The 55,312-nt window shown below is 71.7% G+C and carries 55 protein-coding genes (2 of these 55 running past the window's edge); 28 read left to right on the top strand and 27 right to left on the bottom strand.

Annotation, left to right across the window (positions count from 1 at the left end; translation table 11 throughout):
- The 8 genes from prfA to JJI54_RS10370 form a co-directional block, all read right to left on the bottom strand.
- Positions 1–301, bottom strand: the beginning of a protein-coding gene (gene prfA, locus JJI54_RS10405; RefSeq protein ID WP_203072883.1) for a peptide chain release factor 1. The gene continues 755 nt to the left of window position 1, outside the view; 301 of the gene's 1,056 nt are visible here — the first part of the coding sequence; its start codon is at positions 299–301; its stop codon lies beyond the left edge, outside the window.
- Positions 298–1,545 (bottom strand): histidine--tRNA ligase, encoded by a 1,248-nt coding sequence (gene hisS / locus JJI54_RS10400; protein WP_203072882.1) that lies wholly within the window; start codon positions 1,543–1,545, stop codon positions 298–300. The genes prfA and hisS overlap by 4 nt, the downstream gene beginning before the upstream one ends.
- Positions 1,546–1,614: 69 nt before the next feature.
- Complete coding sequence (locus JJI54_RS10395; RefSeq protein WP_203072881.1) at positions 1,615–1,968, bottom strand: HepT-like ribonuclease domain-containing protein; 354 nt, start codon at positions 1,966–1,968, stop codon at positions 1,615–1,617.
- Positions 1,965–2,282, bottom strand: coding sequence for a nucleotidyltransferase family protein (locus JJI54_RS10390; RefSeq protein WP_203072880.1), 318 nt, complete (start codon positions 2,280–2,282; stop codon positions 1,965–1,967). The genes JJI54_RS10395 and JJI54_RS10390 overlap by 4 nt, the downstream gene beginning before the upstream one ends.
- Positions 2,283–2,285: 3 nt before the next feature.
- On the bottom strand, positions 2,286–3,425 hold the full coding sequence (gene ispG / locus JJI54_RS10385) for a flavodoxin-dependent (E)-4-hydroxy-3-methylbut-2-enyl-diphosphate synthase (RefSeq protein WP_203072879.1): 1,140 nt from the start codon (positions 3,423–3,425) through the stop codon (positions 2,286–2,288).
- 131 nt (positions 3,426–3,556) lie between these two features.
- On the bottom strand, positions 3,557–4,573 hold the full coding sequence (locus tag JJI54_RS10380) for a helix-turn-helix domain-containing protein (protein ID WP_203072878.1): 1,017 nt from the start codon (positions 4,571–4,573) through the stop codon (positions 3,557–3,559).
- 92 nt (positions 4,574–4,665) lie between these two features.
- A complete protein-coding gene (locus JJI54_RS10375; RefSeq protein ID WP_203072877.1) occupies positions 4,666–5,712 on the bottom strand; it encodes an NAD(P)H-dependent flavin oxidoreductase in 1,047 nt (348 codons plus the stop codon).
- A 4-nt stretch (positions 5,713–5,716) separates the two neighbouring features.
- Positions 5,717–6,961, bottom strand: coding sequence for an aspartate kinase (locus JJI54_RS10370; protein ID WP_203072876.1), 1,245 nt, complete (start codon positions 6,959–6,961; stop codon positions 5,717–5,719).
- 165 nt (positions 6,962–7,126) lie between these two features.
- Between JJI54_RS10370 and ubiG the strand changes: the two genes are divergently transcribed.
- Positions 7,127–7,849, top strand: a complete 723-nt coding sequence (ubiG, locus tag JJI54_RS10365; protein WP_203072875.1) for a bifunctional 2-polyprenyl-6-hydroxyphenol methylase/3-demethylubiquinol 3-O-methyltransferase UbiG — start codon at positions 7,127–7,129, stop codon at positions 7,847–7,849.
- A 1-nt stretch (position 7,850) separates the two neighbouring features.
- Here the strand turns inward: ubiG and JJI54_RS10360 are convergent, their stop codons facing one another.
- The 3 genes from JJI54_RS10360 to JJI54_RS10350 form a co-directional block, all read right to left on the bottom strand.
- A complete protein-coding gene (locus JJI54_RS10360; RefSeq protein ID WP_203072874.1) occupies positions 7,851–8,093 on the bottom strand; it encodes a hypothetical protein in 243 nt (80 codons plus the stop codon).
- Between the two features lie 178 nt (positions 8,094–8,271).
- Complete coding sequence (locus JJI54_RS10355; protein WP_203072873.1) at positions 8,272–8,556, bottom strand: hypothetical protein; 285 nt, start codon at positions 8,554–8,556, stop codon at positions 8,272–8,274.
- A gap of 184 nt (positions 8,557–8,740) precedes the next feature.
- Positions 8,741–11,053 carry a mechanosensitive ion channel family protein gene (locus JJI54_RS10350; protein WP_226381601.1) on the bottom strand — a complete coding sequence of 771 codons (2,313 nt, stop codon included), beginning with the start codon at positions 11,051–11,053 and terminating at the stop codon, positions 8,741–8,743.
- Positions 11,054–11,147: 94 nt separating this feature from the next.
- Between JJI54_RS10350 and JJI54_RS10345 the strand changes: the two genes are divergently transcribed.
- The 8 genes from JJI54_RS10345 to JJI54_RS10310 all read left to right on the top strand — a co-directional run bounded on the left by JJI54_RS10345 (position 11,148) and on the right by JJI54_RS10310 (position 18,203).
- Positions 11,148–12,350, top strand: a complete 1,203-nt coding sequence (locus tag JJI54_RS10345) for an MFS transporter (RefSeq protein WP_203072872.1) — start codon at positions 11,148–11,150, stop codon at positions 12,348–12,350.
- A 65-nt stretch (positions 12,351–12,415) separates the two neighbouring features.
- Positions 12,416–12,595: a twin transmembrane helix small protein gene (locus tag JJI54_RS10340; protein WP_226381600.1), complete on the top strand. Its 180-nt coding sequence runs from the start codon at positions 12,416–12,418 to the stop codon at positions 12,593–12,595.
- A gap of 136 nt (positions 12,596–12,731) precedes the next feature.
- Complete coding sequence (locus JJI54_RS10335; protein WP_203072870.1) at positions 12,732–13,478, top strand: electron transfer flavoprotein subunit beta/FixA family protein; 747 nt, start codon at positions 12,732–12,734, stop codon at positions 13,476–13,478.
- Between the two features lie 3 nt (positions 13,479–13,481).
- On the top strand, positions 13,482–14,402 hold the full coding sequence (locus tag JJI54_RS10330; protein WP_203072869.1) for an electron transfer flavoprotein subunit alpha/FixB family protein: 921 nt from the start codon (positions 13,482–13,484) through the stop codon (positions 14,400–14,402).
- Positions 14,403–14,491: 89 nt separating this feature from the next.
- The gene (locus JJI54_RS10325; RefSeq protein ID WP_203072944.1) at positions 14,492–15,370 is read left to right on the top strand and encodes a 3-hydroxybutyryl-CoA dehydrogenase; all 879 of its coding nucleotides are present in this window, start codon (positions 14,492–14,494) and stop codon (positions 15,368–15,370) included.
- Positions 15,370–16,428, top strand: coding sequence for a mandelate racemase/muconate lactonizing enzyme family protein (locus JJI54_RS10320; RefSeq protein WP_203072868.1), 1,059 nt, complete (start codon positions 15,370–15,372; stop codon positions 16,426–16,428). The genes JJI54_RS10325 and JJI54_RS10320 overlap by 1 nt, the downstream gene beginning before the upstream one ends.
- Positions 16,429–16,451: 23 nt before the next feature.
- On the top strand, positions 16,452–17,180 hold the full coding sequence (locus tag JJI54_RS10315; protein WP_203072867.1) for a potassium channel family protein: 729 nt from the start codon (positions 16,452–16,454) through the stop codon (positions 17,178–17,180).
- Between the two features lie 69 nt (positions 17,181–17,249).
- Positions 17,250–18,203, top strand: a complete 954-nt coding sequence (locus JJI54_RS10310; protein WP_203072866.1) for a Bug family tripartite tricarboxylate transporter substrate binding protein — start codon at positions 17,250–17,252, stop codon at positions 18,201–18,203.
- Positions 18,204–18,207: 4 nt separating this feature from the next.
- Here JJI54_RS10310 and JJI54_RS10305 read toward each other — a convergent pair whose 3' ends face one another.
- The 9 genes from JJI54_RS10305 to JJI54_RS10265 form a co-directional block, all read right to left on the bottom strand.
- Positions 18,208–19,173 (bottom strand): PdxA family dehydrogenase, encoded by a 966-nt coding sequence (locus JJI54_RS10305; protein ID WP_203072865.1) that lies wholly within the window; start codon positions 19,171–19,173, stop codon positions 18,208–18,210.
- An 11-nt stretch (positions 19,174–19,184) separates the two neighbouring features.
- The gene (locus JJI54_RS10300; RefSeq protein WP_203072864.1) at positions 19,185–19,511 is read right to left on the bottom strand and encodes a non-heme iron oxygenase ferredoxin subunit; all 327 of its coding nucleotides are present in this window, start codon (positions 19,509–19,511) and stop codon (positions 19,185–19,187) included.
- Positions 19,512–19,524: 13 nt separating this feature from the next.
- On the bottom strand, positions 19,525–20,496 hold the full coding sequence (locus tag JJI54_RS10295; RefSeq protein WP_203072863.1) for a Bug family tripartite tricarboxylate transporter substrate binding protein: 972 nt from the start codon (positions 20,494–20,496) through the stop codon (positions 19,525–19,527).
- Positions 20,497–20,551: 55 nt separating this feature from the next.
- Positions 20,552–21,763, bottom strand: coding sequence for an NAD(P)/FAD-dependent oxidoreductase (locus JJI54_RS10290; protein WP_203072862.1), 1,212 nt, complete (start codon positions 21,761–21,763; stop codon positions 20,552–20,554).
- A complete protein-coding gene (locus tag JJI54_RS10285; protein ID WP_203072861.1) occupies positions 21,760–22,236 on the bottom strand; it encodes a hypothetical protein in 477 nt (158 codons plus the stop codon). The genes JJI54_RS10290 and JJI54_RS10285 overlap by 4 nt, the downstream gene beginning before the upstream one ends.
- Complete coding sequence (locus JJI54_RS10280; protein WP_203072860.1) at positions 22,236–23,522, bottom strand: aromatic ring-hydroxylating dioxygenase subunit alpha; 1,287 nt, start codon at positions 23,520–23,522, stop codon at positions 22,236–22,238. Before JJI54_RS10280 ends, JJI54_RS10285 begins: the two co-directional genes overlap by 1 nt.
- 64 nt (positions 23,523–23,586) lie before the next feature.
- On the bottom strand, positions 23,587–24,513 hold the full coding sequence (locus JJI54_RS10275) for a dihydroorotate dehydrogenase (RefSeq protein WP_203072859.1): 927 nt from the start codon (positions 24,511–24,513) through the stop codon (positions 23,587–23,589).
- Positions 24,507–25,325 (bottom strand): dihydroorotate dehydrogenase electron transfer subunit, encoded by an 819-nt coding sequence (locus tag JJI54_RS10270; protein ID WP_203072858.1) that lies wholly within the window; start codon positions 25,323–25,325, stop codon positions 24,507–24,509. Before JJI54_RS10270 ends, JJI54_RS10275 begins: the two co-directional genes overlap by 7 nt.
- 71 nt (positions 25,326–25,396) lie before the next feature.
- On the bottom strand, positions 25,397–26,431 hold the full coding sequence (locus tag JJI54_RS10265; RefSeq protein WP_203072857.1) for an ornithine cyclodeaminase family protein: 1,035 nt from the start codon (positions 26,429–26,431) through the stop codon (positions 25,397–25,399).
- 26 nt (positions 26,432–26,457) lie between these two features.
- On the opposite strand from JJI54_RS10265, the gene JJI54_RS10260 reads away from it, so the two are divergent.
- Genes JJI54_RS10260 through JJI54_RS10250 form a run of 3 tightly spaced genes read left to right on the top strand, consistent with a single transcriptional unit; the run spans position 26,458 to position 29,550 of the window.
- The gene (locus JJI54_RS10260; RefSeq protein ID WP_226381599.1) at positions 26,458–27,825 is read left to right on the top strand and encodes a Zn-dependent hydrolase; all 1,368 of its coding nucleotides are present in this window, start codon (positions 26,458–26,460) and stop codon (positions 27,823–27,825) included.
- A 1-nt stretch (position 27,826) separates the two neighbouring features.
- Complete coding sequence (locus JJI54_RS10255; protein WP_203072856.1) at positions 27,827–28,504, top strand: orotate phosphoribosyltransferase; 678 nt, start codon at positions 27,827–27,829, stop codon at positions 28,502–28,504.
- On the top strand, positions 28,501–29,550 hold the full coding sequence (locus tag JJI54_RS10250; RefSeq protein ID WP_203072855.1) for a ring-opening amidohydrolase: 1,050 nt from the start codon (positions 28,501–28,503) through the stop codon (positions 29,548–29,550). The genes JJI54_RS10255 and JJI54_RS10250 overlap by 4 nt, the downstream gene beginning before the upstream one ends.
- On the opposite strand, the gene JJI54_RS10245 is transcribed toward JJI54_RS10250, so the two are convergent.
- Positions 29,534–30,727, bottom strand: coding sequence for an amidase (locus JJI54_RS10245; RefSeq protein WP_203072854.1), 1,194 nt, complete (start codon positions 30,725–30,727; stop codon positions 29,534–29,536). The two genes, JJI54_RS10250 and JJI54_RS10245, sit on opposite strands and share 17 nt — an antisense overlap.
- 93 nt (positions 30,728–30,820) lie before the next feature.
- On the opposite strand from JJI54_RS10245, the gene JJI54_RS10240 reads away from it, so the two are divergent.
- The 6 genes from JJI54_RS10240 to JJI54_RS10215 all read left to right on the top strand — a co-directional run bounded on the left by JJI54_RS10240 (position 30,821) and on the right by JJI54_RS10215 (position 37,576).
- Positions 30,821–31,783, top strand: a complete 963-nt coding sequence (locus JJI54_RS10240; protein ID WP_203072853.1) for a Bug family tripartite tricarboxylate transporter substrate binding protein — start codon at positions 30,821–30,823, stop codon at positions 31,781–31,783.
- A gap of 219 nt (positions 31,784–32,002) precedes the next feature.
- Positions 32,003–32,758, top strand: coding sequence for an SDR family NAD(P)-dependent oxidoreductase (locus JJI54_RS10235; protein ID WP_203072852.1), 756 nt, complete (start codon positions 32,003–32,005; stop codon positions 32,756–32,758).
- 16 nt (positions 32,759–32,774) lie between these two features.
- Positions 32,775–33,746 carry a Bug family tripartite tricarboxylate transporter substrate binding protein gene (locus JJI54_RS10230; RefSeq protein WP_203072851.1) on the top strand — a complete coding sequence of 324 codons (972 nt, stop codon included), beginning with the start codon at positions 32,775–32,777 and terminating at the stop codon, positions 33,744–33,746.
- Between the two features lie 5 nt (positions 33,747–33,751).
- Positions 33,752–35,506 (top strand): thiamine pyrophosphate-binding protein, encoded by a 1,755-nt coding sequence (locus JJI54_RS10225; RefSeq protein ID WP_203072850.1) that lies wholly within the window; start codon positions 33,752–33,754, stop codon positions 35,504–35,506.
- A 53-nt stretch (positions 35,507–35,559) separates the two neighbouring features.
- A complete protein-coding gene (locus JJI54_RS10220) occupies positions 35,560–36,510 on the top strand; it encodes a Bug family tripartite tricarboxylate transporter substrate binding protein (RefSeq protein WP_203072849.1) in 951 nt (316 codons plus the stop codon).
- Between the two features lie 4 nt (positions 36,511–36,514).
- Positions 36,515–37,576 (top strand): NAD(P)-dependent oxidoreductase, encoded by a 1,062-nt coding sequence (locus tag JJI54_RS10215; protein WP_203072848.1) that lies wholly within the window; start codon positions 36,515–36,517, stop codon positions 37,574–37,576.
- Between the two features lie 56 nt (positions 37,577–37,632).
- On the opposite strand, the gene JJI54_RS10210 is transcribed toward JJI54_RS10215, so the two are convergent.
- Positions 37,633–38,088, bottom strand: a complete 456-nt coding sequence (locus JJI54_RS10210; protein WP_203072847.1) for a YybH family protein — start codon at positions 38,086–38,088, stop codon at positions 37,633–37,635.
- A 75-nt stretch (positions 38,089–38,163) separates the two neighbouring features.
- Between JJI54_RS10210 and JJI54_RS10205 the strand changes: the two genes are divergently transcribed.
- On the top strand, positions 38,164–38,916 hold the full coding sequence (locus JJI54_RS10205) for an SDR family NAD(P)-dependent oxidoreductase (protein ID WP_203072846.1): 753 nt from the start codon (positions 38,164–38,166) through the stop codon (positions 38,914–38,916).
- A 6-nt stretch (positions 38,917–38,922) separates the two neighbouring features.
- Here the strand turns inward: JJI54_RS10205 and JJI54_RS10200 are convergent, their stop codons facing one another.
- The 4 genes from JJI54_RS10200 to JJI54_RS10185 all read right to left on the bottom strand — a co-directional run bounded on the left by JJI54_RS10200 (position 38,923) and on the right by JJI54_RS10185 (position 44,225).
- Positions 38,923–39,894: a Bug family tripartite tricarboxylate transporter substrate binding protein gene (locus tag JJI54_RS10200; RefSeq protein ID WP_203072845.1), complete on the bottom strand. Its 972-nt coding sequence runs from the start codon at positions 39,892–39,894 to the stop codon at positions 38,923–38,925.
- 147 nt (positions 39,895–40,041) lie between these two features.
- Positions 40,042–41,640 (bottom strand): ABC transporter substrate-binding protein, encoded by a 1,599-nt coding sequence (locus tag JJI54_RS10195; protein ID WP_203072844.1) that lies wholly within the window; start codon positions 41,638–41,640, stop codon positions 40,042–40,044.
- 79 nt (positions 41,641–41,719) lie between these two features.
- Positions 41,720–43,279 carry an ABC transporter substrate-binding protein gene (locus JJI54_RS10190; protein WP_203072843.1) on the bottom strand — a complete coding sequence of 520 codons (1,560 nt, stop codon included), beginning with the start codon at positions 43,277–43,279 and terminating at the stop codon, positions 41,720–41,722.
- 319 nt (positions 43,280–43,598) lie between these two features.
- Complete coding sequence (locus JJI54_RS10185; RefSeq protein WP_203072842.1) at positions 43,599–44,225, bottom strand: GntR family transcriptional regulator; 627 nt, start codon at positions 44,223–44,225, stop codon at positions 43,599–43,601.
- Positions 44,226–44,311: 86 nt separating this feature from the next.
- On the opposite strand from JJI54_RS10185, the gene JJI54_RS10180 reads away from it, so the two are divergent.
- Genes JJI54_RS10180 through JJI54_RS10140 form a run of 9 tightly spaced genes read left to right on the top strand, consistent with a single transcriptional unit; the run spans position 44,312 to position 54,995 of the window.
- Positions 44,312–46,378, top strand: a complete 2,067-nt coding sequence (locus JJI54_RS10180; RefSeq protein ID WP_203072841.1) for a hydantoinase/oxoprolinase family protein — start codon at positions 44,312–44,314, stop codon at positions 46,376–46,378.
- Positions 46,375–48,009 (top strand): hydantoinase B/oxoprolinase family protein, encoded by a 1,635-nt coding sequence (locus JJI54_RS10175; protein WP_203072840.1) that lies wholly within the window; start codon positions 46,375–46,377, stop codon positions 48,007–48,009. The genes JJI54_RS10180 and JJI54_RS10175 overlap by 4 nt, the downstream gene beginning before the upstream one ends.
- The gene (locus JJI54_RS10170) at positions 48,009–48,929 is read left to right on the top strand and encodes an ABC transporter permease (protein WP_203072839.1); all 921 of its coding nucleotides are present in this window, start codon (positions 48,009–48,011) and stop codon (positions 48,927–48,929) included. Before JJI54_RS10175 ends, JJI54_RS10170 begins: the two co-directional genes overlap by 1 nt.
- Positions 48,926–49,783 (top strand): ABC transporter permease, encoded by an 858-nt coding sequence (locus tag JJI54_RS10165; RefSeq protein ID WP_203072838.1) that lies wholly within the window; start codon positions 48,926–48,928, stop codon positions 49,781–49,783. Before JJI54_RS10170 ends, JJI54_RS10165 begins: the two co-directional genes overlap by 4 nt.
- Positions 49,783–50,772 (top strand): ABC transporter ATP-binding protein, encoded by a 990-nt coding sequence (locus tag JJI54_RS10160; protein ID WP_203072837.1) that lies wholly within the window; start codon positions 49,783–49,785, stop codon positions 50,770–50,772. Before JJI54_RS10165 ends, JJI54_RS10160 begins: the two co-directional genes overlap by 1 nt.
- Positions 50,769–51,671, top strand: a complete 903-nt coding sequence (locus JJI54_RS10155; RefSeq protein ID WP_203072836.1) for an ABC transporter ATP-binding protein — start codon at positions 50,769–50,771, stop codon at positions 51,669–51,671. Before JJI54_RS10160 ends, JJI54_RS10155 begins: the two co-directional genes overlap by 4 nt.
- Positions 51,668–52,645, top strand: coding sequence for a uroporphyrinogen decarboxylase family protein (locus tag JJI54_RS10150; protein ID WP_203072835.1), 978 nt, complete (start codon positions 51,668–51,670; stop codon positions 52,643–52,645). The genes JJI54_RS10155 and JJI54_RS10150 overlap by 4 nt, the downstream gene beginning before the upstream one ends.
- Positions 52,642–53,490 carry an alpha/beta fold hydrolase gene (locus tag JJI54_RS10145; RefSeq protein WP_203072834.1) on the top strand — a complete coding sequence of 283 codons (849 nt, stop codon included), beginning with the start codon at positions 52,642–52,644 and terminating at the stop codon, positions 53,488–53,490. Before JJI54_RS10150 ends, JJI54_RS10145 begins: the two co-directional genes overlap by 4 nt.
- On the top strand, positions 53,487–54,995 hold the full coding sequence (locus tag JJI54_RS10140; RefSeq protein WP_203072833.1) for an ABC transporter substrate-binding protein: 1,509 nt from the start codon (positions 53,487–53,489) through the stop codon (positions 54,993–54,995). The genes JJI54_RS10145 and JJI54_RS10140 overlap by 4 nt, the downstream gene beginning before the upstream one ends.
- Here JJI54_RS10140 and JJI54_RS10135 read toward each other — a convergent pair.
- Positions 54,917–55,312 carry the final stretch of a hypothetical protein gene (locus JJI54_RS10135; RefSeq protein ID WP_203072832.1) on the bottom strand. It continues 984 nt past the right edge of the window, so 396 of the gene's 1,380 nt are visible here — the last part of the coding sequence; the start codon falls outside the window, past its right edge; the stop codon is at positions 54,917–54,919. The genes JJI54_RS10140 and JJI54_RS10135 overlap by 79 nt on opposite strands.

Here is a 55,312-nt window from a genome sequence, read left to right as displayed (position 1 = left end):
CCGCGGCGTCGCGCGGCAGCAGCATCAGGCGGATCTCGCGTTCCAGCACCGGCAGGCGGTCGCGCAGCGCGAAGTATTCGGGCTCCGCCAGCTCGCGCAGCTCCGGGTCGCCGAGCATGGCCTCGGCCTCATCGCGCCCCCTTTCGGTGGCGCGGTATTCCTGGACCTTCTCGACCAGCGGCTCGAGCTCCGAGAGCTCCTTGGACAGCGCGCCGACCTGCGCGCCATCCGCCGTGTTGAGCTGGTCGCGGATCTCCTCGGCGCGGGAGAGGAGGCGGTCCAGCTTCTGGGGGAGACTCATCCGCGCAGCCTGGCCACGGCCTCCGCCGCGGTGATGCGGTCCTGGGTGCCGGCATCGAGGTCGCGGAGCTGGACGATGCCCTGCGCCACCTCATCCTCGCCCAGGATCAGGGCGGCGCGGGCGCCGATCTTGTTGGCGCGTTCCATGCGGCGCTTGAGGTTGCCCTTGTAGGCGATCTCCGCCGTCACGCCGGCCTGGCGGAGCTGCTGCGTGAGCTGGATGGCGGCGGCTTCCTGCGCCTCGCTGACCGGGATCACCGCCACGGGGCGCGGGGCGGCGGGGGTGGCGGCGAGCAGCATCGACAGGCGTTCGACGCCGGCGGCCCAGCCGACGGAGGGGGTAGCGGGGCCGCCCATCTCCTCGACCAGGCCGTCATAGCGGCCACCCGCCATGACGGTGCCCTGAGCGCCGAGGCGGTCCGTGACGAATTCGAAGGCCGTGTGGCTGTAGTAGTCGAGGCCGCGGACGATCCTCGGGTTCTCCCGGGTGGGGACCCCCAGGGTTTCGAGGTGCTTGAGGACGGCGGCGAAGAAGGCCGACGCGGCGGGGGTCAGATAGGGCTGGATGGTGGGGGCGGTGGCGACGATCCTGCGGTCGCCCTCATCCTTGCTGTCCAGGATGCGCATCGGGTTCTTCTCGAGCCGGATGCGGCTGTCCTCGGACAGGCTGTCCTTGTGCGCGGTGAAATGGGCGACGAGGGCCGTGCGGTAGGCGTCACGGCTTTCGGCGTCGCCCAGCGTGTTGATCTCCAGCACCACGCCATCGCTGATGCCGAGGTCCTGGAGGATGTTCCAGCCGGCGGCGATGACTTCCGCATCGGCCAGGGGCTCGGCGGCGCCGAGGATCTCCGCGCCGATCTGGTGGAACTGGCGGTAGCGGCCCTTCTGCGGACGCTCGTAGCGGAACATCGGCCCGGCATAGAAGACCTTGCGGGGCAGGTTGGACTGGGTCAGGCCGTTGGTGACCAGGGCTCGGCAGACGCCGGCCGTGTTCTCCGGCCGGAGCGTGATGGAATCGCCGCCGCGGTCGGTGAAGGAATACATCTCCTTGCTGACGACGTCAGAGGTCTCCCCGAGGGAACGGGCGAAGACGCGCGTGTCCTCGAAGATGGGCGTGGCCCATTCCTCGAAGCCGTAGAGGCCGGTGATCCGGCGCGCGGCGGTGATGACGTGATGGTGCCGGCGGTGGTCCTCGCCGATCAGGTCACGGGTGCCGCGGACGGGCTGGAGGGGGGTGCTGGCCATGGGGGGCGTATCGCGCCTGCGGCGCGTAGGAGCAAGAGGCGCGAGGCGCGCGGCGGGGCAAGGGGCGGTTCAGGGCGTGTCGGGGGGCACCAGGGGTCGCAGGCGCTCCAGAAGAGGCCGCAGTTCGTGGGTCACCACGCGCCACACGGTCTCCGGATCGACATCGGGGTAGTCGTGGACGATCCGGTGCCGCATTCCGGCCATGGCCTGCCAGGGAATGTCTGGATGCGCCGCCTTGAAGGCAGGCGTCATGCGCCAGGCGGACTCACCCACCACGCCAACGACGCGGGCGATGGCTTCCTGGTGCAATTCGCTGGCGAGGAAGGCGGCTTCGTCCAGGCCCTCGGCGAAGCGAAGCGCGGCGTTGGCCGCCTTGAAAAGATCCCGCAGCAGGGCCGCGTCGTCCTTCGGGCCGCGCGTCATGCGGCGAAGAGGAGCTGGGCGTCACCCAGGATGGTGGCGCGGCGGATGGGGTTGTGGCTTTTCTCGATGGCCGGGCGGTCGATGAGGTCTACCTCCCGCCCGAACAAGGCTTCCAGCGCGTCCTTCAGGTCGGCGAAGGCGGCGAAGTCGAAGCGGGCCTCGGGCGTGAACTCCACCAGAAGGTCCACGTCGCTCCGCGCCGGATCGAAATCGTCGCCGCGGGCCGCCGAACCGAAGACCTCCAGCCGGGTCACGCCGAAGCGGCGGCAGAGGGCCGCGATGGCGTCCTGGTGGCGGAGGATCTCCGGGTGCACGGGCTACTCGGCGGCCTGCTTCTCGGCCGCCGCTGCCTCGGCGGCCTTGGCGGCCTTCATGGCGTCGGCGCGGGCCTCCACGAGGCCGACGATGTGCTCCACCATCTCCTCCGTCCTGATCGTGTGGCTGGTCTTGCCCATGCCGTAGACCATGTGCGTGCCGGCGCCGCCGCCGGTCAGGCCGATATCGGTCATCAGCGCCTCACCGGGGCCGTTCACCACGCAGCCGATGATGCTGAGGGAGATGGGCTGGTCGATATGGGCCAGGCGCTCCTCCAGCTTCTCCACCGTGCGGATCACGTCGAAGCCCTGGCGGGCGCAGGACGGGCAGGAGATGACCTTCACGCCGCGGTGGCGGATGTGCAGGGACTTCAGCAATTCCCAGCCGACCGAGACCTCCTCCTCCGGCTCCGCGCTCAGCGAGACGCGGACCGTGTCGCCGATGCCGGCCCAGAGCAGGCTGCCGAGGCCGATGGCGGATTTCACCGTGCCCGCGCGGCGGCCGCCGGCCTCCGTGATGCCGATATGGAGGGGGTGGTCGCAGGCCTCCGCCAGCTGCTGGTAGGCGGCGACGGCGAGGAAGACATCGGACGCCTTCACGCTGATCTTGAAGTTGTCGAAGCCTTCCTGGAGGAGGTGGTCGGCGTGCCACAGCGCGCTTTCCACCAGCGCATCCGGGTTGGGCTCCCCGTATTTCTCCAGCAGGTGCTTCTCCAGGCTGCCGGCGTTCACGCCGATGCGGATGGAACAGCCATGGTCGCGGGCGGCCTTCACGACCTCCTTCACCCGTTCCTTGCTGCCGATATTGCCGGGGTTGATGCGGAGGCAGGCGGCGCCGGCCTCCGCGGCCTCGATCGCGCGGCGGTAGTGGAAGTGGATGTCGGCGACGATCGGGACATTCACCTCCCGCACGATTTCCGCCAATGCGGCGGTCGCTTCCTCGGTCGGCACGCTGACGCGGACGATGTCCACGCCCGCGAGTTCGCAGCGGCGGATCTGCTCGATCGTCGCCTGGGCGTCCTCGGTGGGCGTGTTGGTCATGGTCTGGACGGTGATGGGGCTGTCGCCGCCGACCGGGACCTTGCCCACATGGATCAGCCGCGACTTGCGGCGGGCGATCTGCTGGTAGGGGCGATAGGCCATGCTGCGTCCGTGGTCCCTGGTTCCTTGCCCCTCAGCATAGGGTGCCGGGGACCGGGATCACAGGGGGAAGCGGCTTGCGAATACCCCCACCCCGACTGTACCCCGCAAGCGCGGGGGAGGGAGCCTTCGCCTCAGTTGGTGCGGATGGTGGCCGGCGGCGGGGCGTTGCTGGCGGTCGCGGGCACCAGGCGCTGGCGCAGGCGATCGGGGTCCAGCACGATGTTGCGGCGGACGCCGATGATGCCCTCCAGCGCCGGGGAGAGGGTGTTCTCCACCACGATCTCCAGCGCATCGGCGCGGCCGGTATCCAGCAGCAGGCCGTCGCGCGGCGGCACGGGCCAGTGTTCGCCCGCGCGCAGCACGCGGTTCAGCAGCACCTGGCCGTTGCGGGGGTCCCGCACCTGCAGCCAGACGCCGTTCTCCCCGCTATTGGCGCGGGCGCGCAGCGCGACCTTGGTGCCTTCCGGCAGACCGGCGATGAGGGGCGGCGGCGGCGCGGGCGCCGGGGCCACCACGGGGGGCGGCGGGGCGGCGGGGACGGTGGCGGCCTGGGCGGCGGTATTGGCGCCCGGCGCGTTGATCCCGCCGGGCGGCGGCAGGGCGGAGAGCGGCAGCGTCCCCTCCCCGCGATTGGCATTGGCGCCGGGCAGCTGGCTGCGGCCCTGTTCGGCCGCGGCTTCAAGGCGCGGCGGCACGGGCGGCACGACATCGACGGTGCGGTTGCCGCCGCCGGTCCAGTTGAACCAGGCGACATAGGCACCGATGGCGATGACGGCGCCGATGCCGATCACGCCGCCCGCGGGCATGCCGCGTTCCGGCACGGGTTCTGGAAACACCAGCGTCGTCTTGCGCGTGACCGCGGCGCCGGACAGGTCGCGGAAGCGGCGCACCATCTCATCCGCATCGAGGCCGAGCGCCACCGAATAGGTGCGCACGAAGCCGACGGCATAGGCGGCGCCGGGCAGGTCCGCGATGCGGCCTTCCTCCAGCGCTTCCAGATAGGGGCGGCGGATGCGGAGGCGGACCGCCATCTCCTCCACCGACAGGCCGAGGGCCAGGCGGGAGTCGCGGAGTTCCTCGCCCACCCGCGCGGCCTCTGCGCCGGTGGAGTCGGGCTTTCGGGGGATGCGCTTCAGATCGTAGGGCACGGCATGGACACCTAGCGCGCGGCCGCGAAGGCCGCAAACCGAATCACGCGCGCGGCAACGCGCGTCATGCAGCTGTCAGGATATCGGCGCGGTCAGGCGGCCTGGCGCGCCGCGATGGCGGACGCGGCCTGCGTGATCAGCTCCTGCACGATCTCGACCGCGGGTTGTTCGCGCGTGACCATGCCGACGCTCTGCCCGGCCATCAGCGACCCGTTCTCCACATCGCCATCGACCACCGCGCGGCGCAGCGCGCCGGCCCAGTAATGCTCGATGTCGAGCTGCGCGGCCGCCTTCTCCACCTCGCCCGCCAGGAAGCGGCGGATCGTCGCGGCCTGGTGCTCGAGGAACCGCTTCGTGCCCTCGTTCTGCAGGGCGCGGACGGGAATGACGGGGAAGCGTTCATCGAGCTGCACGGTCGGCAGCGCATCCCGCGCGGCGCCGCGGATGAAGGCGCGCTTGAAGTTCGGATGGGCGATCGATTCGGTGGCGCAGACGAAGCGGGTGCCGAGTTGCGCGCCGGCCGCGCCCATCTCGAGGTAGGAGAGAATCGCCTCCCCCCGCCCGATGCCGCCGGCGACGAAGACGGGCACATCGCGGATGAAGGGCAGGATCTCCTGCGCCAGCACGGTGAGCGAGACGGGGCCGATATGACCGCCGGCTTCCGCCCCCTCGATCACCAGCGCATCGGCGCCGGAGCGGATGAGCTTTTTCGCCAATGCCAGCGCGGGGGCGAAGCAGACGATTTTGGCGCCGCCATCCTTGGCCGCCTTGATGGCGGAGGCCGGCGGGATGCCGCCGGCGAAGACGATGTGGCCGACCTTGTGGTCGAGGCAGGTCTGCACCAGCTGGTCCAGCCGCGGGTGCATGGTGATCAGGTTCACGCCGAACGGCTTCTGCGTGAGGGCCTGCGTGCCGACGATTTCCTGCGCCAGCCGGTCCGGTTCCATCGCGCCGCAGGCGATGACGCCGAAGGCGCCGGCATTGGACAGCGCCGCCACCAGGTTGCGCTCGCTCACCCAGGACATGGCGCCACCCATGATGGCGTAGCGCGTGCCGAAGAAGGCGGCGCCGCGGGCCATCAGGGAATCGAGGCGGGCCAGGGCCTCGGCCGGCGGGGCCTCCGGGGGGAGCGCGTCCATGGGATCAGCCCTCGCCGCGGCGGGCGGGCTCGGGCCCGTCCAGCCCATAGGCGGTGTGCAGCGCGCGCACCGCGAGTTCGGTGTAGTCGGCCGGGATCAGCACGCTCACCTTGATCTCGCTGGTGGAGATCACCTGGATGTTGATCCCCTTCTCCGACAGCGTCTTGAACATGGTGGTGGCGACGCCGGCATGGGTGCGCATGCCGATGCCGACGACGCTGATCTTGGCCACATCCGGGTCGGCGATCATCGCCTCGAACCCGATGCTGGCCTTCTCCTTCTCCAGCAGGTCGCGGGCGCGGGGCAGGTCGGTACGGCCCAGCGTGAAGGTCATGTCCGTGCTGCCATCGGCGCCGATGTTCTGGACGATCATGTCCACATTGACGTTGGCGGCCGAGAGCGGGCCGAAGACGGAGGCGGCGACGCCGGGCCGGTCCGGCACGCGGCGGAGGGTGACCTTCGCCTCGTCACGGGAATAGGCGATGCCGGACACGATGGGCTGTTCCACGATTTCGTCCTCGTCAACCACCAGGCTGCCTGGCTTGTCCTCGAAGCTGGAGAGCACCTGCACCCGCACGCGCTGCTTCATGGCCAGTTCCACGGAGCGCGTCTGCAACACCTTGGCGCCGACCGAGGCGAGTTCCAGCATCTCCTCATAGGAAATGCGGTCGAGCTTGCGGGCACGGGGCACGATGCGGGGGTCGGTCGTATAGACGCCGTCCACATCGGTGTAGATGTCGCAGCGATCCGCCTTCACGGCGGCGGCGATGGCGACGGCGGAGAGGTCCGATCCGCCGCGGCCGAGCGTGGTGATGCGGTTGCGCGTCGGCTCCAGCCCCTGGAAGCCGGCGATGACGGGCACCTGGCCGGCCTGCATGCGTTCGATCAGGAGCGAGCCGTCGATGCTCTCGACGCGCGCCTTGCCATGGGCCTGGTCGGTCAGGATGGGGATCTGCCAGCCCTGCCAGGACCGGGCCTCGACGCCGATGGTCTGCAGCGCGATGGCAAGCAGGCCGATGGTGACCTGTTCGCCCGTTGCGACCACGACGTCGTATTCGCGGGCGTCATGCAGGGGGGAAAGGTCCTGGCACCACTTGACCAGCTGGTTGGTGGCGCCGGCCATGGCGGAGACGACGACGGCGACCTCGTTCCCCGCCTCCACCTCCCGCTTCACGCGGTTGGCGACGTTGCGGATGCGGTCGAGGTCGGCGACGGAGGTGCCGCCGAACTTCATCACGATGCGGGCCATGGCCGGGTCCGGGATACCGTTCAAAAAGGGTCTTGGGGCGGATCGGGCGGGGTGGACCCGTTGCGCCCCGCCGGGGGGCGGACAGATAACGGGGGGCGGGCCGGCGGGCAACCTCGCCGGGAGAACCCTGCCTGGGCAACCAGGGCTTTTGTTGGGGGGGCGGTCATGGCGGGCACGGCGATCGAGGCGGAGATCCGGAAATTCGGCGCGCTGGCCGACCGGTGGTGGGACCCCGCGGGCCCGATGAAGCCGCTGCACCGGATGAACCCGCTGCGCACGGGCTGGATCGCGGAGCGGATCGCCCGCGCCCATGGGCGGACGGGGCGGGACCTGTCCGGGCTGACGCTGCTGGATGTGGGCTGCGGGGCGGGGCTGGCTTCCGAGGCTTTCTCCCGGTTCGGCGCGCGGGTGACGGGGGTGGATGCGGCCGCCGATGCCCTGGCCGCGGCGCGGGCCCATGCGGCGGCGGGGGGGCTGGAGATCGAGTACCGGGAGGGCGGGCCCGAGGACCTGCTGGCGGAGGGGCGGCGCTTCGATGCCGTCGTCGCGCTGGAGGTGGTGGAGCATGTGGAGGAGAGGGAAACCTTCTACGCGGCGCTGGCCGGGCTGGCGGCGGGGCCGGTCTTCCTCTCCACGCTCAACCGCACGGCGCGGTCCTTCCTGATGGCCAAGCTCGGCGCGGAATACCTGCTGCGGCTGCTGCCCATCGGCACGCATGACTGGCGGATGTTCGTCACGCCGGGGGAACTGGGCGCGGGGCTGAAGCGCGCCGGGCTGCGCGTGACCGACATCGCGGGGATGACGATGGACCCGCTGACGGGCGGGTGGCGGGAGAGCCGGGACCTCGGCGTCAACTACCTGGTCATGGCGCGGGCGGCCGGGGGGTAGGTCAGCCCCGCCGGCGCAGCGCTTCCTCGATCAGGCGGCGGTCGCGCGCCTCGCTCCGGCGGTTGTAGACGACGATGACCGCCCAGATCACGGCCAGCAGCCAGGCCCCCTGCCCCACCAGGAAGGGCAGCAGGATGAAGAGCAGGCCGCCCAGCCACAGGATGCCGTTGAACACGGCCTGGAAGGGCCGGCCCTGGAGCAGGATGGCGAGCGGCGGGACGAGGATGGCGAGGAGGTAGCTCATGCGCCGGAAATGGCCCCGTGGCCCTGCCGCTTCAATCGGATGGCGCGGTCGTTACGCCGCGCCCTCCCCGGGGCGGTGCCAGGCCGCCAGATGCTGGCCGCGGCCAGGCCGCCAGATGCTGGCCGCGGCTAGGCCGCGAGGTGCTTGCCGCGGCTAGGCCGCCAGATGCTGGCCGCGGCTAGGCCGCGAGGCGCACCACGCGGCCTTCCATCGCCTCCACCCGCCGCACGCCGATGATCTGGCCGAGATTGCCGGCGACGAGATGGACCATGCCGAGCGGCATGGCGTGCAGCGCGACCTCCGCCCGCATGCCATCCCCCTCCCGCGTCGCGCGGACCAGGTCGGGGACCAGGTCCCGCTTGGCGAAGGGCTCCAGCACGCGGGAGAGCAGGCCGGGGAAGGCATCGGCGGAGACGGTGAAGCGCGCGGCGACCAGCGCCTCGGCATCGAGGAAATCGGACATCTGACGAAAGGCTCCGGAAGGGCGACGAAGGGACCAGGCACCCGGCAACGCGCGACCACGCCCCCCATCGGGGGCGCGGGTCAGGCGGCCGGGCCGGTAATTCGGCCCCCAGCAATCCGCAGGGTCAGGGTCCGGAGCGTCGTCACCCGGCCACGCTAGCAGCGGCGCGGCCGGATGTCACGCGCTACGCCTTGGCCGGGGGGGCATCGGCCAGGTCCTCGGCCGGGTGCTTGTTCTCCGCCCGGTCGATGACGAGCTTCTGGTGGGGATACGGGATCTCGATGCCGAGCTTGTCGAAGCGCTGCTTGATGCGGCGGTTGAATTCCCGCCCCACCGCCCAGCGCGCCGTCGGCTCCCCCTTGATGCGGGCGCGGATGAGCACGCCGGAATCCGCCAGCCGCTCCACGCCCAGCACCTCCATCTCGTCGCGGATGATGGGGGCGAATTTCGGGTCGGCGCGGATCTCGGCCGCGACCTCCTTCATCACCGCCACCACGCGGTCCGTATCCTCCCCATAGGCGACGGAGACGTCGAGCACGGCGAAGCTGAAGTCGCGCGTCATGTTGGTGACGGTGGTGACGGCGCTGAAGGGGATGATGTGGACGCTGCCATCCTGGGCGCGCAGCCGGATGGAGCGGATGGAGAGCTGTTCCACCACGCCGGAGAGGCCGCCCACCTGCACCACGTCGCCGACCGCGACCGCATCCTCGAACAGCAGGAAGATGCCGGTGATGACGTCGCGGACCAGGGTCTGGGAGCCGAAGCCGATGGCGAGGCCGACGACGCCGGCGCCGGCGATCAGGGGGGCGACGTTGACGCCGATCTCGGTCAGCACGTTCAGCGCGATGAAGATCAGGATGGCGGCGGAGAGCACGGTGCGCAGCATGGGCAGCAGCGTGCGCACGCGGGCGCTGCGGGCCGCCTTGGCGTCGCGCGACAGCTTCGTCAGGTAGCGTTCGATCGCGGCGTTCGCGAGTTCCCAGACCGTGATGGCCGTGACGATGGTCAGGCCGACCGAGACGAGGGAGGAGAGGAGGCGGGCGCCGAGCTGGCCGCGGCGGAACCAGGCGAAGGATTCGATCCCCCAGCTTTCCAGCAGGAACAGCAGGGCGAGCACGCCGATGACCAGCGTCACCAGGCCCTTCAGCACGGGCAGGTAGCGGTTGGCCCGCGCTTCCAGCCCCGGATAGCGGCGGGCCATGTCGGGGCCGATGGCGAAGCCGCGGATGATGGCGCGGCGCGCCAGCTCATCCGCCAGCTTGGCCAGGGCCAGGATCAGGATGGTGGTGGCGGAGACGCGGATCAGGCGTTCGAAGCCGTCCCGGATCTCCAGCGCCCAGACGCCCCATAGCGCCATGAGCCAGAGGATGGCGAGCAGGTGCCAGATATCCGCCAGCCGGTCGCGCAGCCCGCGCATCATGCGGCGCATGCGGTCCGGGTTCTCCCCTTCCGCCAGCTCCGGCGCGCGCAGCGCCTGCGCCGCGGCTTCGCGGTTCTGCAGGATGACGATGACCAGCAGCAGGGAGACGATCAGCAGGTCGAGCCGCAGCACCGCGTCATAGGCCGCCCAGGGCATGCCGAAGAGCAGGCCGGATTCCGCGATGGCGTAGCCCGCCAGCGCCACCACGACGATGCGGCGGACCCAGATGGTGACATAGGCCGCCGTCTCGTCGCTGGCCGGGACCAGGCGGAGGTGGGTGGAGTTGGGGGAGAAGAGGACGCGCGACATGGCCATGACGGCGCGCAGCGCCATGTAGCTGTTGTTGGCCGTCAGCAGCACCAGCTCGGTCGTCGGCAGGGGCCGGACGAAGCCGATCATGCCGTAGGAGATGATGGCGAAGGCCGCGACCGGCACCAGGTCCAGCAGGAAGCGGGCCAGCACCAGCGGCACGCGGCGCACCCAGGTCCAGCGCGCATCGGGCGGGGGGGCCATGGCGTCCAGCCGGTCCGACCAGCGGCGCAGGCCGCGCCGCGCGCCCCATTCCGCCACCAGCCCGGCGCCGAACAGCAGGGCGAGCTTCCAGGCGGCATCGATCACGCGGGTCTGCGTCACCGGGTCCCGCGCCATGCCGCCGAGCCAGGTGAAGAGCGCGGGCAGGTCCGTCGCCGCCTGGACGGCGGCCACCATGCTCTCCGAGATGGATTGCAGGCGCTGCTGGGCGCCGATCAGCAGCTGGGCGCCGAGCGTGTTGGGGGCCAGCAGCGCGGGTTCCGCGGCCGCGGCGGGGGCGGGCTCGGCCGCCGGGGCGGCGGCGGGGGCGGTGCCGTTGCGCTGGGCGGCGGCCAGGGCCTCCAGCGTCCGCATCAGCTCCGCCCGCCGGGCATCGTCCCGCAGCAGGCCGAGCAGCCGGTCGAGCTCCGCCGGGCTGGCGGCGGGCGTGGCGGCCGGGGCGGCGGGCGTGGCCGCGGGGGGTGCGGGCATGCCCGGGACCTGCGCCAGCGCCGGGGCGGCGAGGAGCGGCAGGAGGATCAGGAAGGCACGGATGAGGGCGCGCATGGCGCAGCGGTACACCCTGCCGGGGGGGCCGCGGTCAACCCTGCGATGCGTCACCCTATGTTGCAGCGCAGCGCGGCGCGGGGGAGGATGGGGGGTGCCGATCGCCCCGCCCTCCCTCTGGTCCATCATGGTCGCGCTGCTGGCGGCGCATCTGGCGGGGATGGGGGCCTTCCTGACGGTGCCGGTGCTGGCGCCGGCCATGGCGGCGGAAACGGGCGTGCCGGCCAGCCTGGCGGGCTTCCACACCGCGCTGGTCTATCTGGGGGCGCTGTTCTCCGGCCCCTTCACCGGGCCGCTGATCCAGCGCTGGGGCGGCGTCCGCATGCTGCAGGTCTGCATGCTGGCGGTGGGGCTGGGCATCGCCATCGCCGCGATCGGGCATCCGGTGGCGCTGGTGGTCTCCGCCCTGGTGGCGGGGCTGGGGCATGGGCCGCTGACGCCGGGGGGCAGCCACCTGATCGCCGCCCATACGCCGCCCCGGCGCCGGGCGCTGGTGTTCAGCCTGAAGCAGGCGGGGGTGCCGCTGGGGGCCATGGTGGTGGCGGCGCTGGCGCCGGCGATCGCGCTGCTGGCGGGCTGGCGGGCCAGCATTCTCTGCATGGCCGGGATCGCGCTGGTGGTGGCGGTGGCGATCCAGCCGCTGCGGGCGGGGCTGGACCAGGGGCGGGATGCGCCGGGCGGCGGCGCCAGCGGCTTCGGCGGGCTGCTGCGCGAATCCGTGGCCGCCGTCGGCCTGCTGCGGCGGGACCCGGCGCTGGCGCGGCTGACCGCCATGTCCTGCGGCTACGGGGTGGCGCAGTTCTGCTTCTCCACCTTCTTCGTGGCCTATCAGGTGGCGGCGCTGGGGGTGGCGCTGGGCCAGGCGGGGCTGCACCTGGCGCTGGCGCAGGCGGCCGGCGTGGTGGGGCGCATCGGCTGGGCGCTGCTGGCGGATCGCTGGGGCGCCAGGCTGGTGCTGGTGGCCTGCGGCATCGGCGCCGGGGTGGCGGGGGGCACGCTGGCCTTCGCCGATGCCGGCTGGCCCATCATGGTCGTCACCCTGGCGGGGGTGGTGATGGGGGCCACCGCCATCGGCTGGAACGGGATCATGCTGGCGGAGGCCGCGCGCCTGGCCCCGCCCGGCCAGGTGGGGGCCGCGACCTCCGCCCTTTCCTTCGCCTTCGCGGTCACGATGCTGGTGGCGCCGCCCGCCTTTTCCCTGCTGATCGCGGCGACCGGGGGCTACCAGGCGGGCTTCCTGATGTGCGTGGCGGCGGTGCTGGCCGGGGCCTGGGCGATTGCCGGCGCCCGCCGCTAGCCGGCGCGCCGGCGGCTTGCCCTGGGGCCGATCCGTGCCATGTTGCCGGCATGGTCACGTTCCTGATGGTTCTCGTCATCCTTTCCCTGCTCGCGACCCTCGGCATCATGTTCGCGGGGATGGTCGGGCTGGTCCGCAGCGAGGATGGCGGCGGCGCCCGGTCCAACAAGCTCATGCGGCTCAGGGTCGTCATGCAGGGCGTGACGCTCGTCCTGTTCCTGCTCCTGGTCCTCGTGAAGGCCTGAGCAGGCGCAGCATCGGGCCGGGCCGCCGCGCCTTGCCCGGCCGGACCCACCGCCCTATGGTCCGGCCCGTTTTTGCGGCAGCGATTTGCGCCCGGTGCACCACGCGCGCCGGCGCCGACCAGGGATCCGGCAACCGATGAAAATCCTCGTCCCCGTCAAGCGGGTGGTCGACTACAACGTGAAGGTCCGCGTGAAGGCGGATGGCACGGGGGTCGAGACGGCGAACGTCAAGATGTCCATGAACCCCTTCGACGAGATCGCGGTCGAGGAAGCGGTCCGGCTGAAGGAGAAGGGGGTGGCGACGGAGATCGTCGCCGTCTCCGTGGGCCCCGCGGCGGCGCAGGAACAGATCCGCACCGCGCTGGCCATGGGCGCCGACCGCGGCATCCTGGTGGAGGCCGAGGGCACGGAGCCGCTGGCCGTCGCCAAGATCCTGAAGGCGCTGGTGGAGAAGGAAGGCCCGCAGCTGGTCATCCTGGGCAAGCAGGCGATCGATGACGACATGAACGCCACCGGCCAGATGCTGGCGGCGCTGCTGGGCTGGGGCCAGGGCACCTTCGCCAGCAAGGTCGAGATCGCGGACGGCACGGCCAAGGTGACGCGCGAGATCGATGGCGGGTTGGAGACGGTGGCGCTGACGCTGCCGGCCATCGTCACCGCCGACCTGCGGCTGAACGAGCCGCGCTACGCGTCCCTGCCCAACATCATGAAGGCGCGGAAGAAGCCGATCGAGACGGTGAAGCCGGCCGATCTCGGCGTCGATGTCACGCCGCGGCTGACGGTGCTGAAGGTGGAGGAGCCGCCGAAGCGCCAGGCGGGCAAGAAGGTCGGCAGCGTCGCCGAACTCGTGGACAAGCTGCGCAACGAAGCGAAGGTGATCTGAACCATGGCCGTCCTGGTCCTCGCCGATCGCGGCGAAACGGTCTCCCAGCCCACCCGCAGCGCGGTCGCGGCCGCGCAGAAGCTGGGCGGCGACATCCATGTGCTGGTGCTGGGCGCGGAAGGCGCCGCGGCCGCGGCGAAGCTGCCGGGGGTGGCCAAGGTGCTGGTCGCGTCCGGCGACGGCGTGGCGCTGGCGGAGCCGGTGGCGGCGCTGCTCGTCTCCCTCGCGCCCGCCTATGACGCGCTGCTGGCGCCGGGCTCCGCCGCCGGCAAGAACGTGATGCCGCGCGTGGCCGCGCTGCTCGACGTGCAGATCATCAGCGATGTCGCGGGCGTGGAGGGGCCGGACACCTTCCGCCGCTTCATCTATGCCGGCAATGCGCTGGCGACCGTGAAGACCAGCGACGCGAAGAAGGTGATGACGGTGCGCGCCGCCAGCTTCGACCCCATCCCGGCCGAGGGCGGCAGCGCCGCCATCGAGGATGCGGCCGCGGCGGCGAATCCCGGCGTCTCCAGCTTCGTGGGCGCGGAGATCGTGAAGCAGGAACGGCCGGAGCTGACGGCGGCGCGCGTCGTCGTCTCCGGCGGCCGCGCCATGGGGTCCTCCGACAGCTTCAAGATCCTGGAAGGGGTCGCGGATCGCCTCGGCGCCGCCATCGGTGCGTCCCGCGCCGCGGTCGATGCGGGCTATGCGCCGAACGACATGCAGGTGGGCCAGACCGGCAAGATCGTGGCGCCGGAACTCTACATGGCCTTCGGCATCTCCGGCGCCATCCAGCACCTGGCGGGCATGAAGGACAGCAAGGTCATCGTCGCCATCAACAAGGACGAGGAGGCGCCGATCTTCCAGGTGGCCGATTACGGCCTGGTGGGCGACGTCTTCAAGGTGATCCCGGAACTCGAGGCCGAGCTCGACCGGAAGTAGGACGATCCGCTTCGGCGGGGAGACGGATGCGCCGGTGGCGGCCCCTTCGCGGGCGGCCCCGGCGTTTTTCATGTAAGGGGGAGTGAATGATGGCGACGATCCAGAAGCTGGGCGTCATCGGCGCGGGGCAGATGGGCAACGGCATCGCCCATGTCGCGGCGCAGGCGGGCATCGAGGTGGTGATGCTGGACGTGGCGGAGGCGGCGCTGGCCAAGGCCGTCGCCACCATCACGAAGAACATGGACCGCCAGGTACAGAAGGGCACCCTGGCCGCCGCCGACAAGGACGCGGCCCTGGCCCGCATCGCCACCACGACGGACTATGCCCGCTTCGCCGAGTGCGACCTGGTGATCGAGGCCGCGACGGAGCGGGAGGACCTCAAGCTCAAGATCTTCGCGACCCTGACGCCGCATCTGCGCGCCGATGCGCTGGTGGCGTCCAACACCTCCTCCATCCCCATCACGCGGCTGGCGGCGGCGACGGACCGGCCGGGCCGCTTCGTCGGCATGCATTTCTTCAACCCCGTGCCGATGATGAAGCTGGTCGAGGTGATCCGCGGCCTGGCGACGGAGGATGCGACGGTGCAGGCCGTGGCGTCGCTGGCGGAGCGCATGGGCAAGACCGTCGCCTATGCCGCCGACTATCCCGCCTTCATCGTCAACCGCATCCTGCTGCCGATGATCAACGAGGCCTGCGTCGCGCTGCAGGAAGGTGTGGGCGACATCGTCTCCATCGACACGGGCATGAAGCTCGGCTGCAACCACCCGATGGGGCCGCTGGAGCTGGCCGACTTCATCGGGCTCGACACCTGCCTGGCGGTGATGGAGGTGCTGCAGGCCGGCATGGGCGACAGCAAGTACCGGCCGAGCCCGCTGCTGCGGAAATATGTCGAGGCCGGGTGGCTCGGCCGGAAATCCGGCAAGGGCTTTTATGATTACAGCGTGACGCCGCCGAAGCCGACGCGCTGATGAAGATCACGGGGCTCACTGCCGCCGCGGAGCATCTGAAGCCCGCCAGGGCCGCGGATGCCTATGCGGGGCGGGAGAGCCTGAGCTTCGTGCGGCTGCGGGTCGAGACCGATGCGGGCGTCTTCGGCGAAGGGCTGACCGGCCGCTTCCTCTCCGCGCAGGTCGTGGCGCTGCTGAACGGGGAATTCGCGCAGGCCGTGACGGGGCAGGACCCGATGGCGCATGAGGCGCTGCGGGGGATGCTGGCCAAGCGGTTGAACCCGCGCGGCGCCACCGGGCCCTTCGTCGCGGCGCTCTCCGCGCTCGACCTCGCGCTGTGGGACATCAAGGGCAAGGCGCTGGGGATGCCCGTGGCGCGGCTGCTGGGCGGCGCGCGGGATTCGGTGCCGGCCTATGCCACCGCGGGGATGCCGGCCTTCGCGGAAAGCGAGCTGGTGGCGGCCTGCGAGGCCGCGCTGGCGGAAGGCTTCGCCGGTGTGAAGGTGCTGGTCGGCACCGGGCGGCCGCTGGCGGAAGACGCGGCGCGCATCCGCGCGGTGCGGCGCGCCATCGGCGACGCGCCCCTGATGCTCGACGCCAATTGCGGCTTCACGGTCGCGGAGGCGAAGCGGCTGGCGGCGATGGTGGCCGACTGCGACATCGCCTTCTTCGAGGAACCGGTGCGGGACAACGACATCGCCGCGCTGGCCGAACTCCGCCGCGCGACCGCCATTCCCCTCGCCTCCGGCCAGATGATGCAGTCGCCGGGCTGGTTCCGGGACGTGCTGGCGCAGGGCGCGCTGGATATCCTGCAGCCCAACGCCGCCTTCTGCGGCGGGATCACGTCGATGCTGCGGATCATGGCCCTGGCGGAGGCGCATGGCGTGCCCGTGACCGGCGCCGGCGGGTTCGAGGCGGCGAGCCTGCCCGCCATGGCCGGCCACGCCCATGGCGGCATGCTGGAAGTCCACGGCGCCCATGCGGCGCTGCGCGACCGCTTCGCGCACCACCCCGCTGTCGAGCGCGGGCGCATCGTGGTGCCGGAGACCCCCGGCCTCGGCTTCGGGTTGCGGCCCTGAGCACCCTGCCCCAGTTCCAGGGCGTGGGCGGCCGGCCGGGGGCGCTGGCGGCCTATGGGCTGCTGGCGCTGGACCTGGCGGCGCTGGGCTGGGTGATCCTGGAATCCTTCCTGCCCGAGACCACCACCGTGCTGGCGATCGACATCGCGGTGGGGCTGGTGCTGGTGGGGGAGATGGCGCTGCGGCTGCGATCCTCGCGCGCCGCAAGGCGGGAATTGCTGCACCCCGCGGGCATCGCGGACCTGTTGGCCGTCGTCTCCTTCCTGCTGGCGCCCTTCTTCGCGGGGTGGGGGTTCCTGCGCAGCCTGCGGACGCTGCGGCTGCTGCGCTCCGCCCGGCTGGTGATCCATCTGCGGCAGGACCTGCCCGCCTTCCGGCGGAACCAGGAAGCGGTGGTGGCGGCGGCCGACCTGCTGGTCTTCATCATCGTGATGACGGGCGTGGTGCATGCCACGCAGCACCGGGTGAACCCGGACATCACCAACTGGGCGGATGCGCTCTACTTCACCGTCACGGCGCTGACCACGACGGGCTTCGGCGACATCACCCTGGCGGGCACCGGGGGGCGGCTGACCACCGTCGTCATCATGCTGGCGGGCGTCACGCTGTTCCTGCGCCTGGCGCAGGCGCTGTTCCGCCCGGCCAAGGTGCGCTTCCGCTGCGAGAGCTGCGGCCTGATGCGCCACGACCCGGATGCGGTGCACTGCAAGGCCTGCGGAAGCCTGCTGAACATCCCGGACGAGGGCGATTGAAGGCGGGGCCGGTCGCCGCCATGCTCCCCCGATCCGCCCCGCAGAGGGCGCCCCTGGGAGAGACATCCGATGCGCCTGACGCGCCGCAGCCTGCTCGCGACCCCCCTCCTCCTCCCCGTCTCGGCCCGCGCCCAGACCGGCTGGCAGCCGACGCGGCCGATGCAGCTGATCGTCGGCTTCGCGCCGGGCGGCGGCACCGACATCATCGCCCGCACCATCGTGGAGGCCGTGACACCCGCCTTCCCCGTGCCGCTGGTGGTGGTGAACCGCCCCGGGGCGGGCGGGGCGATCGCCGCCGAGCAGGTGGCGCGCGCGGCGCCGGATGGCCATACGCTGCTGATGGCGGGGGGGTCGGAGAGCACCTCCCTGCCCGCCCACCGGGACCTGCCCTATGACCCGAAGCGCAGCTTCTCCGCCGTCATCCGCCTGACGCGCAACGCGCATTTCATCTGCACGCGCGGGCGCGGGGGCCGGTTCACCACCCTCGCCCAGGTGATCGAGGCCGCGAAGGCCAATCGCGGCGGCATCACCCATGGCAGCTCCGGCGTCGGCACGCTGTCCCATTCCATCTTCATCATGTTCGAACGCGCGACGGGGACGGAGCTGCTGCACGTGCCCTATACCGGCGGCGGGCCGCAGCAGCAGGCGCTGCTGGCGGGGCAGATCGACCTGGCGGTGCAGGCCTCCGACGAGCTGGGCGGGCTGGTGGCGTCGGGGGACATGCTGCCGCTGGCCGTGACCACCGCCGAACGCCACCCCGCCTATCCGCAGGTGCCCACCATGCGGGAGCTGGGCAGCGACCTGGTGGCGGAGAACATGAAGGGCTGGGTCGGCCCCGCCGGGCTGACGGAGGAGATGACGGGCTGGCTGCATGACCGCTTCCGCCAGGGCATGGCGACGCCGGTCTGGCGCCGCTTCATGGAACGCGCCGGCGACCCCGATGGCTACGCCAATGGCCCCACCTTCCAGCGCGACATGGACACGCTGCTGGACGCGATCCGGGGCGCCATGCGGCGGGGCTGAGGCCTCAGCCGGCGCCGCAGAGCCGGGCCACCGCCTCGATCATCGCGGTCGGGTTCGCCTGGCCGCGGCCGGCGATGTCATGGCCGGAGCCATGGGCCACGGAGGAGAAGAGGACGGGGGCGCCGATGGTGAGGCCCGCCGTGCGATGCGCCGCCACCATCTTGGCGGCGATGTGCCCCTGGTCGTGCAGCATGACCGTGAAGGCGTCGTAGCCCGATTTGTGGAACATGGTGTCGGCGCCGAAGGGCCCATCCACCTGCGCGCCGGCCGCGCGGGCGGCGGCGATGGCGGGGGCGGTGGTCGTGTCGTCCTCGGTCCCGAAGAGGCCGCCTTCCCCGGCATGGGGGTTGAGGCCGCCGACCGCGATGCGGGGCTTCGCGATGCCGAGGCGCTTGAGGGCGCTGTCGGCGGCGAGGATGGCGGCGGTGATGCGATCCCGCGTCAGCAGCTGCAGCGCGCGGGCGACGGGGACGTGCAGCGTGACGTGGACGATGCGCGTGGTGTCGAAGCAGAGCATGAGGAAGACATCCTCCTCCGCCATGCCGCATTCGCGGGCGACGAAGGTGGGGTAGCCGTCGAAGGCGATGCCGGCGGCGGCGATGGCGGTCTGGTTCATCGGCGCGGCCAGCACGGCATGGACCTGGCCCGTGCGGGCGGCGGCGATGGCGGCGGCGGCGCTGTCCAGCGCCGCGCGGCCGTTCCGGGCGGTGACGCTGGAGAGGGCGAATTCGCCGGGGGCGAAGTGCTGGCGGGGCAGGATATCGACCGTGTCGGGCAGCGCCTCGGCGTCCGCGGCGTCCGCGCGTTCCACCAAGCGCGCGGTGATGCCGGCGCCGGCGGCGTGGATGGCGATGACGCCGGGATCGCCCACCAGGACCGGGCGGCAGAGTTGCCGCGTGCGGGGATGCAGCGCGGCCTTCAGCGCGAGTTCAGGGCCGATGCCGGCGGGATCGCCGAGCGCGATGGCCAATACGGGAAGGCTCATACGGCGTAGTGCCCGGCCTTCGGGTCGATGCAGATTTGCCCGTCCTGGATCACGACATCCCAGACGCGGACGGGATCGATGCAGGGGGCGGCGGTCGCGGCGCCGGTGCGGATGGAGAAGCGGCCCTGGTGGAAGTCGCATTCGACTTCCTCGTTCTCGATGAAGCCGTCGCCGAGGTTGCCGGGGCCATGGGTGCAGGTGTTGTCGAGGACGAAGAACTCGCCGCCCAGGTTGAAGACGGCGAAGGCGCCTTCGGGCGTGTCCACGCGTTGGCCTTCTCCATCCGCGATGGCGGTGGTGGCGCAGAGGGGCAGCAGGGGCATGGGCAGGGCTTTCCTATTCGGCGCGGACACCGGCGGCGCGGGCGATGGGGGCCCAGCGCGCGGTCTCGGTTTCGATGAAGCGGGTGTATTCCGCCGCGGTCATGGATACGGCCTCCGTCGCATCGGCTTCCAGCCTTTCGCGGATGCGCGGCAGCGCCATGGCGCGGACGGTTTCGCGATTGAGGCGTTCCACGATCGGCGCGGGCAGGCCGGCGGGGCCGGACAGGCCGAACCAGGTCATGGCCGATAGCTGGGGGAAGCCCTGCTCGCTGAAGGTCGGCAGGTCCGGGAAGGTCCGCGGGCGGGTCGGGGTGGTGAGCGCGAGGGCGCGCACCTGGCCGCCCCGGATGGCGCCGGCGGCGGAGGAGAGGGTGATGGAGCCCGCGGGCACGCTGCCGCCGATGATGTCGCCCATGGCGGCGCCGGCGCCGCGATAGGGGATGTGGTCCATCTCGAACCCCGCCGCGTTCATGAAGGCGATGCCGAAGAGGTGGCCATGCGTGCCCGCACCCGGCGAGCCGAAGGCGAAGCGCTGGCCGCCACGGGCGAGCGCCACGAATTCCGCCAGCGTGCGGGCGGGCACGCTGTTGTTGACGACGAAGACGGTGGGGGGGCCGCCGAGGAAGGCGATGTGAGAAAAGTCCCGCACCGGGTCGAAGCCGGCCGCGCTGTTGATGGCCGGCGCCACGACATGGCTGGCGATGCCGGAGATGACGAAGGTGGTGCCATCCGGCGCGCTGCGCGCGACGGCCAGCGAGCCCAGCACGCCGCCGGCGCCGGGGCGGTTTTCCACCACCACGGGCTGGCCGAGCGCGGTCTGCAGTTCCTGCGCCACCAGCCGGCCGAGCGTGTCCGCGCTGCCGCCCGGCGCGAAGGGGGCGATGATGCGGATGGGGCGGTTGGGCCAGGCATCCTGCGCCCGCGCCGGGATGGCGGCGGCGGCAAGCGGCGTGGCGAGCAGGGCGCGGCGGCGCAGCAGCGTCATGGAACGTTTCTCCTCGGGGCCGCCGCGCCCTGCATGGGGCGCGGTCTGGCCGTGTTCAGCGTAGCAGGGCGCGAAGATCGGTGGCGGGGTCCGCCAGGCGCGCGGGATCGGGCCGCGCGCCGGCGGCAATGAGGCGGCGGGCGACGGCCATGGCCTTGCTGTCGCCGATCGTCGCGGCGCCGACCAGGCGGCCATCGGGGGCGAGGTGCCAGCTGGATTCCGTGGCGCCGGCGCGCAGGATTTCCTCGCCTTCGCCCGGCAGGCCTTCCACCAGCAGGCGCGTGCCGTGCTGGTCGGACCAGAAGCCGGGGACATCGTCGTAATCGGGCAGCGCGGGGTCGAGCAGCGCGGCGGCGGCGTGGCGGGCCTGCGCCTCCGCATGGCGCCAGCTTTCCTGGCGCAGCGTCACGCCGAAGCGCGGCAGGGGGTGGCGCGCGACGTCGCCGATGGCGAGCACGTCCGGGTCATCCAGGCTGCGCGCATGGCCATCGACCAGGATGCCGTCCTGGGTGCGGAGCCCCGCGGCGGCGGCCAGGCCCTCATCCGGCGCGGCGCCGATGCCGAGCACGCTGCCATCGGCCTCGATGCGCTCCCCATTGCCCAGCGTGGCCAGGATACCGGCGCCGGACCAGTCCACGGCGATGACGCCGGTGCCGAGATGCACCTCCACGCCGCGGGCGCGGTGCAGGGCCAGCAGGCGGTCCGCCATGGCGGGCGGGCAGCCGCGGGGCATGAGGCGAGGGGCGAGTTCGACCACGACGGGATGGGCGCCGAGGCTGGCGGCCGTCGCCGCGACCTCCAGCCCGATGACGCCGCCGCCGACCAGCAGGATGCGCCGGCCGGGGGTGAGGATGGCTTGCAGCGCGGCGGCATCGGCCAGGCTGCGCAGCGCGAAGACGGGCAGGTCCGGGTCCGTCAGCGCGGCCAGGCGGCGCGGGCGCGCACCCGTTGCCAGCACGAGTGTGTCGTAGGGGATGGGCGCGGCGCCGCCGGCGGGCTGCACGCGCTTCGCGGCCCGGTCGATGGCTTCGGCACGCACGCCTTCGAGGATATCGATGCCGAGCGCCGTCCAATCGACGGCGATGCGGGTGCTGTCGGGCGCCGCCTTGCCGGCCAGCACATCCTTCGACAGCGGCGGGCGTTCATAGGGGGCGTGGGGTTCCTCGGCCAGCAGCGTGATGCGCGCGTCGCTGCCGCCGCGGCGCAGCGCTTCCGCGAAGCGGCCGCCGGCCTGGCCGCCGCCGATGATGACGATGTGGCGGGTCACGCGCGCAGCGCCTCCAGCATCGCGCTGACATAGTCCGTGCCATCGGCCAGCACGAGCATGCCGGCATGGGGCCGCAGCGCGGCGAGGCTGCGTTCCAGCGCGGCGGGATCGGCATCGCCGCTGTCCAGCACCACGGCGGCGATCATGCGGCCATGGGCTTGCGCGGCCTCCGCCACCACGGCGGCGGCGCGGGCATCGGCGCCGGCGGTGGCGACCAGCAGGACGAGGTTCGCTTCCGTGATCGCCGCGACCAGCGCGCGGGTGCGGGTGGGCAGTTCGGCGATCCAGTCGCCGCCCTGGTCGATGTCCACGAAGATGGCGCGCTGCCAGGGGCCGTCGCGCAGCTCCGCCAGCGTCGCCGCCGCGGCGGAGTCGAGCGGGACGATCGCCGTCGTGCGCGGCAGGGAGTTGGGGTTGGCGATCCGGAAGCGGGATTCCGCCGCCGTCGTCGCGCGGGCCGATTGCGATTCCATCAGACGGAGGACTGCTTCACGCCCTCGCGCACCTTCAGGTCCTCGGCGGCTGCGTCCTTGAAGGCCTGGTCGGGCGGGAGGATGACGGCGGCGGAGCGGACGCGCTGGTGGGCCACGTCGCGGCCGGGCGGCAGCACGCCCTTCTCGGCCAGCGCCTTCGCGGCGCGCATCAGCCGGTGGCGGGCCATGATGATGCCGTTGTCGGTGGAGACGAGGTTCTCCTTCGTGCGGTCCACGATGGGGCCCATGCTTTCCTGCAGCGACGCATCCTGCATGGCGATGCCGGCGACGCCCGAATAGGTATCGCCCCGCTTCTGCGCGGCGCGGTCCATCAGGTAGTCATTGTCCTTGTTGGCGGCGGGGCGATAGGTGCCGGGGACATAGGTCACATGGATCCCGTGGCCATCGATCATCGCCTGGCGCTCATGCGCCGTCAGCGCGCGGGTCGGGTGGTAGTCGAAGGACCAGGCCCAGCAATTCTCGTCGTCGATCGGGATCCAGAAATGGCCATGCACGGGGTGGTCGCCGCGCGGCGGCACCATGGTGAAGCTCGGCATCACCCAGGGCGTGATGCGCCAGTAGTATTTTCCATCCTCCGCATTGCGGCGCGCGCCGATGTAGAGGCCGCCCGGCGCCTCCACCACCTCGAAGACCGGCTTCGCGTCGCGGAGGTTGTACTGGTTGCCCTTGGCGCCCTTGAAGAGCGGGTCGGAGTTGAGCGCGCCGCGATGCAGCCAGGAGACGTGGGAGGAGTCGATCCCGCCTTCCATCGCCTGCAGCCAGTTGCATTCCTGCAGGCGCTTGCTGGTGAAGGTCTGGGCAGGGGCAACACGCGCGAATTCCCATTCCGGCAGCGGCGGCTCGCTCTCCGCCGGCCCCATATAGGCCCAGAGGATGTCGCCGATTTTCGTCAGTTTGTAGCCGGTCAGCTTGATCTTGCTGCAGAAGCCGTTCTCGGCGGGCTCGCTGGGCACCTCCACGCATTGCCCGGTCACGTCGTATTTCCAGCCATGATAGGGGCAGCGGATGCCGCCTTCCTCGTTGCGGCCGAACCAGAGCGAGACGCCGCGATGGGCGCAGAATTCGTCGATCAGCCCGTAGCGGCCCTCGCTGTCACGCACCGCCAGCAGGCGCTCCGACAGCAGCTTGATGCGCACGGGCGGGCAGCCATCCTCCGGCAATTCCTCCGCCAGCAGCGCGGGAATCCAGTAGGAGCGGAAGAGCTTGCCCATGGGCGTGCCGGGGCCGGTGCGGGTGACGAGCTCGTTCTGCTCCTGGCGCAGCATGGTGCTTATTCCTTCGAGGACTAAGCACTATCAGGGGCAGCCGCCCTGCCCTGTCAACCCGTGCCTATTCGGCAGCGAGCTGCCGGCCCGGCAACGCCAGCCCCGTGAGGTCAGCGCTGCGCGTGAAACCACGGCGGGTGCAAAAGCCCCTGAGCCCGTCGATCACCTGCACCATGGCCGTCGGGCTGATGAAGCTGGCCGTGCCGACCTGCACCGCGGTGGCGCCGGCCATCATGAATTCGACGGCGTCCTCCGCTGTCGCGATGCCGCCGACGCCGATGACGGGGATGCGCACGGCCTGCGCGCATTGCCACACCAGGCGCAGCGCGATGGGCTTGAAGGCGGGGCCGGAGAAACCGCCCATGCCGGCGCCGAGCCGTGGCCGTGCCGTCTCGATATCGATAGCAAGGCCGAGGATGGTGTTGGCCACGACCACCGCATCCGCGCCGGCGTCCTCCACCGCGCGGGCGACGGCGGCGATGTCGCCGGTATTGGGCGAGAGCTTGGCCCAGATCGGCAGGGCGCAGCGCGCGCGCATGGCGGCGATCGCGGCGGCCGCGCTTTCCGGGAACATCGCGAAGGCGCGGCCATCCTCCTCCAGATTGGGGCAGGAGATATTGGCCTCGATCGCGGCGATGCCGGGGGTCGCGGCCAGGCGCGAAGCGGCCTCGGCGAAGGCGGCATTCGTGCCGGCGGAGAGGGAGACGATGAGCGGCGGTCGGAAGCGGCGCCATTCGGGAATGGCGTTCGCGATGAAGTGGTCGAGCCCCTTCCCCGGGATGCCGATGGAATTGAGGATTCCGGCCTCCGTCTCGCAGAGACGCGGCAGCGCGTTGCCCGCGCGCGGTTCCGGCGTGACGGATTTCGTGACCAGCGCGCCCAGCGCATCCAGGTCGAAGACCTGCGCGAGCTCGGGGCCGAAGGTGCCCGAGGCCGGCATGACGGGGTTGGCCAGCGTGATCGCGCCGATGCGCGTGGTCAGGTCTACCATCCCAGTGCCGCCTGCAGGTCGAAGACCGGGCCTTCCGCGCAGACGCGGAGGTTGACGGTGCCGCCATCCGGCGCGCGGATCGGGCGCACGCAGCAGAAGCACATGCCGAGCCCGCAGCCCATCTGCTGTTCCAGCGCGACCTGGCCGGGGATGGCGTAGTCGGCGGCGAGGCGCTGCAGCAGCAGCAGCAGGCGATTCGATCCGCAGGTGAAGACGGCATCCGGCCGCGCGGCCTCGAAGCGCGCGCGCAGCAGCGCCTCCACGGCCGGGGGATCGCTGCTGCCATCGGCATCGAGCACGGGAAAGACATGCGCGCCGGAGTGGCCCGAGAATTCCTCCGCCATCAGGTCCGGCGCGTCGCGCGCGGACAGCACCGCCTCCACCGCGATGCCGAGCCTCGCGGCCGCCTGCGTCAGCGGCGCCAGCGTGGCGAGGCCGACGCCGCGCGCGAGGATCAGGATGCGGCGCCAGGAAGGATCCAGGGAGAAACCCTGGCCGAGCGGGCCGACGACGGAAAGCCGGTCCCCCGCCCGCAGCGCCGCCAGCGCCGCCGTCCCCCTGCCCTTCACATGGAAGAGGAAGCCGAGCGGTTCCTCGGCCCCGCAGCGCCAGATGCTCATGGGCCGGCGCAGATAGGGCCCGCTGCCGCCGGCATCGCGGCAGAGCAGGTGGAAGAATTGCCCGGGACGGCTGAGGGCAGAGAGGTCGGGCGCGTCGAGGCGCAGGCGATGGTAGCGGCGCCCCACCGGGGCACTCTCGATCACCACCGCATTGCGTTCGGCCACGGGAAAGGCGGCCGGGACGAGGTCCATGCTGGGCCCTGCTGGTTCAAGGCCCAGATGTTCTAGCGCGGCCCGGCGAAGTCAACCCGGGAGAGCGACCCTCAGCGGATCAGCGCGCGGTTCCGGCGTGGCGTGGGGCCGCGGAGATGCGGGTTGGGCGCGGCGCCCAGGCCGACGCGGATGCCAAGCCGGCGCAGCCGCGCCTTGCGCCAGGCGAGCACCGCCAGCGCCAGGTCGCCGATCGCCATGCCCTGGATGATGGCGAGGACATTGTCGCTGTCCGTCACACGGCCCGGCTTCATGCCGCCGACAATCTCCCCCACATCGGCATCGAGCCGCGCGGTCACCGCCTCCGCCGTCAGGGCCTTGCTGCCGATCCAGGCGCCGACATTGCCGATGGTCAGCGCGAAGACGAGATCATCCACCACGAAGCGGTTCGCCCAGCCGAGCAGATCCGCGTTCAGCTCCACATCGCCGAGGCCGATCACCGTGGCGCCCGGCTTGACCATCGAGGCATCGAGAAAGGTCTCGGTGGCGGAGGTGATGGTGATGACGATATCGGCATCGCGCACCGCCTCCGCGATGGAGGGCGCGGCGTGCAGCGCGAGGGAGAGGTCCTTCGGCGCCTTGGCGACGAACTCCTCCACCGCCTCCGCGCGCCGTGCGGCGACGTGAAGATCCGTGAGGCCCGGCAGCGCCGCGGCGAGGCAGGCGGGAACCTGCGCGGCGATGCGGCCCGCGCCGATCAGCGCGGCGCGCGTCGCGCCGGGGCGCGCGAGCATCCTGGCCGCCAGCGCGCCGGTGGCCGCGGTGCGCAGGCAGTGCAGCCCGTATTCGTCCATCATCGCCAGCGGCCGGCCGGTGACGGCATCGGCCAGCCAGAACCAGTCCTGCGCGCCGGCCTGCGCATCCGCGATCATGCGGAAGCCCGCGAGCCCCGCGCCGGGCAGCACCGCGCCCTTCACCTTGAAGCGCGCATCCTGTCCCTGAAGCCCCAGCGCGGGCGGGTTGGACAGCACCTGGCGATGAGTGGCGTAGTCCCGCCAGGCATCCTCGATGGCGTCCAGCGCTTCCGCCGGCGTCACCAGGCCCGTGGCTTCGCCGCTGCGGAGGATGAGGAACTCGTCGTTGTCCATGGAGCGCCCGGTTCGGTGTGGCTGTGATGGTGGGTCGCCCCGGCGCCACCGCCAAGGGGTCCCCCGTTCTTGCCCAGATCGGGCTGGCGCGCCAGCATCCCCGGATGGAGACGCCCCTGCCCGCCATCGCCCCCGACCTCGCTGCCCTGGCGCGCGGGCTGTTCGAGGCGCTGCGCGAGGCGCATTTCGACGGCACCGGCATCACGCGGGAGACCTACGGCGCCGGCGAGACGGCGGCGATGCGGCGCATCGAGGCGATCGCGCGGGACGCCGGGCTGCATTGCGCCTGGGATGCGGCGGCGAACCTGGTCGTCACGCTGGAGGGGACGGACCCGTCGCTCCCCGCCGCGGCCTGCGGGTCGCACCTCGACAGCGTGCCGCAGGGCGGCAATTTCGATGGCGCGGCTGGGGTGATCGCGGGGCTGCTGGCGCTGCTCGGCGCGCAGCGGGCGGGGCCACGGGCGCGCAGCCTGGTGCTGTTCGTGATGCGGGGGGAGGAGAGCGCCTGGTACGGCCGCCCCTATCTCGGCTCCTCCGCCCTGTTCGGGATCTTCGAGCCCGGCTGGATGGAGCTGGCCTGCCTGCAGGACCCGACGCTCACCCTGCGCGCGGCCATGGCGCGGGAGGGGGCGGATGTGGCCGCGGTGGCAGCGGGCACGCGGCTGGTCGATCCCGCCTCGCTCTCCCACTTCGTGGAGCTGCATATCGAGCAGGGGCCGGTGATGGTGGCGCGCGGCGTGCCCGTGGGCCTCGTCTCCGGCATCCGCGGCAACCACCGCCACCCGCATGCGACCGCGACCGGGGAGGCCGCGCATTCCGGCGCGGTGCCGCGCTGGCTGCGGCGGGATGCGGTGCTGGCGACGGCGGATTTCGCCATGCGGCTGGACGCCACCTGGCGCAACGCGCTGGAACGCGGCGAGGATCTGGTGATGACCTTCGGCATCCTGACCACGGATCCGAGGCAGCATGCGATGACTCGCGTGCCCGGGGAGGTGCGCTTCACGCTGGAATACCGCTCCGAGAGCGAGCGAACCCTGAAGGATTTCCAGGCGCTGGCGGAAGCCGAGGCGCTGGAGATCGCGCGGGAGCGGCGCGTGCGCATCGACCTCGGCCTGCCCGTGCGCACGCCGCCCGCGGTGATGGATGGGCGGCTGCTGGCGCTGGCGAAACGCTTGTGCGATTCGGGCGGCATGGCGCATGAGGTGCTGGCGAGCGGCGCGGGGCATGATGCCGCGATCTTCGCCAATGCGGGCGTGCCCTCCGCCATGGTCTTCGTGCGCAACGAGCATGGCAGCCACAATCCGCGGGAAGCGATGGGCTTCGAGGATTTCCTGAAAGGGGCCGCGGTGCTGCAGGCCATCCTGCTGAACGGCGCGGAAGCGGTGGGACGGTAACATGGAGCACGACGCGATCGCTGGCCGCACGGCGCAGGCGCTGCTGGACACAAGGGCGATCCTGCTGCGGCCGGACCGGCCCTTCATGCTCTCCTCCGGCTGGGCGGCGCCGGTCTACCTCGACATCCCCCGCGCCCTCTCCTTCCCGCTGGCGCGGCGCGCGCTGCTGGAGGGGGCGGAGGCGCGGATCCTGGCGGAGGTCGGCCACGCCGGCTTCGATGCGGTGGCGGCGACGGAACAGGGCGGCATCGCCCTCGGCGCCATGCTGGCGGAACGCTTTCACCAGCCCTTCGCGGTGGTCCGGCGCCGGGCGCAGGGCTTCGGGGCGGATGCGCATATCGAAGGTGCGCTGCGGCCGGGGTCGCGCGTGCTGCTGGTGAGCGACGTGACCACCGATGGCCGCAGCAAGGGCGCCTATTGCCGCGCGCTGGAACGCGCGGGGATGGAGGTGGCGCGCATCTTCGTGCTGTTCAAATGGGGCATCTTCGATCGCGTGGCCGCCGACGGCGCGGGGCCGGGGCTGTTCGGCCTGGCGGATTGGGATGACGTCGTCGCAGCGGCGGAGGCGCGGGGCGCGCTGCCGGCGGATGACCTGGCGGAGCTGCGGCGCTACCTCGCCGATCCCGTCGCCTGGTCGGCGGCGCATGGCGGCATTGCCGGTCTGGAAGCCACGCCGTGACGGTGCTGCTGCGCCACTACGACATGGAAGGGCCGGGCGATGCGCGGGGCCTGGCGGCCGCGCTGGCCGGGCTGCCGCCGGGGCGCATCCGGCGGATCGCCGTGCTCGGCAAGACGGAGGGGACGGCGACGCTGAACGACTTCTCCCGCGACCTCGCCATCGCGGCCACGCAGGCGGCGCTGGGGGACCGGGAGGCGACGCTGATCTTCTCCACGGGTTGCGAGGGCGTGATCACGCCGCATGGCACGCTGATGGTGGAGATGGAGACGCCGCGCGATCCCGCGGGGCCGCCGCGCCTCGCCCTCGGCACCGCGTCGACGGCGCCGATCCCGGTGGAGGAGTATGGCGGGCGCGGCCATGCGGCTTCGGTGGCGGAGGCCGTGCGGCGCGCCATGGCGGATGCGGGGGCGGGCGCCGACCAGGTCGCGCTGGTGCTGGTGAAGAGCCCGGTGCTGCCGCGCCGGCACTTGGCGACGCTGCCGCCGGAACGCGCGGCGCGGGCGGGATCGACGCCGACATCGCGCGCGGTGGCGGCGCTCGGCGCGGGGATCGCGCTGGGGGAGGTGCCGGAGGACCGCGTGACGGATGCGGCGATCCTGCGCGACACGGCGCTGCACAGCCGGCGGGTGATGGCCTTCTCCGGCACGGAGCTGACGCATTGCGAGGTGATCCTGCTGGCGAACGTCCCCGGCGCGGGCGGCGAGCTGGTGATGGCGACGGAGCCGCTTTCCGACATAATCGATGCGCCGGCGCTGATGCGGCTCGCGCGCCGCGTGGGCCTCACGCCCGACGCCGATGGGCTGTTCACGGCGAGCGCGCCGGAGGCGCTGCTGCTGAAGGTCGGCGTACGGCCGGGCGGTGCGGTGCGTGGGCGGCGGACGACGGTGTTCGAGAGCGAGCTGGACCCGGACAAGCATATGCGCCCCGTGGCGTCCGGGATGGTCGGCGCGATCTTCGGCACCACGCGCGTTTTCATCAGCGGCGGCGCGGAACAGCAGGCGCCGCCGGGCGGGGGCCTGGCGGCGATGATTACACGGGCGGGGTAGGCGCGGGCGGCAGCGCGGCCTCCACGCGGGCGGCGAGGGCCAGCAGCGCGGCATCCTCCCCGGGCGCGGCCAGCAGGTGCAGGCCGAAGGGCACGCGTTCCCGCTCGTAGAGCCCGGCCGGGAGCGTGATGGCCGGGGCGCCGGCGGCATTGGCGGTGCGGACGAAGATGGAGCGCGCGGGGTCGAGGGGGATCGTCCGGCCATCCATCTCCACCGTCTCGGCCTCGATCGGGGGCGCGGCGAAGGGCCAGGTGGGGGTGGCGATGGCGGTGGCGTCGCGAAGCGCCTGCCGCAGCGCCTGGGTGAAGGCGCTGCAGGTGGCGCGGGCCTGCTCCACCACCGTGGGATCGAGTGCGCGGAAGGCCGCGCGGCGGGCGATAAGGCGCGGGCCGAGGGGCGCGTCCTGCGGCAGGCGGTCGAGCCAGGCGCCGCCCTCGGTGAGGGAGATCACGCCGCAGGCGGCATCCGCTTCCCGCCAGAGGGGGATCTCGGCCTCGATGGTCTCGATCCCCGCTTCGCGGCAGCGCTCCAGCGCGGCGGCGAAGAGGGCGCGCGTGGCGGCATCGGCGCTGCGCTCCACCAGCGTCAACGGCACCAGCAACCGCGGCACGGCGGGGCCTGTGGGCGTGCCGAGCACGGCGGCGCCGCGCGCCAGCATCGCGACGTCCCGCGCGATGAGGCCGAGCGTGTCGAGGCTCGGCGCGGGCTGCGTCGCGCCGCTGTAGTCCCAGGCGTGGAGGCTCGGCTTGAAGCCCACCACGCCGCCATGCAGCGCGGGGTTGCGGACGGAGCCGCCGCTGTCGGTGCCGAGCCCGAGCATCGCCTGGCCGAGCGCCACCGCGACGCCGCTGCCGGTGGAGGAGCCGCCCGCGGTGCGCGCCACGTCGAAGGGGTTGAGGCCCATCGGCTCCGCCGCATTGTCCGGGGCGTACATCGCCATTTCCGACAGCGTCGTCATGCCCACCACGACGGCACCGGCGGCCTTCAGGCGCGCGATGCAGGCGGCGTCCTCCGCCGCGATGCGATGGGCGAAGACGGCGCTGCCCTCCGTCCAGGGCAGGCCGGCGACGGGGATGTTGCCCTTCACCGCCAGCGTGACGCCGGAAAGCGGGCCCGGGGCGGGCGCGGCGGGGTGCTCGACACGGTGGGAGAAGGCGCGGAAGCGGGAGAGGTCCATCGGGCCAGCATGGGGGCGATGCCGGGATGCGGGAAGATGGACGCGGCCCGAGGGATCGCTAGGCTTCGTGCCGGACCGGAGGGGAGAACGACGATGCTGATGCGCAGGGGTGTCCTGGGGGCGGCGCTGGCGCTGCCGGCGATCGGCGCGCGGGCGCAGGCGCCCTGGCCATCGCGCGCCATCCGCCTGGTGGTGCCCTTCGGCGTCGGCGGCACGGCCGACATCTTCACGCGCCTGGTCGGGCAGCGGCTGCAGGAGAACCTCGGCCAGGCGGTGGTGGTGGAGAACCGCACCGGCGCGGCGGGCACCATCGGCACGGACCATGTCGCGAAGTCGCCGCCCGATGGCTACAGCTGGATCGTCTGCACCAATACCCAGACGGCGAACGAGACGCTGATGCCCGGCCGGTCCTACGATCTGCTGCGGGATTTCGCGCCTTCGGCCTCGCTGAACATCATGCATCACGCGGTGGTGGTGCATCCCTCCCTGCCCGTGAATTCCATCGCGGAACTGATCGCCTATGCGAAGGCCAATCCCGGGCGGCTGGATGTGGGCTCGCCCGGCATCGGGTCCGGCCACCATTTGGCGTCGGAGGTCTTCAAGGCGCAGGCGGGCATCACCATGCAGCACGTGCCCTTCCGCAGCAGCGACCAGGTGCGCACGGCGGTGGTGGCGGGGCAGGTGCCGCTCTGCTTCGATCCCATCCCGTCGATGCTGGAGACGATCCGCACCGGCCGCGTGCGCTGCATCGGCACCACGGGGCCGCGGCGCAACGCGGTGCTGCCCGATGTGGGCACGGTGGCGGAGGTGCTGCCGGGCTTCGAGCAATCAGTCTGGGTCGGGCTGCTGGCCCCGGCGCGCACGCCGCCCGCGATCCTGGAGCGGATGCAGGCGGAGGTGGGGAAGATCCTCGCCGACCCCGCGATCCAGGACCAGCAGGCGCGGACCGGGGCGCAGGTGATGCCGATGGGCGTGGCGGAATTCGCCGCCTTCGTGCGGCGCGACGTGGAGCAGCACCGGGAGTGGATCCGCGCGGCGCGGATCGAGCCGATGTAGCTCTTGGGCCTGTGGACACTTGGCTGCGGGCGCACTCGGCGGCGTCTTTCCGCGCCTGGGGCGTTGGGGTCAGGGCGACGATGGAACCCCATCGCCCCCCGCGCCTTCCAGGCACGAAAATCCACTCGCCGATTGCATCCCGGGCCAGGTGTCCACAGGCCCTTGCCCCCCGCGCGGACTGCCCTGACACTCCCGGGCAAGACGCATGGGGGAAACGGGATGGAGCTGGGCCTGAAGGGGCGGCGCGCCCTGGTGACGGGCGCGAGCCAGGGCATCGGCCGGGCGGTGGCCCGCGCCCTGGCGCGGGAGGGCGTGACCGTCGCCGCCGCCGCCCGGCGCAGCGGCCTGGTGCAGGAGCTCTCGGATGCCGTGCGGGCGGAGGGCGGCGCGCCCATCATCCCCATCGCCATCGACCTGACGGAGAAGGACGCGGCGGCGCGCCTGGCGGATGTGGCGATGCAGGCACTGGGCGGCATCGACATCCTGATGAACGCCGCCGGCGGCAGCCGCCCCCTGCCCTTCGATGCCCCACGCGCCGATTGGGACGAGGGCATGGAGATCAACTTCCATCGGTTGCGGGAGCTGACCCATGCCGTGATGCCGGGGATGCGCGCGCAAGGCTGGGGGCGCGTCGTGAACTTCACGGGCACCTCGGAGCCCAGGATCATCAACGCCGCCTTCGCCGCCAAGGCCGCGGTGCATGTCTGGGCCAAGGGCCTGTCGCGCGACGTGGCGGCGGATGGCGTCACCATCAACTGCCTCCAGCCCGGGCGCATCCGCAGCGAACAGATGACGAAGCGCTACCCGACGCCGGAAAGCGAGCGGGAATTCGCGGAAGCCGAGATTCCCATGAAGCGCTTCGGGGAGGCGGAGGAGATGGCGGATGTCGCGATCTTCCTCGCCTCCGACCGCGCTGCCTACGTCACCGGCACCGTCATCCCCGTGGATGGCGGCATGTCGCGCTTCGCCTTCTGAGGGAGGGTTCAAGGCCATGCAGACGACACGGCGATCCTTGCTGGCGGGCAGCACGACCTTGCTGGCGGCACCCGCCTTCGCGCAGGCGAACTGGCCCGACAAACCGATCCGCTTCATCGTGCCCTTCGCGCCCGGCGGCACCACGGACATCCTGGCCCGCGTGCTGGCACCGCGGCTGACGCAGGGGCTCGGCGTTTCCGTCGTGGTGGAGAACCGGGGCGGCGCGGGCGGCACGGTGGGGCATGAGGTCGTGGTGCGATCGCCGCCCGATGGCTACACCATCATGCTCGGCCATATCGGCACGCTGGGGGTGAACCCGAGCCTCTATCCGCGCCTCAGCTTCGACCCGATCGGCGGCGTCGCGCCGGTCTCGATGGTCGCGCTGGTGCCGAACATCCTGGCGGTGCATCCGAGCGTCCCGGCACGCAACCTGCAGGAGCTGATCGCGCTGGCGCGGCGGCGGCCCGGGGAGCTGACCTATGGCAGCGCGGGCAATGGCAGTGCGGCGCATATCGCGGCCGCGGCGCTCGGCCATGCGGCGGGGGTGGAGTTCACCCATGTGCCCTATCGCGGCAGCGGGCCGATGGCGAATGACCTGATCGCGGGCCAGATCAGCTTCACCATGACGGGCGGCACCGTCGTGATGCCGCTGGTGCGGGATGGGCGGCTCAGGGCGCTCGGCGTGTCGTCGCGCACTCGGATGCAGGCCGATCCCTCCATTCCGACGATCGCGGAACAGGGGCTGCCGGGCTTCGAGACGACGCAATGGTACTGCGTCGTCACCACCGCCGGCGTGCCCGCGCCCGTCATCGCGCGGCTGAACGCGGAGGTGCACAAGGCGATGAACGATCCGGAGGTGCGGTCGCGGCTCGCGACGGAGGGTGCGGAGAGCGCGCCGGGCACGCCGGAGGAGCTGGGCAGCTTCATGCGCGCGGAAGTGGCACGCTGGGCGGAGGTGATCCGCATCACCGGCATGAAGGCGGATTGAACGGCATGGATGAGATCGAGAAGCCCGTCGCCTCGCCCGCCGGCAGCGTCTGGGGCAGCGATGTCGTGGCGCGGCTGGTGCAGGCCATGGGCTACCGGCACATCACGCTGAACCCCGGCGCCAGCTTCCGCGGGCTGCATGACAGCCTGGTGAACGACACGGGCAACCGCGACCCGCAGATGATCCTCTGCCTGCATGAGGGCAATGCGGTCGCCATCGCGCATGGCTGGGCGAAGGTGACGGGCACGCCGATGGCCGTGGTGCTGCACAGCAATGTCGGGCTGATGCATGGCACGATGGGGCTGTTCAACGCCTGGTGCGACCGCGTGCCGATGCTGGTGCTGGGCGCGACGGGGCCGGTGGATGCGGCCGCGCGGCGGCCCTGGATCGACTGGCTCCATACGATGAGCGACCAGGCCGCGCTGGTCCGGCCCTTTCTCAAGTGGGACAACCAGCCGGCTTCGGTGCCGGCGGCGATGGAGGCGCTGCTGCGCGCCAACCTGATCACGCGCAGCGCGCCCTGCGGGCCGGTCTACATCAACCTCGACGCCGCGCTGCAGGAATCGCGGCTGGAGGCGCTGCCGGCGCTGCCCGACCTGTCCCGATACGCGCCGCCGGCGGCATCGGTGCCGGCACCCGCGACGATCGAGGCCGCGGTCGCGATGATCCGCGCGGCGAAGCGGCCGATGATCCTGCCGGGGCGCGGCGCGCGCAGCACCGCCGACTGGGCGCGCCGTGTCGCGCTGGCGGAGGCGCTGGACGCCACCGTGCTGACGGACTTCAAGGTCGGCGCCGCCTTCCCGACCGACCATCCCCTGCATGCCGCGGCGCCCACCACCTTCCTGACGGAGAAGGCGCAAGCCGCGGTGCGGGAGGCCGATCTGGTGCTGGCCTTCGACTGGGTGGACCTCGCGGGCACGCTGAAGCAGGCGGGCGGGTTCAGCGGGCGCGTGATCCACGCGACGCTCGACCAGCAGCTGCATAACGGCTTCGGCATGGAGCATTTCGGCCTGCCGCCGGTCGACCTGCACCTCGCCTGCGAGCCCGCCATCGCGCTGCATGCCATCGCGGATGCGCTGGGCGTCGGCCCCGGCACGCCGCCCGGCGAGTTGCCGGCCTGCCCCGCTTTGCCGCCAGCGGCGCCGGACGCGATGTTGGATGTGGGGACGCTGTCGGCGGCACTGGGCGAAGGGCTGCACGGCGTGCCCGCCTGCCTGGTGCGCCTGCCGCTGGGATGGCGCGGCGAGACCTGGCATTTCCGCCATCCGCTGGACTACCTCGGCGGCGATGGCGGTGCCGGCATCGGCGCGGGGCCAGGCATGCTGACGGGCGCCGCCATGGCGCTGCAGGGCACGGGGCGGCTGCCGGTCGCGGTGCTCGGCGATGGCGACACGCTGATGAGCGCGACGGCCTTCTGGACCGCCGCGCATTACCGCGTGCCGATGCTGGCCGTCATCTGCAACAACCGCAGCTTCTACAATGACGAGGTCCACCAGGAACGCGTCGCCAAGCAGCGCAATCGGCCGGTCGAGAACAAGTGGATCGGCCAGCGCATTGCCGACCCCGACATCGACATCGCGGCGCTGGCGCGCGCGCAGGGCGCGACCGGCATCGGGCCGGTGCACACCGCGGGCGAGCTGGCCGCAGCGGTGCGCGACGCGGTGGCGCGGGTGCGCGCGGGGGAGACGGTGGTGATCGATGCGCGGGTCGCGCCTGGCTACTCGGCGGCGATGACGGCAGGACTGACACGACACAGTTGAACGGGGCACAGCTGACGGCCGGAAAGGCCGCGGCATCAGGGAGGAGTAGGACGATGCAGCGACGTTCGTTCCTAAGCGCGGCCATGGCCATGGCGGCGGCGCCCGCAGCCGCGCAGGACTTCCCGGCGCCGACACTCAAGATGGTGGTTCCCTTCACGCCCGGTGGCAGCAACGACCTGATGGGGCGGCTGATCGCGGAGAAGCTCGGCGCGCGCTGGGGCCGGCCCTTCGTGGTGGAGAACCGGCCGGGGGCGGCGGGCAATATCGGCACCGAACTCGTCGCCCGCAGCGCGCCGGATGGCGCCACCTGGCTCTTCGCGCCGAACCAGGTGCTGACGACGAATCCGCTGACCATGCGCACCAGCTTCGACCCGCTGCGCGACCTGGCCTTGGCCGCGCGCGTGGCCCGCGTGCAGACGCTGCTGGTGGTGAACCCCGCGACCGGCATCCGCGACGTGCGCGGCCTGGTGGCGGCGGCGAAGGAAAGGCCGGGGCAGCTTTCCTATCCCTCCTCCGGCGTCGGCAGCTTCCAGCACATGGGCGTCGGCCGGCTGGTCGGCGAGGACATGGTGCATGTGCCCTATGGCGGCGCGGCGCAGCTGATGCCGGACCTGCTGGCGGGGCGGACGCATGCCTTCTGCGGCGCGCTGAACAGCCTGCTGCCGCATGTCCGCGCCGGCGCGCTGCGCCCCATCGCGGCCATGACGCCCTCGCGCGCGACGCTGCTGCCGGAGGTGCCGACCATCGCGGAAGCCGGCTTCCCGGGCGAGGAGACGGAGATCTGGGCCGGCGTGGTGCTGGCCGGCGGCACGCCGCGCGCCATCGTCAACGCCGTGCATGCGGCGCTGGCGACGCTGTTCGCGGAGCCCGATGTGGTGGCCAGGCTGGCGGAACAGGGGATCGAGCCCGCGATGCAGGGGCCGGAGGAATTCGCGGGCACGGTGCGCGCGGAACTCGCCGCGAATGGCGCGCTGGTGCGCCGCATGGGGTTGAGGCAGGGATAGCGGAATGTCGAACACGCGGCCGACGGCGCGGCTGGCCTATTTCTCCCACTGGATGGACCCGGTGGCGCTGCGCGTGCTGGGGGCGGAGCCCGCCATCGCGCTCGACCATCTGCAATTCGCCATGGACCGCGCGACGCTGGATGCGGCCTTCGCGCAGGCGCATGGCTACCACGCGCTGCCGCGCGTCGAGATCCAGGAGCCCTGGTTCTGCGACGCGGCGCTGCTGGCGCGCGCGCCGAACCTGCTGGCGGCCTGTTCCTCGGGCGCCGGTTTCGACGTGATCGATGTGGAGGCCTGCACCAAGGCGGGCGTCATCGTCTGCCACCAATCCGGCACCAACAAGGAAGCGGTGGCGGAGCATGTGCTCGGCCTCATGCTGGCGCTGTCGAAGAAGATCGGCGTGGCGGACAAGATGCTGCGCCGCCAGGCGGGGCTGGATCGCTTCGCCGTCACGGGGCGCGACATCCGCGGCAAGACGCTCGGCCTGGTCGGCATCGGGCAGATCGGAACGCGGGTGGCGGAGCTCTGCCGCGGGCTGTTCGGGATGGAGGTGCTGGCCTGCGACCCCTATCTCGACGCCGCGACGATCGCGGCGCGGGGCGGGCGCAAGGCCTCGATGGAGGAGGTCTTCGCGAAGGCCGACTTCGTCTCCGTCCATGTCCCCCGCAACAAGGAAACCTTCGGCATGATCGGCGCCGCGCAATTCGCGGCGATGAAGCCGACGGCCTACTTCATCCAGACCTCCCGCGGCGGCATCCATGACGAGGCCGCGCTGGCGGAAGCGCTGGCGGCGGGGCGGCTGGCGGGGGCGGGACTCGACGTCTTCCTGAAGGAACCGCCGCCGCCCGACCATCCGCTGCTCGGCTTCGACAACGTCCTGGTCACGCCGCACAATGCGGGGATCACGGAAGAAGCGCTGCACGACATGGCGGAAGGCGCGGCGCTGCAATGGGCGCAGATCTTCCGGGGCGAGGTGCCGCCGCGGCTGGAGAATCCGGAAGCCTGGCCGCTGTACTCGAAGCGCTTCGAGGCGGCCTTCGGGTTTGCGCCGCAATCGTTGGGGTAGGCGTTCCCCCCCTCACCCAACCCTCTCCCCCTGTCAGGGGGAGAGGGCTCTTCGAGTCAGCGGATCACCGGGCGGTTGCCGTGGCTTTCGGTGGGCACGCCGCGTTCCAGGGAGAGATGGCTGTGGACGGCGATCCACGCATCGCCCTGGCGCATCAGCACCAGCGTGGCGCGGCCGGGGCGCGGGAAGGGCGTGCCATCCTGGTGGAAGCCGGTGCTGGTGAAGGGCGCGATGGCAATGGCCAGGCCGGCATCGGCGCTGGCCAGGACGCGCGCCGCCGCCTCCACGAAGGTGAAATCCGCGGTGCGGGGCCAGACGCTGTCCCATTGGCGGTCGCGGAACTGGGCAAAGCCTTCAAGGACAGCCTGGTGGGTGCCGAAGGCCAGGACCTTCTCGTGCCATAGCGGCGTCGCCGCGCGGTAATCCACGGCGCGCACCGCGGCGGCGAAGCGCCGCATCCAGTCCAGCACGCCGTCGCGCGTCGCGGCATCGGCCTCGGGCAGGTCATCCATGCGCGTCATCCCCAATTTGCGCCGCCTCGCGCGGAAGGGTAACGCTGGCGGCGGAACCAGGGCCAGGAGCGGTGCATGGCGGCGAAGCGCGTTGTTCTCGTGACCGGCGCGGGGTCCGGCATCGGCGCGGCCTGCGTGCGCCGCCTGGCCGCGCCCGGCACCGCCATGCTGCTGCACACGCGCAGGAATGCGGAGGGGCTGGAACGCGTGGCGGAGGCCGCGCGCGCCGCCGGCGCGGAAGCCGCGACCATGCTGGGCGATATCGGGGAGGCCAGCCTGCCGGCCGCCCTGGTGGCGCGGGCGGTGGAGGTCTTCGGCGGGCTCGATGTGGTGGTCACGGCAGCCGGCTTCGCGGACAAGACGCCCTTCGCCGAAGCCACCGACGCCATCTTCCAGAAATCGATCGATGGCGTGCTGTGGGGGTTCCTGCGCACCGCGCGGGCCGCGCTGCCGCATCTCGCCGGCCGCCCCGCGCCGCGGATCATCGCCATCTCCTCCTTCGTCGCGCATGTCTTCCGCACCGATGTCAGCACCTTCCCCGCCAGCGCCGCCGCCAAGGGCGCGGTGGAGGCGCTGGTGCGCGCCCTGGCGGTGGAGGCGGCGCGCGGCGGCATCACGGTGAATGCGGTGGCGCCCGGCTATACGCGGAAGGACCCGGGCGCCCATGCGGCGCTGAGCCAGGCGCAATGGGATGCGGTGACGGCGAAGATCCCCATGGGCCGGCTCGGCACGCCGGATGACGTCGCGGAGGCGGTGGCCTATTTCGCCTCACCCGCCGCGGGCTACGTCACCGGCCAGGTGCTGCATGTGAATGGCGGGCTGATCTGAGGCGCGCTACTCGTTCGGGCGGAGGTTGTTGCGCCGCGCGACGGCGCCCCAGCGGTCCAGCTCCGTCGCGACGAAGCCGCGGAAATCGGCCGGCGACATCGGCGTGGGCAGCGCGCCTTCATCCGCCAGGCGGGCCAGCACCTCGGGATTGCTGAGCGCGGCCTGCGTCGCCTCCGCGAGCCTGGCCACCACCTCCGGCGGCGTGCGGGAGGGGGCGACGATGCCGTACCACTGCATGGATTCGAAGCCGGGCAGCACTTCGCTGATCGCGGGCACGTCGGGGGTCAGCGCCAGGCGATCCTTTGCGGTGGTGCCGAGTGCCGCCACGCGCCGGTCCCGCACCAGCGGCAGGGCGGCGGGCGTGCCCGTCATGCCGGACTGGATGTTGCCGGCGACGAGGTCGATCACCATCGGGCCCGAGCCGCGATAGGGCACATGCACCATCTGCAGGCCCGCCGCCTCCAGGAAGGAGATCATGCCGATATGCACGTTGGAGCCGGCGCCGGAGCTGCCATAGGTGATGGTGTCGGGGGCGGCCTTCACGCGATCGATGAAGCCGCGCAGCCCGCCCTCCGCCAGGTTCTGCTGCGCCAGCAGCACCATCGGCACCTTCGCGATCATGCCGATATGGGCGAGGTCGCGCATGACATCGGCGCGCATGCGATAGACATGAGGGTTCACGGCCAGCGTGCTGATCATGCCGATGCCGATGGTATGGCCATCGGGCTGCGCGGCCGCGATGGCTTCGGTCGCGATCACGCCCGCGGCGCCCGACCGGTTCTCCACCACCACGGACTGGCCGATGGTGGCGGCGATGTTCTGCGCCATGACGCGGGCGAGGATATCCGTCGCCCCGCCCGGCGCCGCGGGGGCGATGAAGGTCAGCGGCCGGCGCGGCCAGGCGGGCTGCGCCAGGGCGGGCAGGGCGAGGGTGGCGAAAGGCGCGCTGAGGAGCAGCGTGCGGCGGGCGATGGTCATGGCGCTTCCCTGGTCGTCCGCGATGTCGCTCGCGGTTTCGTGGGCGACGCTATGGGCGGCCGGCCCGGCCGACAAGTTTCAACATGGACATGAAAAAGGCCCGGCGCCTTGCGGCACCGGGCCCCCTTCCCCGCTGGCCGTGACCGATCAGCGGCGCATGCGGACGTGGCGGAGTTCCAGATCCTCCTGCACCCGCAGCGGCAGTTCGGCGACGGTGTCACGCACGCCGAAGATCTGCGGTTCCTGGTGCAGCGGGATCATCGGCAGCAATTCCCGGAACCGCGCCCAGTACTGGGAGGCCAGCTGCTGGCGCTTCGGCTGGTCCGTCTCCACCGCGATCTGGCGCAGCAGCTCCGCCATCTGGTCGTCCTGGAAGCGGCCCCAGTTGAAGCTGCCCTCGCCGAGAAGCTCACGACCCGGATTGGTGATGTCGAAGTTCCCGGGCGTCCAGCCGAGCATGTAGAACTGATACTCGCCATTGGCGCCGCCCTGCAGGAAGCGGCCGAAGGGCACGGCGTTGAGCCGCGCCTGGATGCCGACGCGCTGCAGCATGCTGACCGCGGCCTGGCAGATGGCCTCGTCATTGACGTAGCGGTTGTTCGGGCAGTTCAGCGTGGTGCGGAAGCCCTGGGGGAAGCCGGCTTCCGCCAGCAGGCGGCGGGATGCCTCCGGGTCGAAGGGCAGGCGCTCATTCGCCGCGGCGTCGAAGCCGCCGATCGCCTGGGCGATGGGAATGCCGGCCGCGACGGTGGAGTTGCGCAGGATGACCCGGGTGATCGTGTTCATGTCGATCGCCTGGTACATGGCGCGGCGCACGCGGGGATCCCGCATCGGGTTCGGCGTGCCGGGCGCGTCCTGGTTCTCCGGCCGCGCCGTGTCCATGGCGAAGTAGATGCTGCGCGCGGTCGGGCCCTGGATCAGGCGGATGCCCTGCGCCTGGGACACGCGCTGCACGTCCTGCAGCGGCACATGGTACATCACGTCCAGCTCGCGGGAGAGCAGGGCGGCCACGCGCGTCGGCGCGCTGGCGACGGGGCGGAAGACGGCGCGGGTGATGCCGTGCTGCATCGCGGCCGCATCCCAGTATTCGGCGTTGGGCACCAGCACCGTGCGCTCATCGGCCAGGCGCTCCACCACGCGGAAGGGGCCGGTGCCGTTGGTGTTGAGCTGGACGAAGGTGCTGGTGGCGCCGGGCTGGCCGGCGCGCGCCACGGCCATGGCGTTGTTCGCGCGGACCCAGTTCGCGTTCATGATGAAGAACAGCGTCAGGTCCTGCAGCAGGATCGGGTTCGGGCCGCGCGTCTCCATCTCCACCGTGAAGTCATCGACGGCGCGGACGGCGGTGACGCTCTGCAGCGTATAGGCCATGTCGTTCTGGCGCACGCGCTCGGCGGACATCACCACATCGGCGGCGGTGAAGGGCTCTCCGCCATGGAAGCGGACGTTGCGGCGCAGGTGGAAGCGCCAGGTGGTGGCGTTGACCTGTTCCCACCGCTCCGCCAGCGCGGGGCGCACGCTGCCATCCGGCTGGCGCTTCACCAGCGGCTCGTAGATGTTCTCCTTCATCGTGTTCGTCACGCCGTGGTTGTTGGCGTGCGGGTCGAGGCCGAGGATGTCGTTCGCCGTGGCCCAGGTGAAGGTGGTGGCGGCGGCCGGCGCGGCGGGGGCCGTGGCGGCGAAGACGGCACCCAGCGCCAGCGCGGAGACGGCGCCGCGCAGCAGGGTGCGGAGGGATGAAGCCTGCATGTTCTTGTGTCTCTTCCCGGTTTCGAGGGGGCCGGAAGATGCTTGACGTCCCCTCCCCTGTCCAGCGCGGAAAACCTTGCTAGCGCCTGGGATGCAGGTGGTGCGCCAGGGTGCTTTCCTCCACCATGGCGGCGTAGCTGAAGCCGGCCCGGTGGGCCCAGATATTGTCCGGCACATGCAGCGGCAGGACCGCCATGTCCTGCCCCATCGCCACCCGTTGCGCCTGGCGGATCAGGCCGTCCCGCGCCGCCGGGTCCGCGCTGCCGCGGGCCTGTTCCATGAGCCCGTCGAAGGCCGGGCTGGCATAGCGGCCGCGATTGAGCCCCCCCAGCCCCCGCGCCGCATCGAAGCTGTGCAGCACCTGCGCCATGCCGAGCCAGGCATCGCCCGTGGAATGCCCGAAGCCGATCAGGAAGCTGCTGAATTCCCGCCGCCCCGCCCGCGTGAAGAAGACGTTGGAGGGCATGACCTCCACCCGCGCATCCAGCCCAATCCGCGCCCAGAACTGCGCAACCGCCTGGGCGGTCTTGTCATCCTCCACATAGCGGTTGTTGGGGGAATGCAGCGTGATCCGGAACCCCTCCCCATACCCCGCCGCCGCCAGCAGCCGCCGGGCCTCGGCGGGGTCATAGGCCGGGGCCGCCAGGTCGGGGTCGAAGCCCAGCTGGCCCTCGATGGCCAATTGCCCGGAAGCGCGGGCGGCGCCGGACAGCACACGGTCCACGATCGCGGCGCGGTTGATGCCGAGCGAGAGGGCGTGGCGCACCCGCGCATCCTTCAGCGGGTTCCCCGCCAGCGGCCGCCCATCCCGCGCGGTGACGAAGGGGGATGGGTCATTCGCCTGGTCGAGGCCGATATAGATCATGCGGTTGGAGGAGGCGGTGGAGACCGCGACCTCCGGCCTCGCCCGCAGGCGCGCCACCTCCCCGGGCGGCACCGCGTCCACCAGGTCGGCATCGCCCGCCAGCAGGGCCGCCAGCCGCGCGGCATCGTTGGCCACAGGGCGCAGCGTGGCCCGGGCGAAGGCGGGGGCCGCGCCCCAATACCCATCGTTGCGCGCCAGCCGCAGCGCCGAACCCGGCTGCCATTCGACGAAGCGCCAGGGGCCGGAACCCACCACCGCGCGGCCTGCATTGAACTCCGCCGTCGTCGCCGTGGCCGCGATGCGCGCCGGGATGATCCAGGCCGTCATGGCATTGAGCGGCACGGAAGGATCGACGCCGCGCGACCGGATGCGGATGGTGCGGGCATCCACCACCTCCAGCGCCGCGATGCTGCCGGCCAGGCGGATATAGGGCGCGGGACTGTTCGGCACGCGCGGCATGCGCTCGATCGAGGCGCGGACATCCTCCGCCGTCACCGGCGTGCCGTCATGGAAGCGCGCATCCGGACGCAGCCGGAACTCCCAGAGATCGGGCTCGGGGTTGGAGAACTCGGCCAGCCCCGGCACGGGGCGCAGGTTTCGGTCCGACGCCACCAGCGGATCGAAGAGATGCCGCATCATCGCCTGGTTCGCCCCCACCAGCGCGAAATGCGGGTCGAGCGAGGAGGTCTCCGTCTGGATCGCGACCCGCGCCTCCTGCGCCGGCGCCACGACCGGCGCCAGCACCGCGACCGCCGCCATCATCCAACCACGCATCGCCGGTCGCCCCCCAGGGTGGTGCGGGAAACAGCCTAGACCCGGGGCGCGGGGTTGGGCGAGGGCGACGCATCCCGGGGAAAAGGGCTCCGCCCTCTTCCCCGGACCCCTTCACCCGCAAAGGGCCCGGCGGCCCTTTGAACCCATGAGATTGGTCGCGGAAGGGAGGGGCACAGCGCGACCGCTTGTCCGCAACGCGCGCCGTGCCCCTCCCTTCCGCGACCAATAACCTCGCGGTCCAGGGGCCCGGGGCCCCTGGCGGGGGAGAGGTCCGGAGAGGGGCGCGCAGCCCCTCTCCGGGACAGCGCCGCCCAACGCCCTACGGCGCCCCCGGGCTCAAATTGTGTTCCCGCATCACCTGCTGGAGGGCCGGCAGGTCGCGGGTGCGGATCAGGCGGATGATGGCGAAGTGGTGGTCCGCGCCGCGCCGCAGCAGGTCCATCGTGTTGCGGCGGCGGATGACGGCGGAGGGGACGCGGGCGCGGAGGTCGAAGAGCAGTTCCACCATCTCGCGGTTCGGGCAGGGGGCGAGCATGGTGGTGTGGAAGGCGATGTTGGCGGCTTCCTGGTCCTCCACCGTGCCGGATTCGAGGGCGGTGGCGAAGGCTTCGGCGTGGCGCTGCATGGTGGCGAGGGCGCTCTCGTCGAGCTTGTCGATGACGAGCGCGGCCGCGGCCACTTCCAGCACGGCGCGGGTTTCCATGACCTGGGCGACGCGGGCGGGGTCGAAATCCTCCACCTGGTAGCCGCGGCGGGCGATGTGGCGGACCAGGCGCTTTTCTACCAGGCGGTCCAGCGCCTGGCGGATATCGAGGCGCGTGGCGCCGTAGGCGGCTTCGAGGTCGATCTGCCGCAGCCAGGATCCGGGGCCGAGGCGGCCGAGATGGATGTCCTGTTCCAGCAGGCGGGTGAGGTCGCGGGTGCGGGCGGGGGCGGCGGCCTGCATCGCGGGTTCTCCTGGCGCGCTTGTGCGGTTGACCATGCGGCGCCGATCATGGCATCAAAATTGGCGCCAATCCAGAAGGACGCGGCATGAGCCTTTCCCCCGCCCTCCGCATCGGCGTCGATTCGGGCGGTACCTTCACCGATGTCTGCCTGTGGGATGGCGCGACGGGGCGGCTTTCGGTCTGGAAGGTCAGCAGCACGCCCGCCGACCCGAGCGAGGGCATCGCCACCGGCATCGGCCAGGCGCTGGCGGAGGCCGGGCGCGCGGGGGCGGAGGTGGCCTATTTCGGCCATGGCACCACGGTGGCGACCAATGCGCTGATCGAGGGGCGGGGCGCGCGGACGGGGATGGTGACGACGCGGGGCTTCCGCGACGTGATCGAGATCCGCCGCCAGATGCGGCCCGCGCTGTATGACCTGCAGGCGCGCAAGCCGGAGCCGCCGGCGCCGCGCGACCTGCGGCTGGAGGTGGCGGAGCGGCTGCGCTTCGATGGCAGCGTCGCGCGGGCGCTGGATGAGGACGAGGCGCGCGCGGCGGTGCGGCGGCTGCGGGATGCGGGGGTGGAGGCTGTCTCCATCTGCTTCCTCTTCGGCTACCTGGCGCCGGAGCACGAGGCGCTGGTGGCGCGGCTGGTGGCGGAGGAGATGCCGGGCGCCTTCGTCAGCACCTCGCATGAGGTGGCGCCCGAGTTCCGGGAGTATGAGCGCTTCTCCACCACCACGGTGAATGCGGCGCTGGGGCCGGTGATGCGCGGCTATCTCGGGCGCCTGGCGCCGCGGCTGGCGGCGATGGGCGTGAACGCGACGCCGCATCTGACACAGAGCAATGGCGGGGTGATTTCCGCGGAGGCGGCGTCCCGCTTCCCGGTGCGGACCGTGCTGTCCGGGCCGGCGGCGGGGGTGACGGGCGCGCTGGCGATCGGGCGCGCGGCCGGGGTGCCGGGGATCATCACCTTCGACATGGGCGGCACGTCGTCGGACGTCGCGCTGATCGATGGCGGGCGGCCGCGCATGGCGGTGGATGTGGCGGTGCATGGCAATCCGCTGCGCGTGCCGATGCTGGATATCCACACGGTCGGCGCGGGCGGTGGCTCCATCGCCTTCGTCGATAGCGGCGGGCTGCTGAAGGTGGGGCCGCGCAGCGCGGGGGCCTTCCCGGGGCCGGTCTGCTACGGGCTGGGGAACGGGGAGCCGACCGTCACGGACGCCAACCTGGTGCTGGGCGTGCTGAATCCCACGCATCTGCTGGGCGGGCGCATGGCGATCGACCGCGGGCGGGCGGAGGCCGCGATCGCGCGGCTGGGTGCGGGCATCGGGCTGGATGCGATGCGCACCGCGCAGGGCATCATCAGCGTCGTCACCGCCAATATGGCGAAGGCGATCCGCGTGATTTCCGTCGAGCGTGGCTACGACCCGCGCGACTATGTGCTGATGGCCTTCGGCGGCGCGGGGCCACTGCATGCGGCGCGGCTGGCGCGGGAGTTGGGCATGGCGCGGGTGCTGGTGCCGCGCAGCCCCGGCATCCTCTGCGCCATGGGGCTGCTGCTGAGCGATCTGCGCACGCATCTCTCGGCCGGTCGGATGCTGCCGCTCTCGGCCGAGGGGCTGGCCGGGCTGCGCGACGGTTTTTCCCGGTTGGAGTCGCAGGCCGCTTGCTGGTTCGCGGAGGAAGGCATCGCGGCGGCGGATCGCGCCACCGCACGCGCCATCGACCTGCGCTATGAGGGCCAGGGGCATGAGCTGATGGTGGATTGCCCCGATGGTCCGCTGGACGAGACCGCGCTGGCCGAGGTGACAAGGCGCTTCGAGGCCGCGCATCGCCAGGTCTATGGCTATGCCTCGCCGGAGGAGCCCATCCGCGTGGTGACCCTGCGGCTGGAGGCGACGGGGCGCGTGCCGAAGGCCGATATCGCCGCGCATCCGCGGGCGGTGACGGATGTGGCGGAGAGCATCATCGGCACGCGGCAGGTCTGGCTGCCGGAAGCGGGCGCCGTGGTCCCCTGCCCGCTGCATGACCGCGCGCGTCTTGGCCCCGGGCATCGCGTGGCGGGGCCGGCGGTGATCGAGCAGATGGACAGCACCACCCTGCTGCTGCCGGGCCAGGTCGCGACCGTCGATGCCTGGCTGAACCTGATGGTGGAGGAGGCGGCGTGAGCACCGCCATCGATCCCATTACCGTCGAGGTGATCGGCAGTGCCCTCTCCACCATCGTGGAGGAGATGGGCAAGGCCATCATCCGTGCCGCCTATTCCGCCAACATCAAGGAACGCCGCGACTGCTCCGCCGCGCTGTTCGACACGGAAGGCCGCATCATCGCGCAGGCCGAGCAGATCCCGCTGCATCTGGGGTCGCTGCTCGGCATCGCGCATCGCGTGCTGGGCAGCACCGATGTGGCGGCGATCCAGCCGGGCGACGTCTTCATCGGGAATGACGCGCATACCGGCGGCGGCACGCATCTCAACGACATCGTCTTCCTGGAGCCGGTCTTCGTGGAGGGCGCGCTGGCGGCCTGGGTGGCGAACCTGGCGCACCATTCCGACTTCGTGGATCGCGGCCACGCGCATATCTTCCAAGAAGGGCTGCGCATCCCGCCCATTCGGCTCTACCGCGCCGGCGTGCTGCAGCAGGATGTGATGGACCTCGTGCTGCTGAACTGCCAGGTGCCGCGGGAGAGGGTGAATGATTTCCGCGCGCAGATGGCGGCGAACCGGCTGGGCGTGCAGCGCTACCAGGCGCTGGCCGCGCGCTACGGCGTGACGGTGCTGCACCAGGCGACGCGGGAGCTGCTGGATTATGCGGAGCGCAAGACCCGCGCCGGCATCGCCGCCATCCCCGACGGACGCTACGAATTCCGCGCCCCCTTCGACACCAGCCTGTGGCCCGAGCTGCTGCACCTGGCGGTCGCGATCGAGGTCGCGGGCGAGGAGATCCGCTTCGATTTCGCGGGCAATCCGGCGCAGACGCGCTCCGGCCTCAACATGGTGTTCACCGCGCTGCAGGCGACGGTCTACTACGTCGTGAAGACGCTGCTGGACCAGGACACGCCCGCCAATGCGGGCTTCCATCGGCCGATCCGGATCGATGCGCCGGCGGGCTCCATCGTCAATGCGCTGCCGCCGGCCGCCGTCTATAGCCGGCACGACGTGGCGCAGCGGCTGGTGGATATGTGCTTCGCGGCGCTGGCCGAGGCGATCCCGGATCGCGTGCCCGCGGCCTCCACCGGCGTGACGGTGCTGACCATGAGCGGCACGCATCCCCGCACCGGGCGCTACTACGTCTACAACGAGAGCATGGGCGGCGGATTCGGTGCGCGGGCCGGGCAGGACGGGATGGATGGCGTGCATGTCCACACCACCAACTCCGCCAACATCCCGGTGGAGGCGCTGGAATCCGAACAGCCCGTGATGGTGGAGGCCTATGAACTGGTGCGCGACAGCGGCGGCCCCGGCCGCTTCCGCGGCGGCATGGGCATCCGGCGCCGCGTGCGGGCGGTGGGGCATGAGGCGACGGTGAATCTCGGCGGGCCCTGCAACATCGTGCCGGCCTGGGGGTTGGAGGGCGGGCTGCCCGGTGGGCTGGCGCGCGTGGAGCTTTCGGCCGGCGTCGCCGCGCTGAAGCGGCGCGACGGGCTGATCCCGGATGGCGGATCGGGCGCGGCCGTGACGTCGGGCGGTGGCGGCCGCGGCGATCCTCGGCTGCGGGACAGGGACGCGGTGCGGCGTGACCTGCGGGAGGATCGCATCAGCGCGGAAGCGGCGCGCGACATCTACGGGCTGGAGGATTGATGGGGCGCTTCCTCCTCTCCCGCCTCGGCGACGGGATCGTGGCGATCTGGGGCGTGGTGACGATCGTCTTCGTCGTCTCCCGCCTGCTGGGCGACCCCGCGATCCTGCTGCTGCCGGTGGGGGCGACGGAGGAACAGCTTCAGCAATTGCGCGCCGGCCTGGGGTTGGACCGACCGATCTGGGCGCAGTACCTGACCTTCCTCGGCGGCGTGGTGCAGGGGGACTTCGGAAACTCCTTCCAGTTCATGCGCCCTGCCCTTTCCGTGGTGCTGGAACGCATGCCGGCGACGATGGCGCTGGCGGGATCGGCGCTGCTGGTCGGCGTGGTGCTGGGGGCCGTGGCGGGATCCATGGCGGCGCTGTTCCGCGGCACCATCGTGGAAGGCGTCGTGATGCTGCTGGCGCTGCTCGGCCAGGCGACGCCGGTCTTCTGGCTCGGGCTGCTGCTGATCCTGCTCTTCGCCGTCGATCTCGGCCTGCTGCCGACTGGCGGCTATGACGGCCCCGCGAGCCTGATCCTGCCCGCGCTGACGCTCGGCACCTTCACCACCGCCAGCATCGCGCGGCTGCTGCGGTCCGGCATGCTGGATGTGATGAAGGACGATCATGTGCGCACGGCGCGCGCCAAGGGGCTGCTGCCGGGCACGGTCTTCCTGTGGCATGTCGCGCGCAATTCGCTGATCCCCGTCGTCACCATGGTCGGCATCCTGGCCGGCGAGCTGCTCGGCGGATCGGTGGTGACGGAGACCGTCTTCTCCTGGCCCGGGGTCGGGCGGCTGATCGTGCAGGCGATGGAGGCGAAGGACTTTCCCGTGGTGCAGGCGGGGGTGATGGTGATCGCGACCATCTTCGTCGTCATCAACCTCTTCGTCGATCTGCTCTACGGGCTGCTCGACCCGCGCATCCGGGCACGGCGATGAGGGAGGTGTGGCGGGCGCTGACGCGCCGTTCCGGATGGCTCGGGCTGCTCGGCGCCACGCTGCTGGTGGTGCTGGTGCTGCTGGCCGTCTTCGGCCCCTGGCTCGATTTGCCCGATCCCACGCGGACGAACCTCCGCGCGCGCATGGTGGCGCCGACGCTGTCCTGGGTCGGCCTGGGCGCGCATCCGCTGGGGACGGACCAGCTGGGGCGCGACATCCTGTCCCGCATCATCGCGGGCAGCCGCGTGACCTTGATGGTGGCGGGCGCGGCGGTGCTGCTGGGGGGCGTGCTGGGCACGGTGCTGGGACTCGTCTCCGGCTATTTCGGCGGCTGGGTGGATCGCATCCTGATGCGGCTGGTCGATATCCAGCTGGCGCTGCCGCTGATGCTGCTGGCGCTGATGGTGGTGGCGGCGCTGGGGCCGAGCCTGCGGAACCTGGTCGGCGTGCTCGCCCTGGTCTCCTGGGTCCGCTACGCGCGCATCGTGCGCGGCCAGGTGCTGGCGGTGCGGGAGCGGGAATTCGTGCAGAGCGCGAGGGCCATCGGCGCCTCCCACGCGCGGATCATCCTGCGCCACATCCTGCCCAATGTGCTGACGCCGGCGCTGGTGGTGGCAACGCTGGAACTGGCGCGGGTGATCGTGCTGGAGGCAGGGCTCTCCTTCCTCGGCCTCGGCATCCAGCCGCCCGATCCCAGCTGGGGGCGGATGCTGGCGGATGGGCGGACCTACATCTCCTCCGCCTGGTGGATCATCACCTTCCCGGGCCTGGCGCTGATGCTGACGGTGCTGGCGGTGAATCTGCTGGGCGACTGGCTGCGGGACTTCTTCGACCCGCGACTGGCGGTGCGGTGATGGCGCTGCTGGCGATCGAGGACCTCGCTGTCGGCTTCGCGCGGGAGGGGCGCTTCGCCCGCGTCATCCCGGGCCTGACCTACAGCGTGGAGGCGGGCGAGACGCTTGGCATCGTCGGCGAGAGCGGCAGCGGCAAGAGCGTGCATGCGCTGGCGCTGCTGGGCCTGCTGCCGCAGCCGCCGGGGCGCATCCTGGGCGGGCGCGCGCTGTTCGACGGGCATGACCTGCTGGCGATGCCGGAGGCGCGGCTGCGGGACCTCCGCGGTGGGCGCATCGGCATGATCTTCCAGGACCCGATGACGGCGCTGAACCCGGTGCTGACCATCGGCCGGCAGATCGCGGAACCGCTGATGCGCCACAAGGCGATGAGCATGCGCCAGGCGCTGGACCGCGCGGCGGATCTGCTGGCGCTGGTCGGCATCCGCGACGGCGCGCGTCGGCTTTCGCAATACCCGCATGAATTCAGCGGCGGCATGCGCCAGCGCGTGATGATCGCCATCGCCATTTCCTGCGAGCCCGCGCTGTTGATCGCGGATGAGCCGACCACGGCGCTGGACGTGACGGTGCAGGGCCAGATCCTGGACCTGATGGCGGAACTGCGGGACCGGCTGCGCATGACCATGGTCTGGATCACGCATGACATGGGCGTGGTGGCCGGCATCGCGGACACCATCCAGGTGATGTATGCCGGGCGCATCATGGAACGCGGCCCCGTCGATGCCGTCTTCGCCAGCCCGCGCAGCGCCTATACCTACGGTCTGCTGCAATCCCTGCCGCATGGCGCGCGGCCGCCGGGCGGGCGGCTGATGCAGATTCCCGGCGCGCCGCCTGACATGTTTGCGCCGCCGCCCGGCGACCCCTTCGCGCCGCGCAACCCCTTCGCCACGCCGCGCTGCCATCTGGAAGCACCGCCGCTGCGCGCGGTGGAGGACAGCGCGCCGGGGCACATGGTCGCCGCCTGGTACGATTTGCCGAGGCTGCTGGCATGACGGCGCCCCTCCTCCGCGTCGAAGGCCTGCGCCGCCACTACGCCAGCGGCGGCGGGCTGTTCGGCCGCGCGCGCTACGTCACCCGCGCGGTCGATGACGTCAGCTTCGACGTCCTGCCCGGGGAGACGCTGGGCCTGGTGGGCGAAAGCGGCAGCGGCAAGAGCACCACGGGCCGCCTGGTGATGGGGCTGGAGGAGCCGGATGCGGGCCGCGTCGTGTTCGACGGCACCGACCTGACATCGCTGTCGGCATCGCAGCGCAAGCCCTTCCGCCGGCGCATGCAGATCGTCTTCCAGGACCCCTATGCCGCGCTGAACCCGCGCATGCGCGTCGGTGATTTCGTGGAGGAACCGCTGCTGGTGCATGGGGCGGAAGCGGGGCCGGATCGGGTCGCGGCGCTGTTCCGCACCGTGGGGCTCGATCCCGCCTTCATGCAGCGCTATCCGCATGAATTCAGCGGCGGCCAGCGCCAGCGCATCGGCATCGCGCGCGCCATCGCGCTGCGGCCGCAATTCCTGGTGGCGGATGAACCGATCACGGCGCTGGATGTCTCCATCCAGGCGCAGATCGTGAACCTGTTCCAGGATCTGCAGGAAAGCATGGGCCTGGCGCTGCTGTTCATCGCGCATGATTTGTCGATGGTGCGCTACCTCTGTTCGCGCGTGGCGGTCATGCTGCGCGGCCGCATCGTGGAGATGGGGCCCACCGAGGCGGTGTTCGGGGATGCGCGGCATCCCTACACCCAGGCGCTGCTGTCGGCGGTGCCGATACCCGATCCCGCGCGGGAACGCGGGCGGAAGAGGCTCGCCTTCGATGCGGGCGGCTATGCCTTCCCGCGGGATGCGGCGCTGCGCGACCTCGGCCATGGCCATTTCGTCTTGATGGGAGAAGCGGCATGACGCCCGCCGACCTGGTACGCGCAACCATCGCGGGGGAGAGGACGCCCCGCCCCGCCTTCTCCTTCTGGACTCATTTCCCGGGCATCGACCTCGACCCCGACGCCATCGCGCGGGAGACGGTGGCCTTCACCCGCGCGACCGGCGCGGATTTCGTGAAGTCCATGCCGAACGGCCTCTATGTCGTGGAGGATTGGGGCGTCCGCGCCGACTATTCGGAGATCGCGGCGGGCGGCGTGGCGAAGGTGACGGCGAGCCCGATCCAGGCGCCGGAGGACTGGACGCGCGTGAAGCGCCTCGACCCCACCGCGGGCGTGCTGGGGCGGGAATTGCGGCACCTCGGGCTGCTGGTGGAGGCGCTGGGGCCGGCGGTGCCGGTGCTGGCCACCGTCTTCTCCCCCGTCACCATCGCCAAGAAGCTGATCGGCGGCAATGGCTTCGCCACGCATCTGCGCGACCATCCCGCGCTGGTGCAGGCGGCCATGGCGGAGATGGCGGAAACCACCGCCGCCTTCAGCCGCGCCGCCATCGCGCTGGGCTGCGCCGGCGTCTTCTTCGCGGTGCAGGACGCGACCAGCGCGGTCGGCGACGCCGCCTATCGCCGCGACTTCCTGGCGCATGACCTGGCGGCACTGGAAGGGGCCAAGGCGGGTTGGTTCAACGCCGTGCACATGCATGGCGACGACATCCTCTTCGACCTGCTCAGCGACCTCCCCGTGCCCGTGCTGAACTGGCATATCGGGGAGACCGCGCCCTCCATCGCGCAGTACCGCGCAGCGGGCGGGCGCAAGCCGATCCTGGGCGGGCTGCGGCGCACGCCGATCACCCAGGGCGACATGAACGCCATCGAGGACGACCTGGCCGCGATCCGCGCCAGCGGGGATGGCGTGCTGATCTCCCCGGGCTGCGTCATCCGGCACCCCGTCGATACCGCGCTGCTGGCGCGGATCGGCGCGCGCATCCGGGGGGAGGCATGAAGCGCGTCCCCATCGCCGGCGCGGAACTTCTCGTCGAGGATATCGGCGAGGCGAAGCGCGGCACCATCATCCTGGTGCATGGCGGCCGCGGCATCGGCGACCATGCGGGGGAGATGGCGGCCTATCGCCCGCTCAGCGACGAATACCGCGTCATCGCCTATGACCAGCGCGGCTGCGGGCAATCCTCCCTGACGCCGCCCTTCACCTTCGACCGCCTGGCGGATGACCTGGAGGAGCTGCGCGCAACGCTGGTCGGCGCGCCCTGCATCATCCAGGGCGGCAGCTTCGGCGGCATGATCGCGCTGACGCACGCTCTGCGCCACCCCGGCAGCGCCACGCACCTGATCCTGCGCGGCACGGCGCCGAGCCACCATCACGAGGCCGAGGCGGTGGAGAACATCAAGGCGCGGCTGCACAAGGCGACCAGCGCCTCCGTCCGCATGGTGGAGAAGATGTTCTCCGACCAGGTGGTGGACGATACGGAACTGCGGCTGATCTGGGCGGCGCTGCAGCCGCTCCACTACGAGCGATTCGATCCCGATGCCTCCATGGAGCGCACGCGGACCATGTCCTTCCACGCGAAGACGCATAACGACCTCTTCGCGGAGAAGGATTACGACCTGCGCCCCCGGCTCCCGGAGATCACCATTCCCACCCTGGTCGTCTGCGGCGCGGCGGACTGGATATGTCCGCCATCCCAGTCCAGGCTGATCGCGGAAGCGGTGCCGAAGGCCGAGCTGTTCATGGTCGAGGGCGCCAATCATTCGGTGCATGTGGAGGCGCGGGACGCGGTGCTGGCGCGCATCCGGCGCTTCCTGGCGGAGCATGAGGAGAGGCAGGCATGAGAAGCATCCCCTTCGCGCGGCGCGCGGCGCTGGCAGCGCTGCTGGCCACGGGTCTTACGGGCCAGGCGCTGGCGCAGCCGCGCAACCTGACCATCGCGCTGTCCACCAACGTGAACACGCTTGATCCGCACAACACGACGACGATCGGCACCGACCTCTCGGTCATCAGCCATATCCACCTGGCGCTGCTGGTGCGCGGCCCGGACATGAAGCTGCAGCCGCAGCTCGCCACGGCCTGGCGCGCGGTGGATGACACCACCTGGCGCTTCACGCTGCGATCCGGCGTCACCTTCTCCAACGGGGAGGCGCTGGACGCGGAGGCGGTGAAGTGGAATTTCGAGCGGGTGATGAACCCCGCCAACAATGCGCGGGTGCGGCCCTGGTTCGCGCTGGTGTCGGAGGTTTCCGTCATCTCGCCGACCGAGATCGAGGTGAAGACGCGCAGCCCCTACCCCGCGCTGGCCGATCAGCTCTCCACCTTCTTCCTGCTGCCGCCGCGCTGGACGCAATCGAACAACCCGGCCAATGCCGCTGTCGGCGCCGGCCCCTATGAGCTGCGGCAATTCACCAGCGGTGACCGCGCGGTGCTGCAGGCGCGCGCGGGCTGGACGGGCGATCGCCCGGCCTTCGACAACGTCACCTTCCGCGTGATCCCGGAGGCCGGCGCCCGCATCGCCGCGCTGATGGCGGGCGAGGTCGATCTCATCACCGGCGTGCCGCCGAGCGAGATGCGGCGCATCGACCAGTCCGGCCGCGCGCGGTCCGGCCATGTCGATTCCATCCGCAGCGTCTTCGTGAAGTACAATCTGCTGACGCCGCCCTTCCGGGACAGCCGCCCGCTGCGCCAGGCGCTGAACGCGGCGGTGGACCGGGAGGCGATCCGGGACGCGATCTGGAACGGCATCGGCAGCGTCTCCACCTGCCAGGTCCTGACCCCCGCCTATTTCGGCTACAATGAATCGCTGCGCGCGCCGACCTATGATCCGGCCCGCGCGCGGCGCCTGCTGCAGGAAGCGGGCGTGCGCCCGGGGCAGCTGACCATCGAGTTCGAGGTGCCGGTCGGCCCCTATCTGCTGGCGCAGGAAGTCACCCAGGCGGTGGCGGCGCAGCTGGAAGAGGTCGGCGTGCGCACGCGGATCGTCGAAATGGAATTCGGCGCCTGGATGAACAAGTATCTCCGCGCGCCGACCATGGGGCAGATGGCCTATCTCTCGCAGGCCTGGCCGACGCTGGATGCGGATGGGCTGCTGGCGCTGTTCGAAAGCGGCAGCCCCTATGCCTACTGGAACGACGAGCCCTTCACCGCGCTGCTGCGCCAGGCGCGGCAGACGACGGATGCGAACCGCCGCCGCACGCTGTACGCCCAGGCGACGCAGCGCATGTGCGAGGAGGCGCCTGTGCTCTTCCTCTTCACCCAGCCCGTGACCTACGCGACCTCCAACCGCGTCACCTGGCAGGCGCGGGGCGATGACTGGGTGCGGGCGGGCGACATCGCGCCGCGCTGATCCTCCCAGGCGCCGAGCGCGCGCTGCGCGCCGCGGTCGCCGAGCAGCGCGGCGCCCAGCGCCTTCTGCCCGGCGCGCAGCGCGGCCTCGATCAGCATGCGCTCGAAAAGGTCGCGCTGCGCCTCGCTGCCGCCAACGGCGCGCAGGCGGTGGCGCAGCGGCAGCAGCAGCGCCACCGCCTCCGCCGGATCATCCCGCAGCAGGGCGATGGCGCGGGCGGCGGGCAGGCCGACCAGGGCCAGCACACGCGCCTGGCTGTCCACCTCCGCCGCCGCGCGGCGCTGCATCGCCTCCAGCTTCATGGCCAGCGCCGCGCG

The sequence above is a fragment of the Falsiroseomonas ponticola genome (assembly GCF_016805305.1).
GTDB classification, from domain to species: Bacteria; Pseudomonadota; Alphaproteobacteria; order Acetobacterales; family Acetobacteraceae; genus Falsiroseomonas; species Falsiroseomonas ponticola.
The sequence above is the reverse complement of the archived record's forward strand: the minus strand, read 5'-3'. Positions and strand labels throughout refer to the sequence as shown.

Bases quoted from the DNA above. Each gene is read 5' to 3' on its own strand.
- JJI54_RS10295 (WP_203072863.1), bottom strand. From the start codon at position 20,496: ATGACGCTGCTGCGCCGCCGCGCCCTGCTCGCCACGCCGCTTGCCGCC.
- JJI54_RS10330 (WP_203072869.1), top strand. From the start codon at position 13,482: ATGGCCGTCCTGGTCCTCGCCGATCGCGGCGAAACGGTCTCCCAGCCC.
- JJI54_RS10180 (WP_203072841.1), top strand. From the start codon at position 44,312: ATGAGCCTTTCCCCCGCCCTCCGCATCGGCGTCGATTCGGGCGGTACC.
- JJI54_RS10150 (WP_203072835.1), top strand. From the start codon at position 51,668: ATGACGCCCGCCGACCTGGTACGCGCAACCATCGCGGGGGAGAGGACG.
- ispG (WP_203072879.1), bottom strand. From the start codon at position 3,425: ATGGCCTATCGCCCCTACCAGCAGATCGCCCGCCGCAAGTCGCGGCTG.
- JJI54_RS10255 (WP_203072856.1), top strand. From the start codon at position 27,827: ATGGAGCACGACGCGATCGCTGGCCGCACGGCGCAGGCGCTGCTGGAC.
- JJI54_RS10350 (WP_226381601.1), bottom strand. From the start codon at position 11,053: ATGCGCGCCCTCATCCGTGCCTTCCTGATCCTCCTGCCGCTCCTCGCC.
- JJI54_RS10215 (WP_203072848.1), top strand. From the start codon at position 36,515: ATGTCGAACACGCGGCCGACGGCGCGGCTGGCCTATTTCTCCCACTGG.
- JJI54_RS10170 (WP_203072839.1), top strand. From the start codon at position 48,009: ATGGGGCGCTTCCTCCTCTCCCGCCTCGGCGACGGGATCGTGGCGATC.
- JJI54_RS10200 (WP_203072845.1), bottom strand. From the start codon at position 39,894: ATGACCATCGCCCGCCGCACGCTGCTCCTCAGCGCGCCTTTCGCCACC.
- JJI54_RS10280 (WP_203072860.1), bottom strand. From the start codon at position 23,522: ATGCTGCGCCAGGAGCAGAACGAGCTCGTCACCCGCACCGGCCCCGGC.
- JJI54_RS10165 (WP_203072838.1), top strand. From the start codon at position 48,926: ATGAGGGAGGTGTGGCGGGCGCTGACGCGCCGTTCCGGATGGCTCGGG.
- JJI54_RS10225 (WP_203072850.1), top strand. From the start codon at position 33,752: ATGGATGAGATCGAGAAGCCCGTCGCCTCGCCCGCCGGCAGCGTCTGG.
- JJI54_RS10235 (WP_203072852.1), top strand. From the start codon at position 32,003: ATGGAGCTGGGCCTGAAGGGGCGGCGCGCCCTGGTGACGGGCGCGAGC.
- JJI54_RS10155 (WP_203072836.1), top strand. From the start codon at position 50,769: ATGACGGCGCCCCTCCTCCGCGTCGAAGGCCTGCGCCGCCACTACGCC.
- JJI54_RS10210 (WP_203072847.1), bottom strand. From the start codon at position 38,088: ATGGATGACCTGCCCGAGGCCGATGCCGCGACGCGCGACGGCGTGCTG.
- JJI54_RS10220 (WP_203072849.1), top strand. From the start codon at position 35,560: ATGCAGCGACGTTCGTTCCTAAGCGCGGCCATGGCCATGGCGGCGGCG.
- hisS (WP_203072882.1), bottom strand. From the start codon at position 1,545: ATGGCCAGCACCCCCCTCCAGCCCGTCCGCGGCACCCGTGACCTGATC.
- JJI54_RS10145 (WP_203072834.1), top strand. From the start codon at position 52,642: ATGAAGCGCGTCCCCATCGCCGGCGCGGAACTTCTCGTCGAGGATATC.
- JJI54_RS10190 (WP_203072843.1), bottom strand. From the start codon at position 43,279: ATGCGTGGTTGGATGATGGCGGCGGTCGCGGTGCTGGCGCCGGTCGTG.
- JJI54_RS10360 (WP_203072874.1), bottom strand. From the start codon at position 8,093: ATGAGCTACCTCCTCGCCATCCTCGTCCCGCCGCTCGCCATCCTGCTC.
- JJI54_RS10185 (WP_203072842.1), bottom strand. From the start codon at position 44,225: ATGCAGGCCGCCGCCCCCGCCCGCACCCGCGACCTCACCCGCCTGCTG.
- JJI54_RS10335 (WP_203072870.1), top strand. From the start codon at position 12,732: ATGAAAATCCTCGTCCCCGTCAAGCGGGTGGTCGACTACAACGTGAAG.
- JJI54_RS10240 (WP_203072853.1), top strand. From the start codon at position 30,821: ATGCTGATGCGCAGGGGTGTCCTGGGGGCGGCGCTGGCGCTGCCGGCG.
- JJI54_RS10245 (WP_203072854.1), bottom strand. From the start codon at position 30,727: ATGGACCTCTCCCGCTTCCGCGCCTTCTCCCACCGTGTCGAGCACCCC.
- JJI54_RS10275 (WP_203072859.1), bottom strand. From the start codon at position 24,513: ATGGTAGACCTGACCACGCGCATCGGCGCGATCACGCTGGCCAACCCC.
- JJI54_RS10195 (WP_203072844.1), bottom strand. From the start codon at position 41,640: ATGCAGGCTTCATCCCTCCGCACCCTGCTGCGCGGCGCCGTCTCCGCG.
- JJI54_RS10265 (WP_203072857.1), bottom strand. From the start codon at position 26,431: ATGGACAACGACGAGTTCCTCATCCTCCGCAGCGGCGAAGCCACGGGC.
- JJI54_RS10310 (WP_203072866.1), top strand. From the start codon at position 17,250: ATGCGCCTGACGCGCCGCAGCCTGCTCGCGACCCCCCTCCTCCTCCCC.
- JJI54_RS10370 (WP_203072876.1), bottom strand. From the start codon at position 6,961: ATGGCCCGCATCGTGATGAAGTTCGGCGGCACCTCCGTCGCCGACCTC.
- JJI54_RS10205 (WP_203072846.1), top strand. From the start codon at position 38,164: ATGGCGGCGAAGCGCGTTGTTCTCGTGACCGGCGCGGGGTCCGGCATC.
- JJI54_RS10270 (WP_203072858.1), bottom strand. From the start codon at position 25,325: ATGGACCTCGTCCCGGCCGCCTTTCCCGTGGCCGAACGCAATGCGGTG.
- JJI54_RS10325 (WP_203072944.1), top strand. From the start codon at position 14,492: ATGGCGACGATCCAGAAGCTGGGCGTCATCGGCGCGGGGCAGATGGGC.
- JJI54_RS10230 (WP_203072851.1), top strand. From the start codon at position 32,775: ATGCAGACGACACGGCGATCCTTGCTGGCGGGCAGCACGACCTTGCTG.
- JJI54_RS10320 (WP_203072868.1), top strand. From the start codon at position 15,370: ATGAAGATCACGGGGCTCACTGCCGCCGCGGAGCATCTGAAGCCCGCC.
- JJI54_RS10260 (WP_226381599.1), top strand. From the start codon at position 26,458: ATGGTGGGTCGCCCCGGCGCCACCGCCAAGGGGTCCCCCGTTCTTGCC.
- JJI54_RS10160 (WP_203072837.1), top strand. From the start codon at position 49,783: ATGGCGCTGCTGGCGATCGAGGACCTCGCTGTCGGCTTCGCGCGGGAG.
- JJI54_RS10375 (WP_203072877.1), bottom strand. From the start codon at position 5,712: ATGGACGCGCTCCCCCCGGAGGCCCCGCCGGCCGAGGCCCTGGCCCGC.
- JJI54_RS10300 (WP_203072864.1), bottom strand. From the start codon at position 19,511: ATGCCCCTGCTGCCCCTCTGCGCCACCACCGCCATCGCGGATGGAGAA.
- ubiG (WP_203072875.1), top strand. From the start codon at position 7,127: ATGGCGGGCACGGCGATCGAGGCGGAGATCCGGAAATTCGGCGCGCTG.
- JJI54_RS10285 (WP_203072861.1), bottom strand. From the start codon at position 22,236: ATGGAATCGCAATCGGCCCGCGCGACGACGGCGGCGGAATCCCGCTTC.
- JJI54_RS10340 (WP_226381600.1), top strand. From the start codon at position 12,416: ATGGTTCTCGTCATCCTTTCCCTGCTCGCGACCCTCGGCATCATGTTC.
- JJI54_RS10355 (WP_203072873.1), bottom strand. From the start codon at position 8,556: ATGTCCGATTTCCTCGATGCCGAGGCGCTGGTCGCCGCGCGCTTCACC.
- JJI54_RS10140 (WP_203072833.1), top strand. From the start codon at position 53,487: ATGAGAAGCATCCCCTTCGCGCGGCGCGCGGCGCTGGCAGCGCTGCTG.
- JJI54_RS10395 (WP_203072881.1), bottom strand. From the start codon at position 1,968: ATGACGCGCGGCCCGAAGGACGACGCGGCCCTGCTGCGGGATCTTTTC.